The 56,863-nt window shown below is 38.4% G+C and carries 46 protein-coding genes and 1 tRNA gene; 41 read left to right on the plus strand and 6 right to left on the minus strand.

Features of this window, described 5'->3' with window-relative positions:
• Window positions 1-176: 176 nt before the first annotated feature.
• The gene (locus K6G87_RS08680) at window positions 177-1,442 is read right to left on the minus strand and encodes an argininosuccinate synthase (RefSeq protein WP_296835940.1); all 1,266 of its coding nucleotides are present in this window, start codon (window positions 1,440-1,442) and stop codon (window positions 177-179) included.
• A gap of 400 nt (window positions 1,443-1,842) precedes the next feature.
• On the opposite strand from K6G87_RS08680, the gene argC reads away from it, so the two are divergent.
• From argC to K6G87_RS08745, 13 genes are all read left to right on the plus strand, one after another.
• A complete protein-coding gene (gene argC, locus K6G87_RS08685; protein WP_296835943.1) occupies window positions 1,843-2,895 on the plus strand; it encodes an N-acetyl-gamma-glutamyl-phosphate reductase in 1,053 nt (350 codons plus the stop codon).
• A gap of 20 nt (window positions 2,896-2,915) precedes the next feature.
• Complete coding sequence (locus tag K6G87_RS08690) at window positions 2,916-3,359, plus strand: GNAT family N-acetyltransferase (RefSeq protein ID WP_296835946.1); 444 nt, start codon at window positions 2,916-2,918, stop codon at window positions 3,357-3,359.
• A gap of 134 nt (window positions 3,360-3,493) precedes the next feature.
• Entirely contained in the window at window positions 3,494-4,717 is a 1,224-nt protein-coding gene (gene argJ, locus K6G87_RS08695) for a bifunctional glutamate N-acetyltransferase/amino-acid acetyltransferase ArgJ (RefSeq protein WP_296835949.1), read from the plus strand.
• A gap of 7 nt (window positions 4,718-4,724) precedes the next feature.
• Window positions 4,725-5,630 carry an acetylglutamate kinase gene (argB, locus tag K6G87_RS08700; protein ID WP_296836051.1) on the plus strand — a complete coding sequence of 302 codons (906 nt, stop codon included), beginning with the start codon at window positions 4,725-4,727 and terminating at the stop codon, window positions 5,628-5,630.
• 18 nt (window positions 5,631-5,648) lie between these two features.
• Window positions 5,649-6,848 carry an aspartate aminotransferase family protein gene (locus tag K6G87_RS08705; RefSeq protein WP_296835952.1) on the plus strand — a complete coding sequence of 400 codons (1,200 nt, stop codon included), beginning with the start codon at window positions 5,649-5,651 and terminating at the stop codon, window positions 6,846-6,848.
• A 52-nt stretch (window positions 6,849-6,900) separates the two neighbouring features.
• Window positions 6,901-8,391: a sugar ABC transporter substrate-binding protein gene (locus K6G87_RS08710; RefSeq protein WP_296835955.1), complete on the plus strand. Its 1,491-nt coding sequence runs from the start codon at window positions 6,901-6,903 to the stop codon at window positions 8,389-8,391.
• Window positions 8,392-8,528: 137 nt separating this feature from the next.
• Entirely contained in the window at window positions 8,529-9,287 is a 759-nt protein-coding gene (locus tag K6G87_RS08715; protein WP_296835957.1) for a helix-hairpin-helix domain-containing protein, read from the plus strand.
• Window positions 9,288-9,301: 14 nt separating this feature from the next.
• Entirely contained in the window at window positions 9,302-9,979 is a 678-nt protein-coding gene (locus K6G87_RS08720) for a response regulator transcription factor (protein ID WP_296835960.1), read from the plus strand.
• 6 nt (window positions 9,980-9,985) lie between these two features.
• Window positions 9,986-11,485, plus strand: a complete 1,500-nt coding sequence (locus K6G87_RS08725; RefSeq protein WP_296835962.1) for a sensor histidine kinase — start codon at window positions 9,986-9,988, stop codon at window positions 11,483-11,485.
• A gap of 48 nt (window positions 11,486-11,533) precedes the next feature.
• Complete coding sequence (locus K6G87_RS08730) at window positions 11,534-12,520, plus strand: GerMN domain-containing protein (RefSeq protein WP_296835964.1); 987 nt, start codon at window positions 11,534-11,536, stop codon at window positions 12,518-12,520.
• A 9-nt stretch (window positions 12,521-12,529) separates the two neighbouring features.
• A complete protein-coding gene (locus K6G87_RS08735; RefSeq protein WP_296835966.1) occupies window positions 12,530-15,181 on the plus strand; it encodes a ComEC/Rec2 family competence protein in 2,652 nt (883 codons plus the stop codon).
• A gap of 87 nt (window positions 15,182-15,268) precedes the next feature.
• Window positions 15,269-16,297 (plus strand): DNA polymerase III subunit delta, encoded by a 1,029-nt coding sequence (holA, locus tag K6G87_RS08740; RefSeq protein WP_296835969.1) that lies wholly within the window; start codon window positions 15,269-15,271, stop codon window positions 16,295-16,297.
• Between the two features lie 25 nt (window positions 16,298-16,322).
• Window positions 16,323-16,964, plus strand: a complete 642-nt coding sequence (locus K6G87_RS08745; protein WP_296835971.1) for a DUF1653 domain-containing protein — start codon at window positions 16,323-16,325, stop codon at window positions 16,962-16,964.
• A 126-nt stretch (window positions 16,965-17,090) separates the two neighbouring features.
• On the opposite strand, the gene K6G87_RS08750 is transcribed toward K6G87_RS08745, so the two are convergent.
• The gene (locus K6G87_RS08750; RefSeq protein WP_296835974.1) at window positions 17,091-17,834 is read right to left on the minus strand and encodes a phosphatase PAP2 family protein; all 744 of its coding nucleotides are present in this window, start codon (window positions 17,832-17,834) and stop codon (window positions 17,091-17,093) included.
• Between the two features lie 181 nt (window positions 17,835-18,015).
• Complete coding sequence (locus K6G87_RS08755) at window positions 18,016-18,984, minus strand: diacylglycerol/lipid kinase family protein (protein WP_296835975.1); 969 nt, start codon at window positions 18,982-18,984, stop codon at window positions 18,016-18,018.
• A 298-nt stretch (window positions 18,985-19,282) separates the two neighbouring features.
• On the opposite strand from K6G87_RS08755, the gene glyA reads away from it, so the two are divergent.
• From glyA to rlmD, 4 genes are all read left to right on the plus strand, one after another.
• The gene (gene glyA / locus K6G87_RS08760) at window positions 19,283-20,521 is read left to right on the plus strand and encodes a serine hydroxymethyltransferase (RefSeq protein ID WP_296835978.1); all 1,239 of its coding nucleotides are present in this window, start codon (window positions 19,283-19,285) and stop codon (window positions 20,519-20,521) included.
• Between the two features lie 866 nt (window positions 20,522-21,387).
• Window positions 21,388-22,722 carry a glycoside hydrolase family 3 N-terminal domain-containing protein gene (locus K6G87_RS08765; protein WP_296835981.1) on the plus strand — a complete coding sequence of 445 codons (1,335 nt, stop codon included), beginning with the start codon at window positions 21,388-21,390 and terminating at the stop codon, window positions 22,720-22,722.
• Between the two features lie 132 nt (window positions 22,723-22,854).
• Window positions 22,855-23,211, plus strand: a complete 357-nt coding sequence (locus K6G87_RS08770; RefSeq protein WP_296835984.1) for a hypothetical protein — start codon at window positions 22,855-22,857, stop codon at window positions 23,209-23,211.
• Window positions 23,192-24,529 carry a 23S rRNA (uracil(1939)-C(5))-methyltransferase RlmD gene (gene rlmD / locus K6G87_RS08775; RefSeq protein WP_296835986.1) on the plus strand — a complete coding sequence of 446 codons (1,338 nt, stop codon included), beginning with the start codon at window positions 23,192-23,194 and terminating at the stop codon, window positions 24,527-24,529. The genes K6G87_RS08770 and rlmD overlap by 20 nt, the downstream gene beginning before the upstream one ends.
• A 134-nt stretch (window positions 24,530-24,663) precedes the next feature.
• Here rlmD and K6G87_RS08780 read toward each other — a convergent pair whose 3' ends face one another.
• Window positions 24,664-26,235 (minus strand): sodium:solute symporter family protein, encoded by a 1,572-nt coding sequence (locus K6G87_RS08780; protein WP_296835988.1) that lies wholly within the window; start codon window positions 26,233-26,235, stop codon window positions 24,664-24,666.
• Window positions 26,236-26,455: 220 nt separating this feature from the next.
• A complete protein-coding gene (locus K6G87_RS08785) occupies window positions 26,456-27,151 on the minus strand; it encodes a flagellin (protein WP_296835991.1) in 696 nt (231 codons plus the stop codon).
• Window positions 27,152-27,615: 464 nt separating this feature from the next.
• On the opposite strand from K6G87_RS08785, the gene K6G87_RS08790 reads away from it, so the two are divergent.
• A complete protein-coding gene (locus tag K6G87_RS08790) occupies window positions 27,616-29,001 on the plus strand; it encodes an MATE family efflux transporter (protein ID WP_296835994.1) in 1,386 nt (461 codons plus the stop codon).
• Between the two features lie 76 nt (window positions 29,002-29,077).
• Complete coding sequence (locus K6G87_RS08795; RefSeq protein ID WP_296835996.1) at window positions 29,078-30,439, plus strand: MATE family efflux transporter; 1,362 nt, start codon at window positions 29,078-29,080, stop codon at window positions 30,437-30,439.
• 10 nt (window positions 30,440-30,449) lie between these two features.
• On the opposite strand, the gene K6G87_RS08800 is transcribed toward K6G87_RS08795, so the two are convergent.
• Window positions 30,450-32,159, minus strand: a complete 1,710-nt coding sequence (locus K6G87_RS08800) for a vWA domain-containing protein (protein WP_296835998.1) — start codon at window positions 32,157-32,159, stop codon at window positions 30,450-30,452.
• A 226-nt stretch (window positions 32,160-32,385) separates the two neighbouring features.
• Here K6G87_RS08800 and K6G87_RS08805 point away from each other — a divergent pair, with 226 nt between their 5' ends.
• The 22 genes from K6G87_RS08805 to K6G87_RS08910 form a co-directional block, all read left to right on the plus strand.
• Window positions 32,386-33,819 carry a sensor domain-containing diguanylate cyclase gene (locus K6G87_RS08805; protein ID WP_296836001.1) on the plus strand — a complete coding sequence of 478 codons (1,434 nt, stop codon included), beginning with the start codon at window positions 32,386-32,388 and terminating at the stop codon, window positions 33,817-33,819.
• Window positions 33,820-33,940: 121 nt separating this feature from the next.
• Window positions 33,941-34,705: an IclR family transcriptional regulator gene (locus tag K6G87_RS08810; protein ID WP_296836003.1), complete on the plus strand. Its 765-nt coding sequence runs from the start codon at window positions 33,941-33,943 to the stop codon at window positions 34,703-34,705.
• Window positions 34,706-34,870: 165 nt separating this feature from the next.
• Window positions 34,871-35,509 carry a bifunctional 4-hydroxy-2-oxoglutarate aldolase/2-dehydro-3-deoxy-phosphogluconate aldolase gene (locus tag K6G87_RS08815; RefSeq protein ID WP_296836006.1) on the plus strand — a complete coding sequence of 213 codons (639 nt, stop codon included), beginning with the start codon at window positions 34,871-34,873 and terminating at the stop codon, window positions 35,507-35,509.
• Between the two features lie 18 nt (window positions 35,510-35,527).
• Window positions 35,528-36,631, plus strand: coding sequence for a sugar kinase (locus K6G87_RS08820; RefSeq protein WP_296836009.1), 1,104 nt, complete (start codon window positions 35,528-35,530; stop codon window positions 36,629-36,631).
• A gap of 266 nt (window positions 36,632-36,897) precedes the next feature.
• On the plus strand, window positions 36,898-38,028 hold the full coding sequence (locus tag K6G87_RS08825) for an AI-2E family transporter (RefSeq protein WP_296836011.1): 1,131 nt from the start codon (window positions 36,898-36,900) through the stop codon (window positions 38,026-38,028).
• 39 nt (window positions 38,029-38,067) lie between these two features.
• On the plus strand, window positions 38,068-38,859 hold the full coding sequence (locus K6G87_RS08830; protein WP_296836013.1) for a GGDEF domain-containing protein: 792 nt from the start codon (window positions 38,068-38,070) through the stop codon (window positions 38,857-38,859).
• A gap of 19 nt (window positions 38,860-38,878) precedes the next feature.
• Entirely contained in the window at window positions 38,879-39,907 is a 1,029-nt protein-coding gene (locus tag K6G87_RS08835) for a M15 family metallopeptidase (RefSeq protein ID WP_296836016.1), read from the plus strand.
• Window positions 39,908-40,066: 159 nt separating this feature from the next.
• Window positions 40,067-41,638 carry a polysaccharide deacetylase family protein gene (locus tag K6G87_RS08840; protein ID WP_296836017.1) on the plus strand — a complete coding sequence of 524 codons (1,572 nt, stop codon included), beginning with the start codon at window positions 40,067-40,069 and terminating at the stop codon, window positions 41,636-41,638.
• A 20-nt stretch (window positions 41,639-41,658) separates the two neighbouring features.
• Window positions 41,659-42,807 (plus strand): polymer-forming cytoskeletal protein, encoded by a 1,149-nt coding sequence (locus tag K6G87_RS08845; RefSeq protein WP_296836020.1) that lies wholly within the window; start codon window positions 41,659-41,661, stop codon window positions 42,805-42,807.
• 102 nt (window positions 42,808-42,909) lie between these two features.
• On the plus strand, window positions 42,910-43,602 hold the full coding sequence (gene pyrH / locus K6G87_RS08850; protein ID WP_296836022.1) for a UMP kinase: 693 nt from the start codon (window positions 42,910-42,912) through the stop codon (window positions 43,600-43,602).
• Window positions 43,603-43,615: 13 nt separating this feature from the next.
• Entirely contained in the window at window positions 43,616-44,167 is a 552-nt protein-coding gene (frr, locus tag K6G87_RS08855; protein WP_296836025.1) for a ribosome recycling factor, read from the plus strand.
• Complete coding sequence (locus tag K6G87_RS08860; RefSeq protein ID WP_296836027.1) at window positions 44,164-44,889, plus strand: isoprenyl transferase; 726 nt, start codon at window positions 44,164-44,166, stop codon at window positions 44,887-44,889. Before frr ends, K6G87_RS08860 begins: the two co-directional genes overlap by 4 nt.
• Window positions 44,890-44,903: 14 nt before the next feature.
• A complete protein-coding gene (locus tag K6G87_RS08865; RefSeq protein ID WP_296836029.1) occupies window positions 44,904-45,719 on the plus strand; it encodes a phosphatidate cytidylyltransferase in 816 nt (271 codons plus the stop codon).
• Window positions 45,720-45,955: 236 nt separating this feature from the next.
• The gene (locus tag K6G87_RS08870; protein ID WP_296836033.1) at window positions 45,956-47,104 is read left to right on the plus strand and encodes a 1-deoxy-D-xylulose-5-phosphate reductoisomerase; all 1,149 of its coding nucleotides are present in this window, start codon (window positions 45,956-45,958) and stop codon (window positions 47,102-47,104) included.
• Between the two features lie 98 nt (window positions 47,105-47,202).
• Window positions 47,203-48,339: an RIP metalloprotease RseP gene (gene rseP / locus K6G87_RS08875; protein WP_296836036.1), complete on the plus strand. Its 1,137-nt coding sequence runs from the start codon at window positions 47,203-47,205 to the stop codon at window positions 48,337-48,339.
• 199 nt (window positions 48,340-48,538) lie between these two features.
• Complete coding sequence (ispG, locus tag K6G87_RS08880) at window positions 48,539-49,597, plus strand: flavodoxin-dependent (E)-4-hydroxy-3-methylbut-2-enyl-diphosphate synthase (RefSeq protein ID WP_296836038.1); 1,059 nt, start codon at window positions 48,539-48,541, stop codon at window positions 49,595-49,597.
• A gap of 128 nt (window positions 49,598-49,725) precedes the next feature.
• Window positions 49,726-54,381 carry a PolC-type DNA polymerase III gene (locus K6G87_RS08885; protein ID WP_296836041.1) on the plus strand — a complete coding sequence of 1,552 codons (4,656 nt, stop codon included), beginning with the start codon at window positions 49,726-49,728 and terminating at the stop codon, window positions 54,379-54,381.
• Between the two features lie 58 nt (window positions 54,382-54,439).
• A complete protein-coding gene (locus tag K6G87_RS08890; RefSeq protein WP_296836043.1) occupies window positions 54,440-55,243 on the plus strand; it encodes a putative ABC transporter permease in 804 nt (267 codons plus the stop codon).
• A 15-nt stretch (window positions 55,244-55,258) separates the two neighbouring features.
• Window positions 55,259-55,774 (plus strand): HD domain-containing protein, encoded by a 516-nt coding sequence (locus K6G87_RS08895; RefSeq protein ID WP_296836045.1) that lies wholly within the window; start codon window positions 55,259-55,261, stop codon window positions 55,772-55,774.
• Between the two features lie 88 nt (window positions 55,775-55,862).
• A tRNA-Glu gene (locus K6G87_RS08900) sits at window positions 55,863-55,934 on the plus strand.
• Between the two features lie 282 nt (window positions 55,935-56,216).
• Window positions 56,217-56,681 (plus strand): ribosome maturation factor RimP, encoded by a 465-nt coding sequence (gene rimP, locus K6G87_RS08905; protein WP_296836048.1) that lies wholly within the window; start codon window positions 56,217-56,219, stop codon window positions 56,679-56,681.
• Between the two features lie 42 nt (window positions 56,682-56,723).
• Window positions 56,724-56,863 (plus strand): NusA N-terminal domain-containing protein (locus K6G87_RS08910; protein ID WP_296836054.1); only part of this gene is annotated, 140 nt, incomplete at its 3' end.

A 56,863-nucleotide genomic window follows, 5' to 3' on the forward strand; every position in this document is an offset into this window, starting at 1 on the left:
ATGAGAAGTATTGAATTCATATTGAAAATTATCCTCCCCTTGATACTAATGCAAATTGTAACACTCAAAATGAATATATCCAATGTATAGATTAAACAAAAATAATGGCATCGGGCAAGTAAAATGGAAACTGCCTGATGCCATTAGGGTATAATGCTGTTATTTAAACATTCATTTTATTTCTTTTTAACTGCTGTCTTTTTGGACTTCTTGGACTTTTCATCAACTTCCTGCATCTTAAGTGCACGAACCTTTAATGACAGGCCGAACAGATTGATGAATCCGCTAGCGTCAGTATGATCATACATATCACCTGTTGTGAAGGAAGCAATATCCTGATTGTAAAGAGAATATGGTGAAGTTGTTCCGGCCTTTATGATATTGCCCTTATAAAGCTTGAAGTGAACTTCTCCTGTTACATACTGCTGTGTGCTCTCGATGAAAGCCTGTACAGCCTCTCTTAAAGGAGTGAACCATTTGCCTTCGTATACGATCTGTGCAAGCTTGTTGCCCATTTCCTGCTTGAGTGCATAAGTATCACGGTCAAGGATGAGCTCTTCGAGCTGCTGGTGAGCTTCGTAAAGGATTGTTCCTCCGGGAGTTTCATATACACCACGGCTCTTCATACCAACAACGCGGTTTTCTACGATATCGATAATGCCAACACCATTTTTGGCACCAAGTTCGTTAAGAGTGCGGATGATATCAGATACCTTCATCTTCTTGCCATTTACAGTCTTGGGAACACCCTTTTCAAATGTCATAGTGATATCTGTTTCCTTGTCAGGAGCTTCCTGAGGTGTTACACCAAGTACGAGCATGTGCTTGTAATTAGGCTCCTTAGAAGGATCTTCAAGTTCAAGACCTTCATGTGAAAGGTGCCAGAGGTTACGGTCACGGCTGTAGCTGTTGCTATGAGAGAATGGAAGATTGATTCCATGCTTCTTGCAGTATTCTTCCTCATCTTCACGTGACTGAAGTTTCCAGTTAGGATCACGCCATGGAGCAATTACACGTACATCAGGAGCAAGAGCCTTGAATGCAAGCTCGAAACGGATCTGATCATTTCCTTTACCTGTTGCACCGTGGCAGATAGCAGTAGCTCCTTCTTTTCTTGCAATCTCTACAAGACGCTTAGCTATAGCAGGACGAGCCATTGATGTTCCAAGCAGATACTTGTTCTCATATACTGCGTGAGCCTGAACACAGGGTACTACATAGTTATCACAGAAATCATCTGTTATATCTTCAATATATAATTTAGATGCACCGCTTGCCTTTGCTCTTTCTTCGAGACCATCAAGCTCATTGCCCTGTCCGCAATCTGCGCATACACATACAACATCGTATCCGTATGTTTCTTTGAGCCATGGAATAATTGCAGTAGTGTCAAGACCGCCTGAATATGCAAGTATAACTTTTTCCTTTTTCTTTGCTGCCATAGATAATTCCTCCATTTGATTATGAATAAAAATTCTAATTAAAATGTATATTTAATAATGAAATAAAGCTACAGTGGAAAAATAAACCTCAAAAAGGCATGTAAAGTTTAATTCGTGCTGTAACTTAAATTGATGACAAGAGTAAATATACTACCTCTTGATGCATAATGCAAGAAGAAAATGTATAAATATTTAGAAAATTTTTAAAATAATGTATAAATATTAAAAAAGACTTGCATTATTATACACCTAGTCGTATACTAAGGCATGCATACAAAAAGAAATCGGGAATTTTATCGCCAAATACATTATAATAGTAACGTGCGTTTAAGTAAATTTCCATCGTATTAATAAGGGTAAAATTAATCAATAAATCAATTGCTTGATATGGAGGTCCTAAATGATAAAGGTAGGAATTATTGGCGCAACAGGATATGCCGGAGCTGAGATCGTAAGACTTTTACAGATGCATCCTATGGCAGAAGTTGTATGGTATGGCTCCAGGAGTTATATAGATCAGAAATATGCATCTATCTATCAGAATCTTTTCAAATTAGTAGATGCAGATTGTCTTGGCGAGGATATGGACAAGCTTGCAGAAGAAGTTGACGTTATCTTTACAGCAACACCTCAAGGGCTTTGCGCATCACTCGTTAATGAAGATATTCTTAAAAAGGTCAAGATAATTGATCTTTCTGCAGATTTCAGACTTAAAGATGTTTCCGTTTACGAAAAATGGTACAAGATAGAGCACAAGGCTCCTCAGTATATTGATGAAGCAGTTTATGGCCTGTGCGAGATCAACAGAGATAAGATTAAGGGAGCAAGAATAGTTGCTAATCCGGGATGCTATACAACCTGTTCCATCCTTACAGCTTATCCTTTGGTCAAAGAAGGTCTTATTGATCCCTCTACTCTTATTGTAGATGCTCTTAGCGGCGTATCAGGTGCAGGAAGAGGCGCCAAGGTTGCCAATCTTTACTGTGAAGTTAATGAAAGTGCCAAGCCTTATGGCGTTGCCAATCACCGTCATACGCCTGAGATCGAAGAACAGCTTGGATATGCAGCAGGTAAAGAGATACTTATAAATTTCACTCCTCACCTTGCTCCTATGAACAGAGGAATCCTTGCAACAGAATATGCAACACTTAATAAAAAGGATGGCAAGCTTCCTACTTCTGAAGAAGTAAGAGCAGCTTATGAAAAATATTATGGTAATGAGAAGTTTATAAGAGTCCTTGATGATGGTGTATATCCTGAGACAAGATGGGTTGAAACTTCTAATTATGTAGATATAGGATTTAAGATTGATGAAAGAACAGGCCGAATCATAATGATGGGCGCGCTTGATAACCTTGTAAAGGGAGCAGCAGGACAGGCTGTTCAGAATATGAATATTTTATTTGGACTTGATGAAAGCATGGGACTTGATATCGTTCCCTGCTTCCCATAAAAGGAAAGAGGATAATTTAAATGGTTCGTGTAATGACAGTTGAAGATTACGATGATGTATATTCACTTTGGATGTCTATAAAGGGTTTTGGAATAAGGAGCATAGATGATTCAAAAGAAGGAATCGAGATGTTTCTCAGAAGAAATCCTACTACCAGCTGTGTTGATGTTGAGGATGGCAAGATAGTTGGAGCTATATTATGCGGACATGACGGAAGAAGAGCGTGTATGTATCATGTATGTGTTTCTCCTGATTACAGAAGAAGGCACATAGGTCAGCATATGGTAGACTTTTGTCTTCAGAAACTCAAAGAAGAGAAGATCTGCAAGGTTGCTTTAAATGCTTTTGTCACCAATGAAGGTGGTAATGCCTTCTGGCAGAAGATGGGATGGATACTTAGAAATGACATGAACTATTATGATCATGTTATTGATCCTGACAATATTACTATATTCAATAAATGAATATTATAAAAAAGATATATACTTGCATTAAAGGTATAAATACTAAGTTATACATACTAAGTTATACATACAGCTGCTTCCTTGTGAGATAGTAGCTGCAGTTGATCATAAGCGTAGCATTTGGAGGAAGTGATATGAATATTATAGAAGGCGGTGTTACATCCCCGCTTGGTTTTAAAGCTGCCGACTGCGCAGCAGGAATTAAGTATCAGGGAAGAACAGATATGGCCATGGTCTATTCTGATGTACCATGTGAATGTGCGGGAACATTTACCAGCAATCAGGTCAAAGCGGCATGCGTTATGTGGGATCAGAAGATTGTATATTCAGGGGATAAGATGCAGGCTGTTGTTGTAAATTCCGGAATAGCCAATGCCTGTACCGGCAAGGAAGGCTTTGACGCCTGCGAAGCTACTGCAAGAGCTGTGGAAAAAGAGCTTTCGGTTCCCTTTAATACAGTTGCAGTTGCATCAACAGGAGTAATAGGAATGCAGCTTCCTGTTGATAAGCTTGTAAATGGCGTATCAATGATGAGTAAGACTTTAAGCCATGATAAGGAAGCAGGAACCAAAGCTTCTAAAGCCATCATGACTACAGATACTATTAACAAAGAGTATGCTGTTACATTTGAAGCATCAGGTAAGACTGTCACTGTCGGAGGAATGAGTAAAGGATCAGGAATGATCCATCCCAACATGTGCACCATGCTTGGATTTATCACAACAGACCTTTCTATAGACAAAAAGCTCATGCAGGAAGCCTTAAGCAGTGTTATCAAAGACACCTTCAACATGATAACAGTTGATGGAGATACATCTACTAACGATACACTTCTTCTTATGGCTAACGGACTTGCAGGAAATGAGACTATAACCTCTAAAAATGAAGATTATGATAAGTTTTATGAAGCTCTATATACTGTATGCAGATTCCTTGCAAGAAGGATGGCAGGTGATGGAGAGGGAGCAAGTAAGCTTTTTGAAGCAAAGATAATTAATGCAAAAAGTAAGGATGATGCAAGAACGCTCGCACGTGCAATTGTAGGCTCCAATCTATCAAAGGCTGCAATATTCGGATGTGATGCTAACTTCGGAAGATTCCTGTGTGCTATGGGATATTCCGGAGCAGAGTTTGATCAGACTGACGTTGAACTCTATTTTGAAAGTAAGGCAGGCAAACTCAAGGTATTCGATCATGGTAATCCTTTGGATTTTGATGAGGATTTTGCAGTTAAGATCATGAAGGAAGCGGAAGTGATGGTTGTTGCCAATATGAATGAGGGTAGTGAAGAAGCAACAGCATTTGGATGCGACCTGACTTATGATTATGTAAAGATCAATGCAGATTACAGAAGCTAAGGAGAATATGACAGTGGATAAGGATATGCAGGATGTAATGAAAAAAGCTGAGGTGCTTATTGAAGCGCTTCCTTATATTCAGAAATTTAATCGTAAGATAATCGTAGTTAAATATGGCGGAAGTGCCATGAGCAATGAAGAGCTCCAGAGAAATGTCATCCAGGATGTAACCCTTCTTAAACTTGTTGGATTCAAGCCAATCATAGTACATGGCGGCGGCAAGGCTATCAGTAACTGGGTAGGCAAAGTCGGAAAACAGGCTGAATTTGTTAATGGCCTTAGAGTGACAGATTCAGAGACTATGGAAATAGCTGAAATGGTTCTGTCCAAGGTTAATAAACAGCTTGTTACCATGGTACAGGAACTTGGAATCAAGGCTATAGGAATAAGCGGTAAGGATTCAGGTCTTTTACATGTTCAGAAGAAGTATTCTGATGGAAAAGATATTGGATTCGTTGGAGATGTTGATAAGGTTGATCCCAAGATCTTATATGATCTTCTTGACAGAGACTATCTTCCTATAATCGCTCCAATAGGTCTTGATGATAATTTTGATACCTATAATATCAATGCAGATGATGCAGCATGTGCTATAGCTAAGGCTGTAGGAGCAGAAAAGCTTGCATTCCTTACAGATATAGAAGGAGTATACAAGGATATCAATGACAAATCATCCCTTATAAGCCGCATGACATGTTCAGAAGCAGATGAGCTGATTGCATCAGGCCAGATTGGCGGCGGAATGCTTCCAAAGCTCGGAAACTGTGTATCAGCTGTAAGAGAAGGGGTAAACAGAGTGCATATTCTTGATGGAAGAATTCCTCATTGTCTTCTTCTTGAAGTATTTACTAACAGAGGTATCGGAACCATGTTCATGAACGATACAGATGAACTATCTTGTTGCAATAAGTAATAATAAAGGAGAAATGAAATGTCCGACACAATGAAGCAGTATATAGATGAGGCCGAGAAGGACCTCCTTCATACATATAACCGTTATCAGGTAGTTCTTGACCACGGAGATGGTGTTCATCTTTATGATATCGATGGCAAAGAATATCTTGATTTTGTTTCCGGAATTGCAGTATTTGCTCTTGGCTATAACAACAAAGAGTATAATGATGCGCTTAAGGATCAGATAGACAAGGTTATTCATACATCAAATTATTACTATAATGTTCCGGCTATTGAAGCTGCAAGAAAGCTCAAAAAAGTAAGCGGTATGGACCGTGTCTTTTTTACCAATTCTGGAGCAGAAGCAATAGAAGGAGCATTGAAAGCAGCAAGAAAGTATGCATTCTTAAAAGATGGTCATAATGATCATGAAATAATTGCCATGGAGCATTCTTTCCATGGAAGAACATTTGGAGCCTTATCTGTTACTGGAAATCCTAAGTACCGTGAACCTTTTGAACCAATGATCGGCAATATACGTTTTGCCAAAATGAATGATTATGAAAGCATTCTTGAAAACGTAAATGACAAAACATGTGCTATAATCATGGAGACTGTTCAGGGAGAAGGCGGTATTTTTCCTGCAGATGAAGAATTCCTTAAAAAGGTGCGTGCACTTTGTGATGAGAAAGATATCCTTCTTATACTCGATGAGATTCAGTGCGGAATGGGCAGAACAGGTTACATGTATGCATGGCAGAAGTATGGTGTAAAGCCTGATATCATGACAAGTGCAAAGGCACTTGGATGCGGTGTTCCTGTAGGTGCATTCCTTCTAAATGAGAAGGTTGGCCAGAATTCGTTAAAGGCAGGAGACCATGGAACTACCTATGGCGGCAACCCTCTTGCATGTGCTGCTATAAGCAAGGTGCTTGATTTATTTGAACAGTACAATATAATAGACAATGTGAATTCAGTAGCTCCATACCTTGAACAAAGGCTTGATGAGCTCGTAAATAAATATGATTTTATAACCACCAGGCGCGGAGCCGGGCTTATGCAGGGACTGGTATTTGACAGACCGGTTGCAGATATAATAGTAAAAGCTATGGACAAGGGTCTTATCCTCATTAATGCAGGAACCGAGATCATACGTTTTGTTCCACCGCTGGTTATTACCAAAGATGATGTCGATCAGATGATAGATATACTTGACGCCTGTCTTAAGGAAATCTGATAATGATTCTTTGTGCGCATGCTGTGCCTGGATAATGTTGGGAGATTTTTTGATGAACAAGAAAAAAAGACTTCTGTCTGTTATTCTGACAGTATGCGTACTTTTTATTTCAATATTTTTTGCTATACGCGGAGGCAGTGTATTATCTGGTGAAAACAGTTCTCTTTTTTCCAGAAAAAAGACTACAATAAGACTTTGGTATGATGATGATGCACTTACTGATTATCTACTTCAGTTATCAGTAAATTATAATGATACCCATAAATACACAAGACTTGAACCTACGCTTGTATCAGCTCTTGAATATCTTGAGAACATCTCAGCAGCTTCGGCAGCGGGCGAGATGTATCCTGATCTGTATATTCTTACTAATGATTCATTAGAAAAAGCATACCTTGCGGGACTGGCTGTGCCTGTAGACAGTAATAGTCTTACACAGGATCAGTATCCGTCAGCTGCACTTAAAAGTGTGACCTATGATGGCCAGTATATCGCTTATCCATACTATTTTGAGACAAGTACTCTTTTGTATAATAAGACATATCTTGAAAATGCAGCCCGTGATTCGCTTGAAAATGAGTATTACCTTCAAGGTATAGAAGAGGATGCTACTGAAGAAGCTGCTTCTGACAGTGCCTCTTTTGAAGGCTCTGTAGAAATATCAGATGAAGAGGTCGCTGAAAAGGTTAATGAGATGATACCTGATACTATAACAGATATCATTACATTTGCCGAGACCTATAATGCACCTGCAGAAGTAGAGGCAGTATTTAAATGGGACGTGTCTGATATATTTTATAATTATTTCTTCGTGGGTAATTATATCAATATTGGAGGAGATGCCGGAGATAATTCCGAGCTTATAGATATTTATAATGAAGATGCTATAAGATGTATGGAATTGTATCAGCAGCTCAATCAGTTCTTTGCTATTGATTCTAATACTTCTTCTTATCAGGAAATCATACAGGACTTTATTGGCGGTAAGATAGTATTTACTCTTGCTACAACTGATGCACTTGGGGCTATATCAGAAGCTCAGCAAAATGGTGAATGCTCTTATGAATATGGAGTAGTACCAATGCCGGATCTTATGGATGATATACAGACAAGAACCATGTCAGTAACAAGATGCATAGTAGTGAATGGATATTCAGAGCATACTAAAGAAGCTAATGAAGCAGCAGAATATCTGTGCGGAAGATATGATGATGATATGTATCAGATGACAGGTAAGGTCTCAACTAACAGAACTGTCCAGCACAAGGAAAGTGGTCTTTCAGGATTTATCGAAGCTTATGATGCGTCAGTTCCGATGCCCAAGATGATAGCAACATCAAATTTCTGGATGCAGCTTGAGATTGCATTTGAAGAGATATGGGAAGGCGCTGATCCTAATGAGACATTGAGAAATGTTTCAAGCAGGGTCAAAACCCAGGTATCCGGAAGCGAACAGACGATAGAAGAAAGCCCTATAGATTTTACAAATGATGTCTCCTGGACGACTGCTGAGGAGTACTATGATGAGGGTATGACTGAATAGTAGCGGCATAGTTCTTAAAAACGTATTATTTTGTTTGAAATATAGTGACCTTGCAAGCCTAAAAGGACTTGCAAGGTCTTAGTTTTTGAAATAAAATATTATATGTATGCATGGCGGGATCCTCTTAAGGGAGGAACATGCAAATTATAAGATCGAAAGCCGGATTATATCTGGTCCTTGTAACTGCTACTATTCTTTTGAATGGTTGCAGATCGGCTGATTATCAGGTTATACAAAGTAAAGAGTCAGCTTCTGAATGTAGTAGTAATGAAGAAGAGTCTTTTGCAGACGATAGTTCACAAAATGATAGTACTTGTGATTTAAGCCTGTCTGATACGGCGGTAGAGAGTGTCAGTATAGCTGAAAGTGTTATCACTGTTTATGTATGCGGAGCTGTTAATAACAGCGGTGTATATGAACTTTCAGGTGATTCGAGAATTGCAGATGCAATAGAAGCCGCAGGCGGATTTTCAGATGATGCCGATGCAGAATATCTAAATCTTGCTATGAAGGTTTCTGATGGAATGAAGATCCAGGTACCTACAATAAGCGAGACTGCAGAGCTCAACAGCTCAGATGAACAGACTTTGGATAATGGGAGTGATTCTTTATCATCCTCAGATGATAATTTTGTAGTAACAGGCGATGGAACACCGGTAGATACTAATAGTCAGACACCTCAAGAGGCTTCTGATAACACTCAGTGTATAGTAAATATTAATACTGCCGGAATAGAAGAACTGTGTACCTTAAGCGGTATCGGAGAATCGAGGGCCAATGCCATAATAGCTTATCGTGAAGAAAACGGACCTTTTTTGTGCATTGAGGACATCAAAAAGGTTAACGGAATTAAAGACAAAGTATTTGAACAGATCAAAGATAGAATAACAGTATAGAAAGTGGGGAACAAATGTCACGTAAAGCACTTGTAGTAGATGATGAGAAGTCAATAGTAAAGGGACTTAAGTTTAGTCTGGAACAGGATGATATGGAAGTTGATTGCGCTTATGATGGCGCAGAGGCTTTGGAACTGGCCAAGACCAATAAGTATGATATTATTCTTCTGGATGTAATGCTTCCAGAACTTTCAGGTTTTGATGTATGTCAGGCTATCAGAGAGTTCAGTAATGTTCCTGTTATTATGCTTACAGCCAAGGGTGATGACATGGACAAGATCCTTGGACTTGAATACGGTGCTGATGACTATATCACAAAACCATTTAATATACTTGAAGTAAAGGCAAGAATTAAGGCCATAATTCGTCGTGCTGCTTCAGTTGAATCTATGTCAGAGATGGTATTTGGTGATCTTAAGATCAACAAGGAATACAGAAGAGTATTTGTAAGAGATAAAGAGATAAGCCTTACAAGCCGTGAGTTTGAAGTTTTGGAACTTCTTGCTGCACATTCCGGAAAGGTCTTTTCACGTGATGAACTTTTGACAGATATCTGGGGAGATGAGTATCCTGGAGATGTCAGAACTGTTGATGTACATGTAAGAAGACTTCGTGAGAAGCTTGAGTCTAATCCCAGCGAGCCTAGATATGTTAGAACCAAATGGGGCTCAGGATACTATTTTCAGGCATAATTAGGTATGAATTTAAAATCTGCATTTAGTGAAATATTACATAAATTAAAGATAGTCAATATATTCAGAAGTCTGCGCGTACGTATCTTTATACTTGTTTTTGTGACAGGACTTATATCCTGTCAGGTCGTACATTTTGCGATCATAGAAACGTATGAAGGGCGTGCAGTCGCAGTTCGTACAACTGAGGTACAGACACAGGCTCGTATTCTGGCTGATCATCTGATCACCTATGGATACCTGAAGGATACCTCGTCTGAAATTGTCGGAGCTGAGCTTGACATGCTTGCTAACCTTTATGATGGGCGTGTCATGATCATTGATGACAATCTTAAAATCATAAAAGATACCTATGGTATAAGTGAAAAAAAGACTATTATTTCGGAAGAGGTTGTAAAATGCCTTAAACAAGGTGATTCCGGTACAACATCTGTTTATGATGCCAATAATGGTTATATAGAGATTACTACGCCTATTACAGAAACTGTTATTACTGAAGATGAAGCTGGTAATGAGAAGGAAGTAGAAACTGTTGTCGGTGTAATTCTTACAAGTGCTTCTACAGAGAATATCAGTACAACTCTTGATATTCTTAACAGAAATGCAAGCTCAATAGAACTTATAATAATCATTATAATATTTATGTTTTCATTGTTTGCGGCTAATATACTTCTTAAGCCTTTTGACAGGATCACTAATGCAATCAATGATATAAAGGCGGGTTTTACCAACGAGGATATTTCTGTTCCTGATTATTTGGAGACTGAGCATATTGTTACAGCCTTTAACCAGCTTCAGAGCAGAATGAAGACACTGGATGAGTCAAGACAGGAATTTGTATCTAATGTCTCACATGAACTTAAGACCCCTATTACATCTATGAAGGTTCTTGCTGATACGCTTGTTGCACAGCCGGATGCTCCAATAGAGATGTATCAGGACTTTATGCAGGATATAAGCAAGGAAGTTGACAGAGAAGCTTCGATAATAGATGATCTTCTGTCACTTGTTAAGATGGATAAGACATCTGCTCAGCTTAATATATCTACAGTTGATGTAAATGAAATGACTGAGATCATACTTAAGAGACTTCGCCCTATTGCAAGAAAGAATAATATAGAGCTAACATTTGATTCAAGACGTGCTGTTACAGCTGAGATCGATGAAGTCAAGCTTTCACTTGCAATAATGAATATAGTTGAGAATGCTATCAAGTACAACAAAGAATCCGGATGGGTTAAGGTAATACTTGATGCTGATCATCAGTCATTTACAATAACGATATCTGATTCCGGAGTAGGTATTCCGGAAGATGCTACAGAACTTATATTCAACAGATTCTATAGGGTTGATAAGTCAAGATCCAGAGAAATAGGCGGAACAGGACTTGGTCTTTCCATAACTAAGAGTGCGATACTTATGCACCGTGGATCTATTGATGTAGATAGCGTACTAGGAGAGGGAACAACCTTTACTATTAAAATACCTCTTAGTTATACCAAATAAAATGATCTAAACGGGTTAAATGAGTTGGCAGGGAGAATCATAAAAGGAATGAGTAGCGATAGCTTTTCTTTGAAAAATAAAATATCGTCAATAATAGCAGGAAGAGCTCTTTTGGCTCTTATTCTTGCTGTCTGCATGGTTCTTACTGCATGTTCCAAGGGTTCTGGTATAAGTGGAAGCTTTGATGAAAAAGATGCTAATGAAGTAAAGATCTACTATGTTAATACTTCTGAAACCGGAATTATCGAAAGAGATTATACGCTTACATCTGATATAGATGATACAGAAGCGGTTCTTGCTGAACTTATCGAGCAGCTTTCAAGTAATCCTGATTCATTTTCTTATGAAGCACCTCTTGGAGGAAGAATTGCCCTTATTGATTACAGCCTTACAGATGAAAGTCTTATCTTGAATTTTGATGAGTCATATAAGTCTGTAGAGCATGTTACAGAAATTCTTGACAGGGCTGCTATGGTCCGTACTCTTACTCAGATTGAAGCTGTTAAGACAGTTACATTTGAAGTAAATGGAAATCCTTTGACTGATACAGCAGGTAACGTTATAGGAGGAATGACAGAGGATACATTCATCTATAATGCCGGTAATGAGATCAATACATATGAGAAGGTTACACTTACTTTGTATTTTACCAATGAAGAAGGTGATGGCCTTATAAAGGTATATCGTACTATTGTCTTTAACAGTAATATATCAATTGAGAGAGTTGCTCTTGAGCAGCTTATTGCAGGCCCTAACACAGATGAAGTTTATCCTACTATAAATCCTCAGACAACTATTAATTCTATCACCGTTAGAGACGGTGTATGTTATGTTGATCTTGATTCAACATTTACAACTGAGCCGTATACTGTTACAGCTCAGACAGCAATTTATTCAATAGTAAATACTCTTTCAGAATTTACTGATGTTAACAAGGTTCAGATAACTGTTGATGGAAATAAGGATGTCAAATTTATGGATAGCCTTAGTCTTTCCGGTACATTTGAAAGAAATCTTGAAATAATAAAAGAATAGAGATAAGAAATGTTTAAGCGTCCACTATGTTTTGTAGCAATAGCATTTGTGGCGGCTGTCTATATATTCCTTTTTCTATATCCACCAGATTATTCAGATAGTGGACAAGAAAATGGGGAGTATATCACTATATCGGGAAAGGTCACATCTAAAGATACCGGAACCGATTTCGATGGAAATCAGGTACCAGTTCTATATATCAAAGAATCAGGGAAAGAAGATACTATAGTAAAAGTATATCTTTCGTCTACTTATAAGACCAGTGTCGGTAACATTCCACAAATAGGTGAAGTTGTTGATATACAAGGGGATTACTACGCATTTGCAAGAGCAAGTAATCCCGGAGAATTTGACAGCCGCGTATATTATAAGATTTTAAAAATTGAATATCAGATACGAGAAGGATATGTACAAGGAAGAAATTATGATAGCAATTCCTTCAAAGAAGAATTGTACAGGATAAGAACACATTTTTCTAATATCCTTGATACTACTTTTGATACAGAGGATGCATCTGTCATGAAAGCTATGCTCCTTGGAGACAGAACGTCCATGGATCAGGATATCAAAGGCCTTTATCAGGGCGCCGGTATCATACATATCCTTAGTATTTCGGGCCTTCACATATCAATTCTTGGTATGGGCCTTTATAAACTTATAAGGAAGCTAAGGATTGGAGTATTACAGGCAGCAGCTATTTCGATTGCTGTCATGATGACATATGGGATCATGTGTGGGATGGGAACATCAGCTATAAGAGCCATTATTATGTTTGGCCTTCACATGCTTGCGACTGTAATTGGAAGAACATATGATATGCTGACGGCAATGGCAGTTGCAGCTATCCTTCTTATAATAGAGCAGCCTCTTTATATCTATCATAGCGGCTTTATGATGAGTTTTGGTGCAGTAATAGGTATTGGTCTTATACTTCCTTCTTTGTCGCATTTCCACAAAGATGATAAGAAAAAACAAATGGATAAGCTTATAAGAAATTCCCAAAAGCTTACATTAAAAGATTATCTTATTATTGCCAAGGAAAAGCTGGCAGAAGGTGCTTTGTCTATTATCAAGGCTTCTGCAAGCGTATCTGCTATTACACTTCCGGTGCAGATGAATACATATTATACATTCCCTGTGTATTCTACATTTCTTAATATCCTGGTCATACCATTTATGACTATCTTGCTGGGACTTGGGATAATAGTACTTATAAGCGGAAGCATAGCTAATGATATTGCTGCTATTCCCGGATTTTTGTGCCATATTATCTTATCTATGTATAAGATAGTATGCCTTGGAAGCAGAATGCTGCCTTTTAACACCTGGTATGCCGGATGTGCCAAAGCCTGGCAGGTTGTGTGCTATTATGTGCTACTTATTATATTTATTATATTTAATAAATATATAAGGCAAAACATGAGATTATTAGATGCCAGGGAAAAGAGGAATATGTATGAAACTAAAAATGATAATAAATATAAGTACTTAAATTATCATGAAGAAATAAAGGATGATCAGCATGAAAAGGATGTTCAATGTGGAAAAGAATATGAATATGATAATGAGGATAGATATGAAAAAGATTATGAATACGATAATGATGATAGATATGAAAAAGATTATGAATACAATAATGATGGTAGATATGAAAAAGATTATGAATACGATAATGATAATAGATACGAAAAAGAAGACAAGAATAATGAATTTAACAATAAAATAAAAAATTTAATATATATTCATAAGCTGATTGAATATGTTAAATACAAAAGATATATATTAGTATATCTGATCCCTGTTATTGCTGTGATTATTCTGTCAGTACGTATACGCCCTGAACTTCGTATGACGTTCCTGCATGTAGGTCAGGGAGATGGAATTGTCATAGAAATGGATCATAAGACATATCTGATAGATGGAGGCAGTACTTCAAGAAAAAATGTTGGTAAGTATATATTAACTCCATACCTAAAATACGAAGGAATAGGTTATATCGATGCCTGTATCATAACTCACGAGGATACTGATCATATATCCGGAGTTATGGAACTTTTGGAGGCTATGCCTTATGGAGGAATTAAGATAGGAAGCCTTATACTTCCTGACTGTGCTATAAGCTGCAGAGAGGATCATTATAAAGAGCTTGAAGAAGCTGCTATGAATGCAGGTGTACCTGTTTCATATATAAAAAGGGGAGATCAGCTGGTAACAGGTAATAAAGATATTACGATTACCTGCGAAGGGCCGGAGCAGGGGCTTGTGACAGAAGGCGCCAATGCACACTCAACGGTGCTTTTTCTAAGATACGGCGAATTCACGAGCCTTCTTACAGGAGATGTAGAAGAGGAAGGACTTACAAGCCTTAACAGGTACATGGAGCAAAATGAAGATGTTTTTAGTAATATAACTTTATTGAAAGTACCTCATCATGGATCTAAATATACAACTGATGAAGAGTTTCTGCGAATACTAAATCCTTCATGTTCAGTTATATCAGCAGGCAGTAATAATATGTATGGACACCCGCATGAGGAAGTGCTTGAAAGGCTCGGCAATATTGGCTCTTTATACTATATAACTTATGAAAAGGGAGCAATAACTGTTGATAGTGATGGAAGAAATAGCAAAATGACCTGGTATATCAGAACGGGTAATTAATAAACGTGAAGCTGTTAATGTATTGTGGTAAGATATTAAAGTCAGAACATATTGCCGGCCAAGCCGGAAATGACGTATCGGGAGGCAATGATGCCAGCAAAGACATCAGAATTTAAGGCTAAACATAAAGATATAATGCAGGATATTAATGCGGAAAGCTTTAAGCACTGCTATCTTGTATATGGCGAAGAAGCATATCTCAGGAATCAGGTCAGGGATGAGCTTAAAAAGGCGCTTCTTGGAAGCGGCGATTCCATGAATATGTCCCGTTATGAGGGCAAAGATATAAATATAGCGGAAGTTATAGATATGGCAGAGACAATGCCCTTTTTTGCCCCTAGGCGTGTCATAGTGATAGAAGAGTCAGGACTATTTAAAAGCGGATGTCCGGAGCTTGCTGATTATTTAAAGTCGCCTTCTGAAACAGCCTATTTTCTTATAGTAGAAAGCAGTGTAGATAAGCGTAAAGATGTATTTAAAGCTGCAAATTCAGGCGGTATCACTATAGAATGTGATACACCGGATATAGCGGAGCTTAGAATGTGGGCTGCAAGAAGGCTTAAGAATAACGGCTTTATGACTACAGAAAGCACAGTTAATTTTTTCTTCGAAAGAGTTGGAACAGATATGTCCAATGCCTCCAATGAGCTTGAGAAGATCATATGCTATTGTCAGGGAAGAGACACAGTCATGGTAGAAGATGTAGATGCTGTATGCGCTAACTGGCTTTCAAATCAGATATTTGCCATGACAGATGCAATAGTAGAGCATAATCAGAAGAAAGCAATGGATCTGTATTATGACCTTCTTGCGCTTAGAGAACCTCCTCAGAAAATACTTGCGCTTATATTCAGGCAGTTCAATATAATGCTTCAGGTCAAGGAGATGGTCGATAATCACAAGGATAAAGGATCTATAGCGTCAGCTGTTCATCTTGCGCCATTTATAGTCGGTAAATATATTAACTGGTCAAGATCTTATACTACAGCAAATCTTAAAAGCTGCCTCGAATTGTGCGTTGAAAGTGATGAAGCTTATAAGAGCGGCAAACTTGACGACGTTATAAGTGTAGAAATGATAATAGTAAAGTGTTCAGCTAAGCCTTCACAGGGTTAATATAAAGAAAAAGGGGGACCAGTATATGGAAAGGCCTATTCCACAGCAGATTTACAGACATTTTAAAGGAAATCTTTATCAGGTTTTGACTATTGCAATTCATTCAGAAACCAAAGAGGAGCTTGTAATATATCAGGCTTTGTACGGAGATTATAAAGTATATGCAAGACCTCTTTCTATGTTCATGAGTCCTGTTGACAGATTAAAATATCCGGATGTCAGGCAGAAAATGAGATTTGAGCCTGTTGACCGTGAACTTCTAAGCGGCAATGGATCAGATAATGCAGTTCATACTGAAGTTAATAGTTCTTTTATAGTTCGTCCACAGCCCAAAACTGAAGCGGTTATTAATGTTCAGAGTACTCCTCAAAATAAGACCATGGATATTAAAGCTTCTAACAGCGATTATATGAATAAGACTATAGAAGATGAAGCTGATGAACTTAATCTTGATCCTAATGTTGTAGCCTTTCTTGACAGTGATTCTGCTAAGGCAAGGATTCAGATACTTGAGAAGATAAGACCCATAGTTACAGATGATATGATTGATATTATGGCTATGGCAATAGATGTCGAAGTTGAGCCTGGAGATGTATATGACAGACTTGCTGATCTTAGAAATTGTCTGGATACTATTGCAAGATTTGAAACAGAACGTCTTAGATAATGCATATCAGATATACAATAGATATTGGTAATAAAATATGCTATAGATATTGCTGATAATAACACAGCTTAAATAATGTGAGTATGAACATAAATAAAGCTCTCTGCGTTTGCAGAGAGCTTATTTTTACAATCTTAATTCCTGAGTTGCAACTTCGCCTTCCTGTGGAGCAGGATCGATAAGGTGAATCTTCCTTAGGAAATTTAAAACAATATCAGAACGATATACAACATAATACATTATAAGTGCAAGTGCTGTTCCGCTTACTACATCAATTACGGAATGCTGCTTGATGAACATTGTTGAAAGTACGATTGAAAGTGATGCAAAATGTGAGAAGATCTTCCAGCCTTTGCTGAATCTCTTGCTGTAGGTGATACTAAAAGCACCGCCAATAGCGTTATATACATGCATGCTTGGAAATACATTTGTAGGTGTATCGTACTTGTAGAAGATGCTCACAAGTTTTGTAAATATGTTGGTACGTTCAAAATGAGTAGGTCTTAAATATTGTATTGTGGGGAATATAGTGGAGATTACAAGAAATAGTGTCATTCCTGTCCCAAGAAATATAATAAATCTCCAATAGTCCTCTTTTTCATATTTTAATAACGGAAATGCAGTACAAAAGGCGATAAAGAAAAACCAAAATATATACGGTATTACGAATATCTCCAAGAATGGAATCATATCATCCAAACTTGTGTGCATTTCAGTATAATGGATTACTCTGCGTGTTTCTATGTAGTTAAACCACACCAAGTATATAACAGCATATATTGCAGTAGGGATCGTCATCAGAATGGTTTCGATGACCCTTGTTGATGTTATAGGCTTGCTGTAGGCATCTGCTTTTATGAAATTCTGCATAGTCTTTTCCTTTACTAAAAATGTTAATAGCTAGATGTCCAAAGTTACAAATACTACTATACTCGCTCATTTACATAATCGCAAGATTAAACTGTCTGAAAAAATTACGATATTTCGGTAAAAAATGGTCAAACATTACAAAGACCGTAAAGAATAAAAACCCGAAAAGTATATCGGAGGATCAGACCAGAAGTTTAAGTTTATATCCTGTATTTTTTATCAAAATATCGTCAGATTTGATGGAAACTTCTCCGTCAGTATGAACCCAAAGTGGTTTTTCGGTTTTGATATGAATTTCACTGCTTCTTAGAGCATGAATACCTTTATATTTAAAATGCTTTCCTTTCTTGGCAGAAGGAAGGGCTCTTAATATAGTAGGAATAGGTATATCGCCTGCCACGCACAGATCGAACATTCCATCATTGCAGTCAGCATTTGGGCCGAACATGAATCCTCCGCCTTCAAAAGGATGGATCATCATAGCAGCAAACAGGGCTTTATCAAGGTGCAGGTGTTCTCCTTCTATAGTAGTGATATCCATGGCATTTTTTTCTACAGAAAAAATCTGATGAAGAGCTATGAAAAGGTAGGTAAGTTTGCCCAGCTTTATGGCATTAAGGACTTTCTTGAGCCTTGATGAGAGAGCTTCCTCGCAAACAGCAGCATCAAAGCCTATTCCGGCGCTTACATCAAAATATCTTTGAGTTTCGATGTCATCGTCATGAAGCCTTGAATAAGTAGATGATACGTGATTGTATATAACTTCTCCTATATCTGTTTGACGGAGAACTTTGCCATCCGTGATCCTTTTAATAAGCTCATTGGTATCGATCTTAAGGCCAAGCCCAAGAGCAAGGTCACCTGCAGATCCTCCGGGGATATAACCAAGTACTATTTTGTCAAAATCTGTAATGCCATTTATCACTTCGTTCATAGTGCCGTCGCCGCCTATGACTATAAGCTTTACAGGCTCCTTATCGTCGGAATGCTTTTCTATAAGTGAAGATGTGAGTCTCTTGGCATCACCGGCTTTTTTGGTCGTGATGGCCTGATATTTGAGATTTGCTACAACAAAACTCTCTTCAAGCTTCTTCCATGTATAATATCCCCTTCCGGAACCTGATCCGGGATTAACGATTACATAAAACATAATTTATTCTACCTCTTTGTAAGTTTTATAAATGTCTATACAGAAAAGCTATTATCATAACAGGTAATTTGGGCATTACCAACTCTTATTATAATAAATTAAAACCATTAAGATAATAAGAGTGTAAATTTTATGTTATATACCCATTACAAAATTAATCTGATTTTTTTGAGTATTTGTTCAAAAAATTATTTTTGTCATATAGAAATTGATTTATCTATATGCTATGATATGCCAAGTGATGTTAAAAAACCAGTACAAAACCGTTTGAATCGGTAGATATGTCAGGAGAGAAAAAATGTATTCATTGGACGAAGTCAAAAAAGTTGACCCTGAAATTGCTCAGGCAATTGAAGATGAAATGCAGCGTCAGAACGACCACATTGAGCTGATCGCTTCAGAAAACTGGACAAGCAAAGCTGTTATGGCAGCTATGGGAAGCCCACTTACTAATAAGTATGCAGAAGGTCTTCCGGGAAAAAGATATTATGGCGGATGCTATGTAGTTGACCGCGTTGAGAATCTTGCCAGAGAACGTGCAAAGGAGCTTTTCCACTGCGATTACGTTAATGTTCAGCCTCATTCAGGAGCACAGGCTAATCTTGCTGTACAGTTCGCACTTCTTCAGCCGGGTGATACTATTATGGGTATGAACCTTAACCAGGGTGGTCATCTTTCTCATGGTAGTTCTGCTAATATCTCCGGTACATACTTTAAGGTTATTCCTTATGGTGTAGATGAGAACGGATTTCTTGATTATGACGAGATGAAGAGACTCGCTATAGAGAATAAACCAAAGCTTATCATCGCAGGAGCTTCTGCATATTGTAGAACAATTGATTTTGCCAAGTTCAGAGAAGCTGCTGATGCATGCGGAGCTATCCTTATGGTAGATATCGCTCATATCGCAGGTCTTGTAGCTGCAGGACTTCATCCAAGTCCATTCCCATATGCTGATGTTGTAACTACAACAACTCACAAAACTCTTCGAGGACCTAGAGGCGGTATGATCATGTGGAATCAGGCTGCTCAGGATAAGTTCAAGTTCAATAAGGCTGTATTCCCGGGAATTCAGGGTGGTCCTCTTGAACATGTAATTGCAGCAAAGGCTATCTGCTTCAAGGAAGCACTTGATCCTTCATTCAAGGTATATCAGCAGGGAGTTATTGACAATGCTAAGGCTCTTAGCGAGGGTCTTATGAAGAGAGATATCAAGATCGTATCAGGCGGTACAGACAATCACCTTATGCTTGTAGATCTTACTAATTATGATCTTACAGGTAAAGAGGTTGAGGCATGGCTTGATGAAGCTCATATCACAGCTAATAAGAATACAATACCTAACGAGAAGCAGTCTCCTTTTGTAACAAGTGGTATCCGTCTTGGAACACCTGCTGTTACAACAAGAGGAATGAACACAGAAGATATGGACAAGATCGCAGAAGCCATTTCTGTTGTTATCAAGAAGAAGGAAGCTGGAATCGAAGAGGCTAAGGCTATCGTTAAGTCTCTTACAGACAAGTATCCTCTTATCTGATAATTGGACGGAGCAAGAATTGCTTTTACATATTTATCACTATGATTTATGTGATGATTTTGTAATTGTCCGATAAATTTGAAAATTAAGGCCATGACATTTTGCTTATATAAGGCTTTGTGTCATGGCCTTTTTATGCCATTTTTTATAAGATCCTTATCAGGTTTCCTTTTTATATGCAAATTAGAAGAATGATAGAATGGCAGATTGGCATAATCATAGGGAAAACAGGAGAGTGAATAGATGCTTATTATTGTCAGAATATAATATAAAATACAAACAAATAGCAGAAATAAGAATTAAAAGACAAATAATAAACAGAAAACAAATAAAAAATAATTAAATTGACTTGACAAATTAAAACCCGTTTGATACACTATAATCAATTCAAACGAAATAGATAGAAAATACTTCGGGGGACCGAAAGAAAGGTAGGTATACTCCAAAGACATAAGTAATTTACTATAACTGCTGGAAAGGAAGGTACGGACCACCAGAAAATTAACTTTAGATTTATGATTGAGAATTAGTGTTATATTATTACAACGGCTTAAGTACATGATTAGTGGCGACGATCAATATCTTTATCTTGACCACCACAGCTTATGAAAGCACAAGTGAATGGAAAAGGCAGGTTGAGAAATCGGAGGGACAGTCCATTGGGATGTGAAGACGAGACGCAGTATTTTAATAGCAAAATAGAAATTGGTAAAAAAATTTCAACAGAATGAGGAACGGCGATTTGAAGAGAAAAGGTCGCCGTTCTTTTTTTGTGCTTTTTGTGTTAAAATGTTTTTAAGTATTGCCATTACTATTTTTTTCATAGTTTATTTGTTCTTATTTTCAGTTAGGGAGGGGAAAAAGATATGCGGGAAGAAAATAATAATGCAGTAGTTGATAATGCTCAGGATTTCGAACAGGGTAATGTTCAGGAAAAGTCTAAACAGCAAAAAAGAGAAAGTCGCCGCCGTCGTCGTCGCAGATCCCAGATAACAGCTTATATAATTGTCCTTGTTATAGTTTCTGTAGCTATAGCTGGTCTTGCTGTGGGAATAAAGAAGGTATCTGCAGCAGTGGTGAATCGTCAGAATGAAAAGGAAGCTGTTATAGCAGCCTCTGAAAGTTCTGAAAATGAAGAAATAGCAATTATTACACCGGATGATGAAGAGGTTCCGCTTGCTTCTGAAACGGATGAAATGGTCAATAACAGAATAGATGGAACGCTGCTTGATATGACTTTGGAAGAGAAGGCAGCATATATCTTTTTTGTTACACCAGAACAGCTTACCGGAGTAGATAGTGCGGTAAAGGCCGGATCAAGCACACAGGCAGCACTTGAACAGTACACAGTAGGCGGAATAGTATATTCGTCTAATAACATAAAGAGTGATGATCAGATCAAAGAGATGCTGACATCAACAGCTCAGATGAGCAGATATCCTTTGTTCCTTGCGGTATCTGAAGAAGGAGGCAGCGCTAGTGTTGCTGCTACAAGTCTTGGACTTGGTGGTACAACAGCTCCTCATTTTCTTGAAGGAAGTGATGATGCCAAAGAGAACGCAGGAGCTCTTGGATCCTATCTTATCAACTACGGCTTTAATATGAACCTGGCACCAAGCCTTCAGCTTTCTGATTCAGAATCATCATTTGGAACTGATGCTAATCTGACAGCAGAGCTTTCATCTGTATATATAACATCACTTGAAGAAATGGGCGTAAGCGCATGTGCGAAGTCTTTTCCTGTGACTGTTTCGGATTCATCTTCCGGACTTGAAACATGTGATCTTACGATGGAGGAATTGCAGGCAGGTGCATTTATACCATTCCAATATGCTATAGGATCAGGTGCTGACGCTATAATGGTAAGCAATATTTGCTGTCCTTCTATATCAGGAGAAGGGATACCATGCAGTCTGTCAGGCGGAGCTATAACAGATACTCTTAGAGGATCATTGGGATATGATGGGATAGTAATTACAGATGCCATGAATGTTCCGGCGATTACTAATTCTTATACTTCAGATCAGGCAGCTGTAGCAGCTATTATAGCAGGAGCAGATATGATCTATATGCCGGAGGATTTTCAGGCTGCTTATAATGGAATTCTTGAGGCTTTAAATACAGGTCTTATCACAGAAGACAGACTTGATGAGTCAATAAGACGTATACTTCGTGTAAGATATATGTACGAAGCTATGTAATTTTCGGAAATATGCACATTGGAAACAGCTTCGATTTTAAGTAAAATACATCCTTGTATTAAAGAAAATATCATGTTTTAATAATTTGTCACTATTAGTTGTACATACTAACATAATTAAGGAGAAGACAGAATGTCCAGCATATTAAATGAATCTCAGAACTTTGATAATGAAGTTTTGTTCTGCAATATTTTTTCTCAGAGAGACAAAAAAGAGCTTGAGAGAATATTTTTAAAGAACAGGATATCTTATTATATCGATTGGCAGAAACAGTCATTATGGCAGAAACTTTTTTCAAGAAAAGGAAGTGACCGCATTAACTGCTTCGTAAAGATCAACAGAAGCGAAGTTGAGAAAGCATATAACCTTGTTAAGAATATTGAAGGTCTTAAATTCAAGGATATAACAGGCGATACAGAAAGACGCGCTGTTACAAAACGTGCACTCATGGATGAGGCAGAGGATTTGGATGATGATGAAAAGGATTGATAAAAAAGTCGGTAATTCAAAAGCGGCTAAAAATGAAGGAGCTGCCAAAAAGGCCAAAACATCTAAAGATGAAAGAACTGTAAAGAAGGCAAGATCATCTAAAGATGCTAAAATTGTCAAAGCATCAAATGCTTCTGATAATACTGATGCTGCTAAGGCCTCCAGATCATCAAGAAGCAGATGCAAAGTTTCATCTAAGTGCGGAGGCTGTCAGTTTATAGATATGCCCTATAAGCAGCAGCTAAGGATCAAACATGACAAGCTTGAAGATCTTTTGGGCAAGTATTGCAAGGTTGGCACCTTCATTGGAATGGATGATCCTGATCATTACAGATGTAAGGTTCATGCAGTATTTACACATGATAGAAAAGGAAATCCTCTTTCTGGTATCTATCAGGAGGGATCACACAAGGTTGTTCCTGTAGATTCATGTCTTTTAGAAGATGAGAAGGCAGATGCCATAATTGCAACCATAAGAGGAATGCTTCGTTCTTTTAAGATCAAGACTTATGATGAAGACTATGGACAAGGCCTTCTTAGGCATGTCCTTATAAGAGTTGGTAAGAATAGTGGACAGATAATGGTGATACTGGTTCTTACAAGCCCGATTCTTCCTTCAAAGAATAATTTTGTTAAAGCATTATTAAAGGAACATCCTGAGATAACAACTATCGTACTTAATGTTAATGATAAGCGTACAAGCATGATACTTGGAGATCAGGAGAAGGTTCTTTATGGTAAAGGATATATAACTGATACAGTTTGCGGAATGGAATTTAAGATTTCTCCTAAGTCCTTTTATCAGGTAAATCCTGTACAGACTGAGAAGATGTATTCCAAAGCACTTGAGCTTGCAGAACTTGACGGAAGTGAAGAGGCACTTGACTGCTATAGCGGAGTAGGAACCATAGGAATCATAGCAAGTCCTCATGTTAAGCATGTTACAAGCGTTGAGATCAATGGAGATGCTGTGAGGGATGCTATTTGGAATGCCAAGAATAATGGAATAAAGAATGTTACATTCTATAAAAATGATGCTACAAGATTCATGCAACAGATGGCTGAATCTGGTGATAAAGTAGATGTAGTATTTATGGATCCGCCAAGAAGCGGAGCTACAGAAGAATTCCTTTCATCCTTGTTTATACTTGATCCAAAGAAAGTTGTTTATATCTCCTGTGGCCCTGATTCTCTTGCAAGGGATCTTGGAATCTTTACTAAAAATGGATATAAGGTGACGAACTGTGTTCCTGTAGATATGTTCTGTCATACCAGATCTATAGAAACTATAGTTTTACTAAATAAAACAGGAAAATAAAAAAGCTCTGTGCATGTAATTGAATCATTCATGCACAGAGTTTTTATTATTCATAGATATTGCTTTAATGATTTTTCATGATCTTTTTTTATGATTCATCATAGAATTATGTATTGTTGATTTATCCTGGCTTTTTATCCTATATTTTTTTGACGGATATCTTCAGCTTTTTCACCCTCATCTTCTTCAAGGCTATAGCGCTTTTCAACTGTAACTGTTTCGTTATAGCAGTCGAAGATTTTTTCAACATATTTACTATTCATCTTAGGAGTAAGAAGGCTTACAACAGGAACAATGACAAGCCCTGCAGCCATTGTGAGAGCTCCTGCATTTATAGGAGATGCAATATAATGGAAAGCCATGTTTGAAAGTGTTATACCAACACCTGATATAAAGCATGCCCATACGGATGCCTTTGTTGTCTTTTTCCAATAAAGTCCATAAAGGAATGGAGCAAGGAATGATCCTGCAAGTGCGCCCCAGGAATATCCCATAAGCTGAGCTATAAATGTCGGAGGATTAAGGGCCATTATTACAGAGAGAACTATAAATACTACAAGAAGTGCTCTCATCGTTATAAGCTGCTTTTTGTCATCCATCTTTTTATTGATCTGAGCTATAAGGTCAAGTGTGACTGATGAACTTGACGTAAGAACAAGTGATGAAAGAGTGGACATGGATGCGGAGAGTACCAGTACTATTACAATTCCGATAAGTATGTCAGGAAGACCTGAAAGCATAGTAGGAATGATAGCATCATAAGCTATAGAGCCATTAGCATTAAGAATAGCAGCATTACCGCTATAAAGTCTTGCAAATCCTCCAAGGAAGTATGATCCTCCTGCAACAACCATTGCAAATAAGGTGGATATTATTGTTCCTGCTTTTATGGCCTTTTCATCGCGTATAGCGTAGAACTTGCCGACCATCTGTGGAAGTCCCCAGGTTCCAAGTGATGTAAGGATTACAACGCCCAGAAGGTTAAGTGGATCTGGTCCGAAGAAAGAAGTAAAGGCTCCGTGCATACCGGAAGTTACAGCAAGATCTGAATCGTACTCAGACAGAGTAGTAAGTGCCTGAAGGAATCCTCCGTTATTGTTAAGAACAGCCAGAATAACAGCAGTAATACCAAATAGCATAATGATACCCTGGACAAAGTCATTGACAACAGTTGCCATATAACCGCCAAGAATTACGTATACGCAGGTGAGTCCTGCCATTACAATAACGCAAGCGCTATAAGGAATATCAAAAGCCATTCTGAAAAGTCTTGAAAGACCGTTATAAACAGAAGAGGTGTATGGAATAAGGAAGGCAAAAGAAATAAGAGCGGCTGCAAGTCTCAGGCTTCTGCTTTCAAAACGTTTGCCAAAAAAGTCTGGCATAGTTCTTGAATCAAGGTGCTTGGTCATAACTCTTGTTCGTCTTCCAAGAATGCGCCATGCAAGAAGTGAACCTATTACAGCATTGCCTATGCCGGCCCAGGTTGCTGAAATACCGTATTTGTAGCCAAACTGTCCTGCATAACCTACAAATACAACTGCTGAAAAATAGGATGTTCCATATCCAAAGGCTGTCAGCCATGGTCCTGCGGTTCGTCCTCCAAGAACAAAACCTTCAACATTTTGTGCGTGCTTTCTGGTAGATACACCAATTATTATCATTACGGTAAAAAAGATGATTAGAAATAAGATTTTTACTGCCATTGTAGGCCTCCTCCTGAAAAAGTTTTATCACTTTAAATCGTAACGCTTTAAACTACTAAAATAAATCTTATCATAATAGGAGGCTTAAGTAAATTATTTTATAATGCCAAAACGGACCAGACATAACTGCCTGATCCGTTTTGGTGGGTTGCTACTAACTCTCTTTTGTATTTTAGGGGTTGGGGAGGGGTATAAATCTTTTTTAAAATTCAATAAGAGATTAACTTACTCCTAATAATCTCTTATTATCATCTTCCTGGTCTTCCATCTGCTTCTTGATCATTGAGGTATTAACCTCATCAAGAGTCTTGGATGTGCTAAGACCTACAGAAGCAGCTGCCATATCTGCATCTTCAGTACGGCTGAGCGCTGCTGCAGTATTGATGGCTGTTATAGAAGCTACGTTAGCTGCATAAGAAGCTGCATTTGTTGCTGCTCCGTTTTCAGCCATTGCTGAATATAAAGCATCAGTTGCACTTTCTATTGAGCTTAAGTCATAACCTGTGCTGGTAACTGCTGCTGCTGTTGAATCTGATATAACATTCTGCTCATTATAAGTAGTATTTGTAAGTGATGAGACACCCTGACTTAGTACATTCATGTGGTCATAAATCGTAGACTTATCACTGTCAGTAAGTGTATCATTTGATGCCTGTACGCTTTTTGATGTCATATCTGAGAGGTAAGAATTCATACCACTCATGGCACCATCAGCTACATTATTCTTTAAGATCTGAGACTGATAATTTGATGCGCTTACAGTCGAAGTTGTCATTGAAGCTCTGAGCTTCGATGCTATTGCACTTCCTGATGCGTCATCTGCTGCAGAATTGATCTTCTTTCCACTAATTAATTGTTTCATCCACTTCCCTGTGTTGGAATGGTAGCCTGAAACACCTGCTACATTCATACTCATATCCTATCTCCTTGGTACGATATACAAACAATAAATTTATTCTATTATGATTATAAATCTCATAAGAAAATAAATCAATACAAAAAAATAATAAAATATGATATTTTTTATGATTTTAAAACGCTTTGCTAAATACATGATAATAATAAATGCATGATAATAATAAATATATGATAATAATGAGAAAAATGTTATAGAAGAAAAATCCGAAAACATTGAGAATAATAGCATGTAGAACATGATGAGGTCTTACAAATATTTAAGCCTTCTAATTTAATATTTTGTTGATTTAATTTATCATTTATCATAGAATTAATCTTTGTGTGATTTAGAAAAGGCGATATTTGTGGAAGGTATTAACAACTTGGATCATAGTATCATCGCCTGATTCATTTTGACCATGAACAAGCAGAAATTATTGTCAGGCATCATGTAAATATGATGCCTGATTTTTAGGAGAGCATATGAATTTTATCAAAAAACTATTTGCACCTGTTGATATGACTACCGGTTCATCCGCCAAAAGAATAGTTATGTTTATGATACCTATGCTTATAGGTAACGTAGCGCAGCAGCTTTATAACACGGCTGACAGTATCATAGTTGGTAACTATGTTGGTGATGATGCACTTGCAGCTGTTGGTAGCGCCGGACCATTACTTAACCTGTTTTTGATGCTTTTTGTTGGTGTATCTGTTGGTGCCGGTATCATGGTCTCACAGGCATATGGAGCCAAAGACAGAGAGGAACTTTCTATAGCTGTAGGTACAAGTATCAATCTGACATTTTTATCTTCATTGATCATCATGATAGTAGTTCCTTTTATAACAATGCCTCTTTTAAAGCTTCTTGGGACTCCTGAAAATATTATTAAATGGGCTTGGCAGTATCTTGTTATTCTTTTCCTTGGAGTAATGGGATCTGCGTACTATAATATCCTTGGAGGTATATTAAGAGGTCTTGGTGATTCAATATCAGCTCTTGTATATCTTCTGGTTGCTACATTTATAAATATTGTTCTCGACTATATATTTGTTAAATATTTGGGTCTTGGTGTAATGGGTGTTGCTCTTGCAACTATAATTGCCCAGTTTGTTTCAGCATATTTGTCATTTAGAAAGCTCCTTAAAATGAAGGACCTCTTTGATCTTAATATGCATTATATAAAACCCAGAAAAGAACCTATGAAAAGACTTATAGCACTTGGTGTTCCTTCAGGTCTTACACAGGCTATTTTCTCAGTATCACTACTGATAGTACAGGTACTTACTAATTCATTTGGTTCTTCATATATAGCTGCCAATGTAATCGTAATGAGAGTAGATGGTTTTGTAATGATGCCGGCATTTTCTTTTGGCCAGGCTCTTACAACATTTACAGGACAGAATGTTGGTGCGCACAAGATGGACAGAGTCAAAGAAGGTACCTTTAAAGGAACTATAATAGGAGTATTAACTTCTATAGTAATAGCTGTACTTATCTTTTTGTTTGGTAAAATGCTCATGGGTATCTTTACCAATACAACCGAGCTTGTAGAGCTTTCATATACAATGATGATGATACTTATGCCCGGATATATAGCCATGGAGGTTACCCAGTGCCTTTCCGGAACTATGAGAGGAGCTGGAGATACACTCACTCCTATGTGGATATCTCTAATTAACTCTGTTGTAGTCAGAGTTCCGCTTGCTTATTTACTTGTAGGTCTTTCTAAGACACCTGAGCTTCCACAGGGTAATTGCCTGATGCTTCAGTACAGCCTTGTAACTACTTGGCTTATAGGAGCGACCCTTACCTTTATATTGTATAAGAGCGGAATATGGAAGAGAAAAGTAAAGCTTGATAAGTGATCATATATATTAAAAGCACCAAATAGTGTCTTTAATAGAGTTTTAATTTGTTTTATAAATTTTAGAGGCATTTGTAATGAATAAGATAAAAGATAATGCAATAACAGAAGGCGTGATTTGGAAAGAAATGCTCAGGTATTTCTTTCCTCTTTTGTTTGGAACTTTTTTTCAGCAGTTATATAACACAGTAGATGCTATCATTGTGGGAAGATTTGTCGGATCAGGAGCTCTTGCCGCTGTAGGCGGATCTGCTGCTATGATAGTTAACCTTTTTGTGGGATTCTTTACAGGACTTGCATCAGGTGCAACCGTAATCATAGCTCAGTACTATGGAGCAAAGAGGGAAGATGATGTTAAAAAGGCTGTTCATAATGCTGTAGCTGTTGCACTTGTCGGCGGCACAATATTTATGGTACTTGGAATTATTTTTGCTCCATGGGGGATCAAGATCCTTAATACACCTTCTGACACTGTAGAGATGTCTGTCTTGTATCTTAGAATATACTTTGTTGGCATGATACCTAATCTTATGTACAACATGGGTGCAGGAATATTAAGAGCAGTGGGAGATTCAAGAAGACCTTTGTTTGTACTTATTCTTGCTACTTTTTGTAATATAATTTTAGATGTTGTACTTGTGCTTGGACTTGGCCTTGGCGTTGAAGGAGTTGCAATTGCAACAATTATATGTCAGACGATAAGCGGATTATTTATATTTTATATACTTACTCATCTTGATGCTGCTTATAAGCTTATTCCTTCAAGGATCTCTTTTGACAAAGGAATACTTGTTAAGACCCTTCATATAGGCCTTCCTGCAGGCTTTCAGTCAATGATGTATACATTATCTAATCTGATAATCCAGGCAGCTATCAACTCATTTGGCAAAGAAGCTGTATCTGCCTGGGCTGCATATGGTAAGATAGATGTTCTTTTGTGGATGATCACAGGTTCACTTGGAATATCGGTTACTACTTTTGTGGGTCAAAACTATGGAGCTGGCAAGTATGACAGAGTGCACCAGACAGTAAGAGATGGATTTGTAATTACTTCTTTATTTTGTGTTGCACTTTCTGTATTGATGTACACTTTCCGAATGCCTCTGTTATCACTTTTTACGACAGATGAAGGTGTATTGGCATTTGGAGATGTCATGATGTGCGCCATGGTGCCATATTATATCCTTTATGTAAGTATAGAAATGTGTTCCGGAGCGCTTAGAGGTATGGGTGAAGCTATAATTCCAACCCTCCTTACGCTTACCGGTGTATGCCTTTTAAGAGTGGTGTGGATCTTTTATGCCCTTCCAATACGAAATCAGATAACAACTGTTGTATACTCCTATCCTATAACATGGGCTGTCACATCAGTTCTTTTCCTTGTTTATTATTTCTTTGCTTCAAGGAAAAAACTTAAAAGAGCACCTAAGATCAGCTGATTTATTTAATTCAATATGCCATAAGTGTATTAAGAAGAGAAACAAATTCAGTCTTATAAGGGTCATCACCTGCTGATGATGCAGCTCTTACTGAAGCATTTTCCAGGTTTGCATTTTCAGAATAAGAGCTTCTTGATAATATAAGAGAGCTTTCAGCAACAGCTGCTGCAAAAACAAAGGATGAAGAGTTTTCTTCTCCTGTACCGCTTACTGTAAAGTTTAGCTCTGTTGATGTTTCATCATCAGAGTTTTGTGAAGCGGGCTCTTTGTAGCGTATTGAAAGTGCAAGTATTTCGTCCGTATCGGCTTCTTTGGTTGTTTTTGCATCTTCCTGATATCTTAGATCTGTGGATGAATCTTCGCCATTTGCATATACAAGTTCGTAGATAACTGTAACATCCTGACCTGCACCAACTTCGCCACCATCTTTTGTATCATCTGTAAAATCCTGGGCTGCCATGGTCCTGTTTTCATATCCTACAAGTCTGTATTCGCTTATCTTATTTGGGTTAAATTCTACCTGGAATTTTACATCCTTTGCTACTGTTACAGTTGTTTCTGCAAGTTTGTCGCAAAGGACTCTTTTGGCTTCATCAAGGCAGTCAATATAAAAGTAGTTACCATTACCTGCATCTGCAATTGCTTCCATGTTTGTATCTGAATAATTTCCGGTTCCAAAACCAAGAACAGTAAGGTATACACCTGACTCTTTTTCTGAAGAGATAAGCTCTGTAAGTGATGAAGCTGATGTAAGGCCAAGGTTCATATCGCCGTCTGAAGCAATGATAACGCGGTTATTACCGCCTTCTATAAAGTACTTATTAGCTATTTCGTATGCTGCTGTGATTCCTCCTGAACCATTAGTGCTACCGCCACTACTTACGCAGCTATTATATGCAGCAGAAAGTGCCTCTTTTATCATTCCTTTGTCAGATGAACCTTCTATCAGTGTTTCTGAAGTTCCTGAATATGTTACTACAGATATAGTGTCATTATCTGACAAAGTAGTAAGGAATTCCTCGAATGCTGATTTTACAAGACCTATCTTTTCATCTTCCGGATATGACATAGAACCTGATGTATCTATAAGGAAGACAAAGTTGGTTCCTTTGCTTTCAACTGAGGTTTTGTTGGCTTTAATGTTCATGACAAGTACGCCGTTATCTGTATTCCAGGGGCAGGTTCCTGTTTCATAAGTCACACTGAAAGCTTCATCATCTGAAGATGAGATATTAACTGCTTGTGTGTTAAGACCATCATAATCGAAGTAGTTGAGCATTTCTTCAACTCTTATTGCTCCGTCTGGAATAGTGTCTAAAGTATATCCATCATTGACCATCCTTCTGAAGTTGGTATATGATGCGGTATCTACGTCTGCTCCGAAGGTTGACAGGGGTGTTACCGAAACCTGTGTAAAAACATTTTCCTTCTGATCGTTATATTCTTCAGTATTTATATAAGGTTCTGTTTCTTCATAATATTCAGAAGAATCGTAAGTACCTGTTTCATAATCGGCACTTGATGATGCGGGTTCGTAAAGCTCCTGATTTGAGCTGTCAAAAGATATCAAAGCCGGGTCACTATTATCATATGTAACATAGGTGTTAGGACTTGCAGCGGTTTCCTGAGATGAGCTTGTTTCAAGGTTTACAGAGCCGCATCCTGAGAGAAGAGTGATAGATGTTGCTATTGTAAGTGACTTTACTAAAGATCTTTTCATAATAATCCTCCATTTTTTGAATCAGTAGTGAACTGTTTACTAAAACATCCCTTATGTCTTTATAGACGGAACCCCAAATAAAATGGTCACTAAAATTTGGAAAAAAATTAAAGAATAAAAAAATTGATCAAATACTGATATTTGTACTTTTTTAAAATGTGGTATACTTGTTATTGGAAAATTATGGTGTGTAATTACGATTATATTGTATTGAGAGGACAGTATAATGTCGGAATTATATGAAAATCTCGGATTGTCATCGAGATTGGTACAGGAATTATACCATAAGTATACTTTTTCTATGTATGACGATATGCCCTATGGCTACGCTGTTATGAAAGTGATCGAAGCTGGCAAGGATAACGGCGAAGTCTTCTTCATTTATGCTAATTCTGCATTTTTATCCATGACTGATAATGAGAATACGGATGTTAAAGGATCTTCTTACAGAGAAGTTATGGGATCACTTAACAGAAATGTATACAGAAATCTTTGCAAGGCCGCATGCAAAAGGGAGAAGGCTATATTCTTTGAGCATGTCAAAAAGGATGGCCCATGGTTTGATGTCATGACATTTCCGCTTCTTCAGGATGGATACTGCGCCATGGCTTTATTTGACTCATTTTCTCTAGATAGCAATTTTATAGAGAATGAAGATCTTGCGGAAGCTGACAGGGTAATAGTTAAGATAGCCAAGATGATACATTCCCAGGAGGATGATTTTGATATAAATATTCACAGAGCATTAAGGTTTCTGGGAGACTGCCTTAAGTGCGAGAAATCTTTTGTCATAGAATATTTTCGTGGACAGCCTCTTATCAGATATGAGTGGCAAAAGGAAGAAGCGGGGGAGGATTATGAATATACCAGACAGCTTGTACTTGAAAGGCTTAAGTATATAGAACCGCAGATAAGGAAGAATCATGTATTTATAGTTGAAGACATAAACAATATCAAAGATGAAAACATGGCGCTTTATGATGTTCTTCTTTCTAAGGGCGTTACATCCATGATCCTTGTTCCTTATTATATCGATAACACTATAGCAGGCTATCTTATTATTGATAATTATAAGGAAAAAAATATATGTGCCATCAAGTACCTTGTTGAAACGGCAGCTATAACTCTTTTTGCTGAGATTCATTCAAGATATCTTGTTGAAAAGCTCACCTTTATGGGAGTTCATGACCAGCTTACCAATGTAAATAACAGAAATGCCTTTAATCTTCGTATATGCGAGCTTGAGGGCATGGATTGTTCTGTTGGCATTGTATATGCTGATGTTAACGGACTTAAAAGTATCAATGATGAAGTTGGTCATGATGCAGGTGATGCAAGGATCATCCAGATTGCTTCATTATTATCCAAAGTATTCTTAAGAAGGGATGTATTTAGAATAGGCGGAGATGAATTTGTGATCATAGTTCCTGAGATTGGTAAGAAAGAGTTTGAAGATAAGCTATCTCATCTTAAGAAAATAACCAGGCAACTTGAAAACGAGGAGAAACTGGCACAAAATTCGGATGTAAATATGCTGTTTTCTCTTGGCTTTATCTGGTCAGATAACTGCGTTGATCTTGAAGGACTTTTGAAAAAAGCTGATGAATATATGTATGATGAGAAAAAACGCTATTACGGGCTGGTAGGAAAAAGCAGATAGCAAAGAAAGTTTTGCAATGCGGAAATAAATTTCAGATTGTGAAAAAGCAAAAAGTGTGGTAAAAATGTATGGAAGCATTTACATGATTACTGCACTTTTTTAATGGGAAGGAATGTTTCGTATGGAAGACAAGAATCCAATACAGGTTGCCGACAGATTGTTCGGCGTTATAGAGTTCCTTGCAGACAGAGAATCTTCCGGACTTATGGAGATTGCGACTGCGCTTGGACTTAATAAAAGTACCACACACAGAATCCTTACATCCCTGCAGTATATGGGATATGTAAGGCAGACAGATGAGGGAAAATATGTTCTTACAATGAAGATAGTGGAGCTATCCGGAAAGGTTATGAGCCGTGTTGACATAATCGGACTAGTTCGTCCTCATCTAAAGAGCCTTATGGAGCTTACCGGAGAGACTGTTCATTTTGTAAAAAGAGACGGTAATGAGGCTATTTATATTGATAAAGTTGAATCTCATACCAATTCTATTCAGATGGTATCACATATAGGCAGCCGTATTCCTTTGTTCTGTTCAGGCGTAGGCAAGGCTATGGCAGCCACTTTTTCATCTGATGATGTAAGACGTATGTGGAAGGAAAGTGACATAGTAAAGCTTACTCCTAATACTATTACAGATTATCTTGATTTTGAGGATACACTTTCCAGGGTAAGAGAAGAAGGCTATGCCATAGATGATGAGGAGAATCAGCTTGGAGTAAGATGTGTGGCAGCGGATCTGTCTGCTCCCGGCAAACCAGCTGAATACGCCCTTAGCATATCTGCCCCTGTCTCAAGAATGGATGATAGCAGGCTTTTAAGACTTGCAGATTGCATGATAAAGACCAGAAACGAGATTCTTGAAGCTATAAAACCTATTTTGTGATTTTTGCATGAAAGCGATTACAAATTTCGGTAAAAATTACCCTGTTTTAACTTATTGACATAAACTTATGAGATACTATAATAAGAATGTCAAACCATTATATGAAAACAAGTTTCATATTACGAAACCAAACAAACAATATAAGTTTTTATAAGGAGAGAAATTATGAACGCAGTACTTGAACAGTTCCAGAAAATCGGAATTATCCCTGTAGTAGTCCTTGATGACGCTAAAGATGCAGAAGCACTTGGAAAGGCACTTATGGAAGGTGGTCTTCCGGCTGCAGAAGTTACATTCCGTACAGAAGCAGCAGAGGAATCTATTCGCATTATGGCTGAGAAGTTCCCTGATATGCTTGTTGGCGCAGGCACAGTTCTTACAACAGAGCAGGTTGATCGTGCTGTTGCAGCAGGCGCTAAGTTTATCGTTAGCCCTGGACTTAATCCTAAGGTAGTTAAATACTGTGTTGAAAAGAATATACCTGTAACTCCTGGTACTCAGACACCTACTGAGATGGAGCAGGCACTCGAGCTCGGTCTCGACGTAGTTAAGTTCTTCCCTGCAGAGCCTGCTGGTGGTCTCAAAATGATCAAGGCAGTCTCTGCACCCTATACAATGCTTAAATTCATGCCTACAGGCGGAATCAATGCAGAAAATGTAAAAGAATATCTTGCATTCGACAAGATCCTTGCATGCGGCGGAAGCTGGATGGTAAAGAAAGACATGATCAAGAACGGTGAGTTCGACAAGATTAAGGATATGGTTGCAGAAGCAGCTGCTATCGTTAAAGAAATTCGTGGATAATTATAAAGGAGAATCAAAATGAAAGTTAATATGAATTTAAGACCTGCAGAAGAATGCAAGTTTGATGCTGTATCTCTTGGTGAGATCATGCTTCGTCTTGATCCCGGTGAAGGAAGAATTCGTACAGCTCGTTCTTTCCGTGCTTGGGAAGGTGGCGGAGAATATAACGTAATAAGAGGTCTTCACAAGTGCTTTGGTATGAACACAGCTGTTATCACATCTTTTGCTGATAACGAAGTTGGTAAGCTCATGAAGGATTTCATCGAGCAGGGTGGTGTTGATACATCTCTTATTAACTGGAAGAAGACAGACGGAATCGGTCGTCTTTGCAGAAACGGAATCAACTTCACAGAAAGAGGATATGGTATCCGTGGAGCAGTTGGTTGCTCAGACCGTGCTAATACAGCAATTTCACAGGCTAAGCCTGAGGATTTTGATTTTGATTATATCTTTGGTGAGCTTGGCGTAAGATGGCTTCACACAGGCGGTATCTACGCAGCTTTATCAGAGCAGTCATGTGAGACTGTTATCGCAGCTATTAAGACAGCTAAGAAGTATGGAACAATCGTATCTTATGACCTTAACTATCGTCCTTCAATGTGGAGCGCTATCGGCGGTCTTGAGAAGGCTCAGGAAGTTAACAAGGAAATTGCTAAGTACGTTGACGTTATGATCGGTAATGAAGAAGACTTTACAGCATGCCTTGGTTTCAAGATCGAAGGTAATGACGAGAACCTTAAGAGCCTTAACATCGATGGTTACAAGAAGATGATCAACGAAGCAGCTAAGACATATCCTAATTTCAAGGTTGTTGCTACAACTCTTCGTACAGTTAAGACTGCAACAGTTAATGACTGGAAGGCTATGTGCTGGGCAGGTGGAGAGATCTTCATGTCCAAAGAGTATCCTGGTCTTGAGATCATGGACCGTGTAGGTGGCGGTGATTCATTCGCATCAGGTCTTGTATATGGTCTTATGACAACAGAAGATCCTGAAGCAGCTGTTAACTATGGTGCTGCACATGGCGCTCTTGCTATGACAACACCTGGCGATACTTCTATGGCATCAAAGGATGAAGTAGAAGGTATCATGGGCGGCGCAGGAGCTCGTGTAAAGAGATAATCTTCTAACACAGATAATCCTTTTTCTTTCAATATAATACTTCAATAATACTTCAAAGAAATGGCCGGAGGATTTATCCTTCGGCTGTTTCTTTTTGGTTAAAAGCCTATATATATGTGTGGCTGCAACTGATACTGTTTGAATTCTGAAATAACTTTTGGCCCTTACGTTATATCATTAGTAAAAAGTAAGAGTTTTTTAATATTTGATTCGTTGACGGGTTATGTTTTCATTGTTACGATTGAATATGCAGGAGGGATTTTATTATGAAATTTAACAAGGAGTGGCTGAAGCAAAAATGGGTTGCGTATTCAGTTGCTTTATGTATAGGCATCTTATTTTTTGAATTTATCTCTAATCTTGGTAATATATGGGCTGGAATTAAGGTTATACATAGCTTTATTTCACCTATTATTGGCGGCGCTATAATTGCTTATCTTCTTAATCCATTAATGGTATTTTATGAAAACGTCCTTTTGAAAAAGGTTAAAGGCCGCGTTATAAAACGAGGTATTTCTGTTACGCTCACTTTTGTCACTTTTATTTTCGCTATAGTAATACTGCTTATTGCTCTGATACCTCAGATAGTCGATAGTATAGCAACTATTATTGATAATATAGATGTATATGTTGCTACACTTCAGGACCTTCTTTCAAGCCTCGGAACTTCAGCTCAGGAGCTTCAGATTGACATTCATTCCTTTACCGATATGGGTAAAGATATGCTTGCTTCTTTTACGGAGAATATTCCTGACAATATCAATAATATAGTAATTACATCTGTTAATATAGGAACGTCCATTATCAGTTCTATTATCGCTTTTATACTTGCTATTTATTTCCTTAGCGATAAAGAACATATGGTAGGAGGGATAGAGAAACTTATTAAACTTCTTCTTTCCGATAAGCAGTATAAGGAATGGTCAGACTTTTGGAGCCGCTGTAATAGTATTCTTTTAAGATATATTGGCGGAGACCTTCTGGATGCTTTGCTTGTAGGCGTAGCCAATTTTATTTTTATGAGCTGGTCGTCTATGTCATATTCCGTGCTTATTTCTGTAGTTGTAGGAATTACCAATCTTGCTCCTACCTTTGGCCCGATCGTTGGTGCTGTAATTGGTGCATTTATACTGGTTCTTGTTAACCCTTGGCATGCACTTTGGTTCCTTATCTTTACAATTATCATTCAGATACTTGACGGATATGTTATTAAACCAAAACTTTTTGGCAATACACTTGGAATTTCATCAGTATGGATCCTTATAGCTATTATTGTATTTGGAAGAGTATTCGGAATCATGGGTGTACTCCTTGCGATTCCTTTTGCAGCAATTATAGACTTTACTTACAGAGAAGTATTTATCGTGTGGCTTGAGAAACGTAAAAACAAGGTGTAAAATGGATTTTATGTCATGTCAGGGAGATAATGATAATTCATGAGACACTATATTTATTCACTACATTCAGAAAATGATGTAGAAAAGATTACTGACGATATATACGGGCAGGATATGCTGGAAACAGCGACTACGGTCGTTCTTCAGCTTTTTTCGTCAGGCATGCATAAAGATATCCTTACAAGGTTATCTGATTTCCTTATTAAAAATTATCCGGATCTGCCGGTGGAGACCGTCTTTGTGACTACAAAGACTTTAAATCCTGAGGATAACTCGGATAATGCTACACTTTCTATGATGATACTTGAAAACTCTGAAGTAACAGATATAGAAAATCAGAGATTTGAATATGCATCGGAAATAGAACAGGATCCTCTTAGCGAAGTTTATACAAGAACAGAGGTTGAGAAAGTATTTAATAAGCTGGTAGAAGATTCGTCTGTTCTTAATTCTGCTCTGGCTTTTCTGGACATTGACAGACTTGATCAGATCAATGTTACGCTTGGCCATGATGCAGGTGATTATGTTATAAGAAAGACTGCTGCTATTGTCAAAGAAACTCTTAGAGACAGTGATGTCATTGGCAGATGGGAAAGTGAGAAATTTATGATCCTTATAAGAGATGTAGACAGAGATACAGCAGCAAATGTTATTGAGCGAATAAGAGAAAAGATTGAAAAAGAAGAGTTCGCTGATGTTCAGGATGTGACTGCATCATTTGGTCTTACAATGATAAATGCAGGGCAGACTGGCGAAGAAATTTTTGAAAATGCTGACAGAGCACTTAAGATGGCCAAAGAAAATGGCCGTAACCGTCTTGAGGTGCTTTGATATAGAAAGAGGTGTTAATTTGAAAAGAAAATTTATTATAAGATCTGCAGCGGTTTTGGTTGGCGCGGCAATCTTAGCAGCATCACCTATGTCTGTAGCAGGTGTTATGACTACGATCAGTGCAGAAGCAGCAACTTTTGATTATCATGCAGTATTTGATGCAACATATTATGCAGCAGCATATCCTGATGTTGTAGCTGCTATAGGAACAGATGCAGAGCTTTTGTACCAGCATTATGTTAATAGTGGTATGCTCGAAGGAAGACAGCCCTCTGCAGCATTTAATGCACAGATATACATGTCCAACTATGAAGATCTTCAGGCTATATATGGTAATAATATAGCTGCTTATGTTCAGCATTATATACTTGCAGGCCAGGCTGAAGGACGTGTTGCTGATCACCTTCTTGCAGGCAAGAGTCTTGTTGATTTCAATGCACTTACAACAACAACTACTACAACTACAAGCACAGTTGACCTTTCTGCATGGAACCTTGTTCTTGTAAATCATGACAATCCTATAAGCACAGAATATGCTCCTGAAGTGTCACTGTGTGCTGATGGAGAGTATATGCATAAGGATGTTACTCCTATAGTGCAGCAGATGATCGCAGATGCCAAAGCTCAGGGCATTAACCTTTATCTTGTATCTGGATACAGAAGTGCTTCAAGACAGACATATCTGTATAACAGAAAGGTGAAATATTATAAGAATCTTGGATACAGTCAGTCTGAGAGTGAGAGACTTGCTGCAACAGTAGTCAATCCTCCGGGACAGAGCGAACATCAGACAGGTCTTTGCATGGATATCACAGATTCTTCTTATGTATCTCTTACAGAAGACCAGGAGAATACAGCAGGATATAAGTGGGTTTATGAACACTGTGCAGAATATGGCTTTATCTTAAGATATCCTAAGGATAAAGAGGATGTTACAGGTGTTATTTATGAGCCATGGCATTTCAGATATGTAGGAGTTGAAGCTGCTACAGAAATAATGTCTCGTGGTATTACACTTGAAGAGTATGTTGCAGAGAATTCCCTGTAAATAAACTGATTTTACTTATAAGTCAGAGCTCTTTTTAGACCAATATCAAATGAATATATGAAAATCCGTAACAAAAAATATTTTTTGTTGCGGATTTTCTTTTTGTTAGACCAAATCTATGATATACTAAAAAAGTACTTGGACGGGGGGGAGAGCCTTATGTCATCTAGAGTGTTTGTCCGCAGGGGGCGGAACAATCTAAGAGATGAGAGAAAAGGGAGCTGGCAACGACCTGTTTGCGACACTTCGGGTATTGAAAGTGACGCTTACGACAAGGTCAGAAAAAGTGCCGTGCTGTCTGATGATAAAGCTCGCCCATTTAAGTTTTCACCTGATCCCATTCATAAAAGCATAAGCCCTGATATTCGGAAGGAAGCTGTTAAAGACAGGGATAAGGAATACAAAATCCCTGATAAGCCTTTGGATATCTCTTCTAGGAAAGAGGAGAATAAAGTAAGGGATAGGGCTGATGAAATAAAGCTTCGTGATAATTCTGATGCTTCTATTAAAGCGGAAGTAACTTTGGAAACTAAGGAAGATGGCTCCAAAGAAGTATCCAAAAAAGAAGTAGTCCAAAAAGAAGTGGTCCAAAAAGAAGTATCTAAAAAAGAAGCATCCCACAAAGATGCATCTATAAAAGAAGCTGCTATAAATGAAGCTTTCATGGAAGAAAGCAAAAGGAATGGTAATAAAGAAACTGCTAAACAGGAAATTAGTGAGCAGGAAGATTTAAAAGGTGATAATAACGATCCGGGTATAAATACAAATAGTATAGATGATATAAACCTGGATGAGCTTAAAGTCGAGAATGCAGCAGGAGAGTGGGTAGAATATCATTCTCTTAGAGAAAGAATTGCTTCGTTTGATTTTAGAGACAGAAGTTTTTTGATCAAAGCATTTATTGCAGTATTTCTCGTAATAACGATTATTTTCTTTTCACTTCAATGTATAATACTAAAAAGTGAATATGATAGAATAAATGATAAGTTAGTAGCCATTCAGAATGAATTTAATGAGTATAGGGACAGTTTAGAGGCACTTGAGGATGATAACAAGGATGTACCTTTATCTGATAATTCAGAAGCGGTAACAACGGTTTCTAAACAGACTCCGTCGGAAGATGGTATAAGATATGTATATCTTACCTTTGATGATGGTCCAAGCCCTTGTACAGATGAAATTTTGGATATTCTGGCTTCATATGATGTCAAGGCCACGTTCTTTGTGTGCGGGAAGCCTGGATATGATGAAATGTATAAACGCATAGTTGATGAAGGACATACGATTGGTATGCATTCCTACAGCCATGACTATAAGGTTATATATGAGTCCTTAGATAGTTTTCAGACAGATCTTCACAAGATACAGAATTATATATTTGATGTTACGGGAGTTTGGACTACCTACTACAGATTTCCGGGAGGCAGTTCCAATACAGCAAGTCAGGTGCCAATGTCCGATCTTATAGGATATCTTGATCGGAACAATATAACATATTTTGACTGGAACGTTTATGGAGGCGACAATATAGCTTCAGATATTATTGTTTCCAATGTTACTGCCAATATTACGGAACACGAAAATTGTATGATACTCCTTCATGATGCTGGTGATAAGAAGGAGACGGTAGAGGCTCTTCCTGAAATAATTGAGTATATTCAGAGCCTTCCTAACACGATGATTGTACCGGTTACTGAAGATACAATACCGGTTCAACATAGTAAGAATTAATGAGAACGGAGGATAAAGATATGGGATTTTTCTCAGAGCTGAAAAAGGATCTGTCAAATGCAGTGGACGAAATTGATCCTGAACAAAAAGCGGCTGCAGAGAAGAATGCCGGGCAGGATAACGCAGGGGTCGAGGAAGTGGATCTTGACAGCATGCTGAGTCACCTGGATAAGATTCAGGTCGAAGACATTCCTGAGCCGGAGGAGAGCGTTGCAGCACAAGACGATGAACCAGAAAAAGAGCCTGAAGAAGTACCGGTAATGGAATCTGCGTCAGAAAAAGAAGCAGAATCTGATCCTGTAGTAGAACCAGAGCCTGTAGTGGAATCAGAGCCTGAAAAGATTGAGGAACCAGACTATGATGCTATTACTTTTCCTACAGATCCATTTGGTGGAACTACTACTGTGCAGGAACCAGAGCCTGAAGAGGAAGTAAAGCAGGAAGAGACGCTAAAGGAAAGTATTGATGATCCATTTTCTTCACAAAAACCGGGTAATGATGATTTTGTAATACCAAGCGTATTTCCGGCAGGACCTTCTTTTGAAGAAGAACAGCCTAAGGAAGAAGAAACGTTTGAAAATCACGAAGAGCCGGAAGTAGAAATATCTGAACTTGATAACGTAGAGCAGAATGCGGATGACTATTCCGTTTCTGATAATATTAACGAAGACGGGGGATATATCATGATGGACACAGAACGCGTAGCAACAGATGAAACAGCATCGATCACTGAGGGAATGGTAGTTAATGGTGATATTCAGACAACAGGATCACTTGATCTTATCGGAAAAGTCATCGGTAATGTAACTGCATATGGAAAACTTAATGTAACAGGTGAAATAGAAGGTAATTCTAATGCTGCAGAAATTTATGCAGAAGCAGCAAGAATCAATGGCGATATCCATTCTAACGGAAGTGTTAAGATTGGACAGAGCTCAGTTATCATCGGTAATCTTTTTGCTACAAGCGCTGTAATTGCCGGAGCTGTAAAGGGTGATATCGATGTACATGGCCCTGTAGTTCTTGATACAACTGCTATCGTAATGGGTAACATCAAGTCTCAGTCTGTACAGATCAACAATGGAGCAGTTATTGAAGGTATGTGCTCACAGACATATGCAGAAGTTAATCCATCTGCTTTCTTTGAGGGCTTGAAGAATAAGAACTGATGATGGTATCATAAGACATTGAGGAATGTCTTTTGCGGACCAGAATTATTTAATGCCGGGGAGACAATTCCCGGCATTATTTTTTGAAAGAGGATAAAATCAATGAGAATTCTACTCAAACTCAGCGGCGAGGCACTTGCTGGCGACAAAAAGACCGGATTTGATGAACCTACAGTAAGAAAGGTTGCGCTTCAGGTCAAAGAGATAGTACAGTCAGGAACACAGGTTGGAATTGTCATAGGAGGTGGCAATTTCTGGAGAGGAAGGACAAGCGAGAACATCGACCGTGTTAAGGCAGATCAGATCGGAATGCTTGCCACAATAATGAACTGTATTTATGTATCAGAAGTATTCAGAAGCGAAGGAATGAATACAGCTATTCTTACTCCATTTGAATGTGGATCCTTTACAAAACTTTTTTCCAAGGATCGCGCACAGAAGTATTTTTCCAAGAATATGGTAGTCTTCTTCGCAGGTGGAACAGGTCATCCTTACTTCTCAACAGATACAGGTGTTGTACTTCGTGCAGTAGAAGTTGAGGCAGATATGATCCTTCTTGCCAAGGCTATTGACGGTGTATATGATTCAGACCCTGCTGTAAACCCTGATGCCAAGAGATATGATAAGATCACTATCGATGATGTTGTAGCACAGAACCTTCAGGTTGTTGATATGACTGCATCGATCCTGGCAAGAGATAATCATATGCCTATGAGAGTATTTGCACTTCAGGAAGAAGGTAGCATTGTAAAAGCAGTAAGTGGCAATTTCAACGGAACAACTGTTGAAGCGTGAAGGAGGAGAGATTATGAACGAAAAGATTAAAGTCTACAACGACAAAATGAATAAAGCTTATGATTTTCTTGTAGAAGATCTTGCAACTGTAAGAGCAGGAAGAGCTAACCCACATGTTCTTGATAAGATCCGTGTGGACTATTACGGAACACCTACACCTATACAGCAGGTTGGTAATGTATCAGTACCTGAAGCAAGGATCATTCAGATTGCTCCTTGGGAAAAGAATATGCTTAAGGAGATAGAGAAAGCAATCCTTACATCAGATATCGGTATCAATCCTACTAATGATGGTAGCGTTATCCGTCTTGTATTCCCTGAACTTACAGAGGAGAGACGTAAGCAGCTTTCCAAAGATATCAAGAAAAAGGGCGAAGATGCTAAAGTTGCAGTAAGAAATGTTCGTCGTGATGGAAATGAAGCATTCAAGAAGCTTAAGGGAACAGAAGTTTCTGAAGATGAGATCAGCGATCTTACAGATGAGCTTCAGAAGATCACAGATGAGTTTGTAAAGAAGATAGATTCAACAATCGAAGCTAAAACCAAGGAAATAATGACAGTATGAGTGAAGAAAGAAAGATACCAAGGCACGTTGCCTTTATTCTTGATGGTAACGGGCGCTGGGCTAAAGCTAAGGGAATGCCTAGAAACTATGGTCATGTTCAGGGCGCCAAAGCTGTTGAACAGATGCTTTTTGATGCAGGTGAGCTTGGAATAGAGTATGTAACAGTTTATGCCTTTTCGACAGAGAACTGGAACAGACCTGAAACTGAAGTTTCTGCCCTTATGGCTCTTTTTAAAAAATATCTTAAGTCCGAGATCAAGACTTGTATGAAAAATAATGTAAGAAGCTGTGTTATAGGTGAAAGAAGTCGTCTTCCCAAGGATGTTCTTAAAGTTGTAGAAGAGCTTGAGGAGACAACAAAGAATAATACAGGTCTTACCTTTGCAATTGCTATTAACTATGGAAGCCGTGATGAGATCACACGTGCAACCAGAAAGATAGCTCAGAAAGTTGAGAACGGAGAGATCAAAGCTTCCGATATTACTGAAAAGATGATAAATGATAATCTGGATACAGGATTTATGCCTGATCCCGATCTTCTTATCAGAACCTGCGGTGAGCAGAGAGTTTCCAATTATCTTCTCTGGCAGCTTGCATATACAGAGTTTTATTTTACTGATATATGCTGGCCTGATTTCAACAAAGCAGAGCTTGAAAAAGCTATTGATGCCTATAATCACAGGACAAGAAGATTTGGTGGACTTAAGAAGGGTGAAGAATAAAGGAGACATTTAAAGTGAAGACCAGAGTTTTAAGCAGCATTGTTATAGGCGTAGTCCTTGCCATTACACTGGTTTTGGGTGGCTACGTTCTTGGCGGAGTATCTTTAATTGTTGCCCAGATTGCATATTATGAGATTGCCAAGGCACTTGGAGTCTTTGAAGAAGATGGCAAAACGGGACTCCTTTATAAGGTTGGCTTTGTCGGAGTAGTTTTACATTATGCACTTGTGATCTATCTCCATGATACTAAGACATACCTGTTTTCGATATTATTTGTGTTCCTTACAGTAATGGTCACCTATGTACTTTCTTTTCCAAAGTATAAGGCTCATCAGGCTATAGGCGCGGTATTTGCATTTTTATATGCTCCAGTGATGCTTTCCTTTATATATCTTTTAAGACTTCGTGAAAATGGTGAATTCCTTGTATGGATGCCATTCGTAGCCTGGATATGTGATACATTTGCTTATCTTACAGGAAGAGCATTTGGAAAGCACAAGATGACACCTATTCTGTCACCTCATAAGACTATAGAAGGTGGAATTGGCGGAATAGTATTTTCAGTACTGGCAGGGGCAATATTTGGCTTTATCATGGTGAAAGCTAAAGGACTTGAAAGCATAATTATTGCCGAGTTTATGGTTATAACCTTTATTGCAAGTATTATTTCCCAGCTTGGAGATCTTAGTGCGTCTGCGATCAAAAGAGACATGAATATTAAAGACTATGGAAAACTTATTCCGGGCCATGGCGGTATTATGGACAGGTTTGACAGTGTAATATTTGTAACTCCATTTATTTATGGACTGGTTGTCTTTTTTATGAAATAATTATCGAATGATTATTATTTGAGAAAGTGGTAAAATACATGTTACAGTTCACATAAATTACACATGTGGACTGTAACGTTTTTATTGTAAGCAATACCGATGTAATTGAATGCTGATATATTTTTTGACATATGCATTATAATATGAGGTAGGTGTCAAAAGTTCCTTTTGACCCTTACATCATATTATAAACTGCAAACGATAATAGAATTATAAATAACGAGGAATTGTTGATTATGGGTAGAAAAATAGTACTTCTGGGTTCTACTGGTTCAATCGGAACACAGACACTTGATGTTGTAAGAGCTAATTCTGATGAGCTTAAGGTCGTAGCTCTCGCTGCTGGACATAATGTTGATCTTATGGAAAAACAGGCCAGAGAATTTAAGCCCGGCAAAATCGCTATGTTTGACCCGGATGCGGCCAAAGAGCTTGAAAGCCGTATATCTGATCTTGGAATTACAGTCCTTAGCGGAATGGAAGGACTTTTAGAGCTGGTTCGCGATGAAAATGCTGATACTGTACTTACTGCAGTTGTCGGAATGATCGGAATCAGACCAACTATAGAAGCAATAAATGCAGGTAAAGATATCGCACTTGCTAACAAAGAGACATTGGTATGTGCCGGTCACATCATCATGCCTCTTGCAAAGAAAATGGGAGTTAAGATACTTCCTGTAGATTCTGAGCATAGTGCAATATTCCAGTCTCTTAACGGAGAGCCTGCTTCAAAGATAGAGAAGATCCTTCTTACAGCTTCAGGTGGCCCGTTCAGAAAAAAGAGTGCCGAGGAGCTTAAAACAGTAACAGTTGATGATGCACTAAAGCATCCTAACTGGGATATGGGAGCAAAGGTTACAATTGACTCTGCTTCACTTGTAAATAAGGGACTTGAAGTCATGGAAGCAAGATGGCTTTTTGATGTACCGGTAGATAAGATCCAGGTTGTAATACAGCCCCAGTCTATCCTTCATTCTGCGGTACAGTTCGTAGATGGTGCAGTTATGGGACAGATGGGAGTTCCTGATATGAAGCTTCCTATTCAGTATGCTCTCTTTTATCCGGACAGAAGACCTATGTCAGAAGACAGACTTGACCTTTTTGCACTTGCAGATATGACTTTTGAAGCTCCAAGAACTGATGTTTTCAAGGGACTTACACTTGCTATAAGAGCTGCAAAGGAAGGCGGAAGCATGCCAACTGTATTTAATGCTGCCAATGAGCTTGCTGTTAAGAAGTTCCTTAAGCGTGAGATTCATTTCCTTGATATATATGATATGATTACCGCCGCAATGGATAATCATAAAAAGATTGAGAATCCTTCCGTCGAAGAAATTCTGGAAGCTGAGAGCTGGACATACAGTTTCCTTGAAAATCGTCAATAATTATTGCAGGATATAATGTAGTACATTAAAGTTCACATAAGTGCCGTATATTATGTATAGCTGTATCCTGTAACTAACAATAAGATTGGAGATATGTATTGCTGCAGAATATCATAGTATTATTAATATTCATAGTAATTTTCTGTGTACTGGTTGTGTCTCATGAAGGTGGTCACTTCCTTATTGCTAAAGCAAACGGAATACGAGTAACTGAGTTTACAGTAGGTATGGGACCTGTCCTTTATCAAAAGAAAAAAGGCGATACCATGTACTCTATAAGACTTCTTCCGGTTGGAGGAGCCTGTATCTTTGATGGGATGGACGGCCTTGAAGTCACAAAGCCTGAAGATGAGGATAACTACGAAGATGAACAGATAAAAGCCCAGGAAAGTCGCGATGATAGCGAAGATGGTCAGATTTCCTTTCGAAGAGCAAATGTCTGGTCCAGAATAGCTACCGTTGTAGCAGGTCCTTTTGCTAACTTTATTCTTGGATTTATTCTTGCAATGATCATCGTATCTAATACATATTGGAGTTTTCCTACAGTTAGCGGGTTCTCTGTTGAGAATTCACCTGCTCAGGAAGCAGGACTTAAGGAAGGCGATGTGATTACAAGTGTCAATGGCAATGCAGTTCATATGAGTGCAGAAGTTACACTTAATATGTATCTTACAGACGGTGAAGATGTAGAGATCACCTATGAACGAGATGGTCAGAGCTATTCAACTACAATAACTCCTATTCTTTATGAAGATGAAGAAACAGGCGTAAGCAGATATGTGATAGGTGTATATATAGGAGAATATGATACTGTTTCAGGTATAGAAACCTTTAAATATGCAGGATATATGTTCAATTACTATCTGACATCCACCTGGAAGAGTCTTGGACTCTTAGTACAGGGCAGAACAGATAAGGTTGAGCTTTCAGGACCTGTAGGAATGGCTGAAATGGTTGATGAGAGCTATGAATCAGCTATGGAAACGGGTGGAATAATTGATGTTATACTCAATATGGTCAACCTTGCAATGCTCCTTTCCATAAATCTTGGACTTATGAATCTCTTACCGATTCCCGCTCTTGATGGAGGCAGACTTATCTTCCTTCTTATAGAGGTTGTAAGAGGAAAGCCTGTTCCTGAGAAGTATGAAGGAATGATTGAACTTGTTGGAGTGGCAGCACTTATAGCTCTTATGGTCGTGGTACTGTTCCATGATGTTAGTAAATTGTTCTGATCTTTATAAAGCAGGTTTTATTTATAACATATTTGGTATCTTTACAAAGTAGTACATTTAAACTGTTATGATCATCATAAAGATGATTTTATAACGAGCAAAAAGCGAAGCGTTTGCGAGTTTAATTTTATAAAGTTAGTTTTTGTCTTAAAGTTAGTTTTTGTCTTAAAGTTAGTTTTTGTCTTAAAGGAGATTTGTAATGGCATATAGAGATAATACAAAAGTCATTAAAATTGGTAATAAGGTCATAGGTGGCGGTAATCCTATTATGATCCAGTCTATGACTAACACACGTACTGAGGATGTTGACGGAACTGTAGCTCAGATACTTAAACTTGAAGAAGCAGGATGCGATATAGTTCGTAGTACATGTCCTACACTTGAAGCTGCAAAGGCTATAGGTGAGATCAAAAAGCGCATTCATATCCCAATCGTTGCCGATATTCACTTTGATTACAAGATGGCTATTGCAGCAATTGAAAACGGAGCTGACAAGATCCGTATTAACCCAGGTAACATTGGTGGTAAGGACAAGATAGAAGAAGTTGTACGCGCAGCAAGAGAGCGCCAGGTTCCTATAAGAGTTGGTGTTAACTCAGGATCTTTGGAAAAAGACCTTGTTGAAAAATATCACGGTGTAACACCCCAGGGACTTGTTGAGAGCGCCCTTGATAAGACACATATCATAGAAGACTGCGGTTATGACAATATGGTCATAAGCATAAAGTCATCAGATGTTATGCTTGCTGTTAAAGCGCATGAACTCTTAGTAGAAAAGACAAATTATCCTCTTCATGTTGGAATTACAGAAGCAGGAACAGTATATACAGGAAGTATCAAGTCATCAGTAGGTCTTGGAATCATCTTAAATGAAGGAATCGGTGATACAATAAGAGTTTCTCTCTCAGGTGATCCTGTAGAAGAGATAAAAGCTGCAAAGCTCATCTTAAGAGCGCTTAATTTAAGAGGCGGCGGAATAGATGTTGTATCATGTCCTACATGTGGACGTACCAAGATAGATCTTATCGGACTTGCTAATCAGGTTGAAGAGCTTGCCTCTCATTATCCTCTTAACATAAGAGTTGCCGTAATGGGATGTGCAGTAAACGGCCCCGGAGAAGCAAAGGAAGCCGATATAGGTGTAGCCGGCGGCGTAGGTGAAGGACTTCTTATCAAAAAGGGAGAAGTAATTCGTAAGATGCCTGAAGATCAGCTCCTTGCAGCACTTAAGGAAGAGCTTGATCATTGGGGCGAATAAGCCTTTTTAAATTATAGGACTGTGAAGGAGTTTTCTTTTATGATGAGAATACTCCTTGGCAATTCGTTATTTAGACAATGCTATAAGGGGCTATGTGCCCTTAAGAAGATTATGGGGGAGAAGTATAAATGGCCAAAGCTTTTTTTGACGTATTTCCACAATTAAAACTCAGTGGACATACTAAAGAACTTATGGAGGAAACCAGGGTCGAGAAGGTTTCTGCCACGAGAAAGCAGGATTTTATCCGCATTTATATTTCTTCTGACTGTCTTATAGATAAACAGGAAATTCTCAAAGTTGAAAAAGAGATACGCACGCAGCTTTTTCCTAATGTATCTATAGTCATTAAGATATACGAGCGTTTTCATCTTTCTGCACAGTATACGCCGCAGAATCTTATGGATATCTACGGCGAAAGCATTCTGCAGGAATTCAAGACCTATAATCCAATTGAATATACACTTTTAAAGGGTGCTGACTTCAGGTACCCTTCTTTGGATGCAATGGAAATAGTCCTTGAAGATTCTGTCACATCTTCTCAGGAGGCACCTGAGATAGAACGCATAATGGACAAGATCATCAATGAACGCTGCGGTCTTAATATCAGAATATATACAGTTTTTGAAGAAAAGAAGGATAAGAAGAAGTCTCAGGTTCCTGATTACAGTGCAGAATCTGAAAGAATGTCAGCAAAACTTGAAGCAGCGCTTGAAGCAAAGAAAGCCAAAGATCAGGAAGATAAGAATAAGGATGCTTCAAAAGGAGCATCAAAAGCAAAAAGTACGTCTCAAGCAGATGCTAAGAAAGCAAATAGTGTAGATGCAAGCGTTCAGCAGGCAGCTGAAGAAGCAGCAGCTGCTATGGCTAATGACAAGGGCGGAACGACAAGTGCAGGAGAAGGTAGCGTCAATCAAAACCGTGCACCTTCAGGCTTTGGAGGTAAGAAATTCGGAACCTGGAAAAAGGGCGGCTTTGGCGGTCCTATGAAAAAGTCTGATGATCCTAACGTAATATACGGAAGGGATTTTGATGATGATGCAATGCGCCTTTCTGAAGTAGATGGAGAGATTGGCGAAGTCACAATACAGGGTAAAGTTATAAGATATGAGGAAAAACCTCTAAGAAATGGTGAAAAGACCATTGTCATGTTCGATCTTACAGACTTTACTGATTCTATAACTATTAAACTATTCGTAAAGAATGAAGATCTGAGTGATCTTAATAAAGACCTTAAGGCAGGTGCCTTTATCAAAGTCAAAGGTATCACCATGATCGATAAGTTTGATCATGAGCTTACAATAGGATCAGTTGGTGGTATCAGAAAGATCAATGACTTTACTGTTAAACGTAAGGATAATGCTGAAGTTAAAAGAGTCGAACTTCATTGCCATACCAAGATGAGTGATATGGATGGTGTATCTGAAGTAAGTGATATAGTAAAGCAGGCCTACAAGTGGGGCATGCCGGGAATAGCTATTACCGACCATGGCGTAGTTCAGGCTCTTACAGATGCCAACCATGTATGGGAAGATCTGTATGGCAGCGCCTGCAAGGATGCTAAAGCAAATGAACTCCCTGTTCCTGACAGACAGAATTTTTTCAAACTTATACTTGGAGTAGAGGGTTATCTTGTTGATGACCTTGTAGAGATAGTCAGAAATGGCAAGGGTCAGGATATAAAGGATACAACCTTTGTTGTATTTGATATTGAGACGACAGGCTTTTCACCTCTTAAGAACAAGATCATAGAGATAGGTGCCGTTAAGGTTAGAAATGGTGAGATCCTTGAAAGATTTTCAGAATTCATAAACCCACAGGTTCCTATTCCTTTCCGTATAGAAAAGCTTACATCCATAACTGATGAGATGGTCATGGGAGCACCAACTCGTGATGTCATTATTCCAAAGTTCGTAGAATTTTGTAAGGATGCAGTCCTTGTAGGACATAACGTTGGATTTGATATAAGCTTTATTAACCAGAACTGTAAAGAACTTGGAATTGAAGCGGATTTTTCTACAGTAGATACCATGTGGCTTTCACGTGTATTCTTCCCTCATCAGGCCAAGCATACACTTGATGCTACAGCTAAAACCCTTAATGTTATACTTGATCATCATCACAGAGCTGTAGATGATGCTGAGTGTACAGCATATATTTTCCTAAAATTCCTTCCAATGCTTGAGGAAAAAGGGGTAACAGATCTTACTAAGATGCAGGAGTTTGGACAATCAACTCCTGAAATGATAAAGCACTTAAGACCTCACCATGTGATCATCCTTGCAAAGAACACTCTTGGAAGGTGTAATCTTTATACCCTTGTTAGTAAATCTCATCTGGACTATTTCAGAAGATTTCCGCTTATTCCTAAGTCTGTCCTTTCACAGTACAGAGAAGGTCTTATCATAGGTTCAGCATGCTGTGCGGGCGAATTGTACGGAGCTGTAGTAGAAGACAGACCGGAAACAGAAATAGCAAGACTTGTAAATTTCTATGACTATCTTGAGATACAGCCTGTTGGAAATAACCATTTCATGGTCGATTCGGAAAAATATGACAGTATTGAATCAGATGATGATATTCGCGAAGTTAACCGCAAGATAGTAAAACTTGGCGAGCAGTTCCATAAGCCGGTTGTTGCTACCTGTGATGCTCACTTTTTGAATCCTGAAGATCAGATTTACAGGACTATCATCCAGGCGGGACGAGGCTTTGATGATGAAGAACCGGCTCCTTTGTATGTAAGAACTACTCAGGAGATGCTTGCGGAATTTGATTATCTTGGCAATGACAAGGCCTTTGAAGTATGTGTCACTAACACAAGAAAGATCATGGATATGTGCGACTCGGTATCTCCGGTTCGCCCTGATAAGTGCCCTCCTGTAATCGAAGATTCCGATAAGACACTTGAAAAGATCTGTTATGACAAGGCACATGAAATATATGGAGAAGAGCTTCCTGAAATAGTTGATGCAAGACTTAAAAGAGAACTTAACTCCATTATCAAGAATGGATACTCGGTTATGTATATCATAGCCCAGAAGCTTGTTTGGAAGTCCAATGAAGACGGATACCTTGTTGGATCCAGAGGATCTGTAGGTAGCTCTTTTGTTGCATTTACATCTGGTATTACAGAGGTTAATGCTCTTGCTCCTCACTATATATGTCCGCGCTGTCATTACAGCGATTTTGATTCTGAAGAGGTAAAGGCATTTAGTGGTAAAGCCGGAGTGGATATGCCTGATAGAAGATGCCCTAAGTGCGGTCATATGCTCCTTAAAGACGGATTCGATATCCCTTTTGAAACCTTCCTTGGATTCAAAGGAGATAAGGAGCCTGATATCGACCTTAACTTCTCAGGTGAATATCAGTCCAAAGCTCATAAGTATACTGAAGTTATCTTTGGTTACGGACAGACCTTCAGAGCAGGAACAATTGCTGCTCTTGCTGATAAGACAGCCTATGGTTATGTCAAAAAATATTATGACGAGATCGGTGTTCCAAAGAGAATGGCTGAGATCAATAGAATAGTTGCAGGATGTACCGGTATAAGAAGAGGTACAGGTCAGCACCCGGGAGGAATCGTAGTTCTTCCTGTTGGTGAGGATATTAATACATTTACACCTGTTCAGCATCCTGCTAATGACCAGACAACAGCAACAATCACAACCCATTATGATTATCACTCTATTGATCATAACCTCTTAAAACTTGATATTCTCGGGCATGATGATCCTACCATGATCAGATTCCTCATGGACTGTACCGGTGTTGATCCTAAGGATGTACCTTTTGATGATCCTCTTGTAATGGAACTCTTTGAAGATACAGGATCTCTCGGAATAACACCCGATCAGATAGGCGGAACTCCGCTTGGCTGCCTTGGTATACCGGAATTTGGTACCGATTTTGCCATGAACATGGTTGTTGAGGCTAAGCCTACATCACTTAGCCACCTTATAAGAATATCAGGTCTGTCACACGGTACAGATGTATGGCAGGGTAATGCCCAGGTACTTATCAGTAACGGAACAGCAACTATCGATACAGCTATCTGTTGCCGAGATGATATCATGATCTATCTTATCCAGAAGGGACTTGATCCTTCTGACTCATTCAAGATCATGGAATCAGTCCGTAAGGGTAAGGTTGCCAAAGGCAAAGAGCCTAAGTGGGATAAATACAAAGAGGACATGAGAGCGCATGATGTACCTGAATGGTATATAGGATCCTGCGAACTTATTAAATACATGTTCCCTAAAGCTCACGCTGCTGCATACGTTATGATGGCCTGGAGAATAGCTTATTTTAAGGTTTATTGTCCTCAGGCATTTTATGCTGCATGGTTCTCAATAAGAGCCAAGGCCTTTTCATATCTTGATATGTGTCAGGGAGAGAACCATCTTCACGGAAGAATGCAGGAACTTAAAAATAAAGAGAAGATGTCTCCAGTAGAAGAAGCTGAGTACTACGACATGAGACTTGTAGAAGAAATGTATGAAAGAGGCATAGAATTTGAGCCTATAGATATATTTAAGGCCAAATCACGTCTTTTCCAGGTCGTAGGAAATAAGATAATGCCTTCACTGAAAGCATTTGACGGTATGGGTGAAAAAGCTGCGGATGCCGTTGTGGAAGCTGCTAAAGATGGACCTTTCCTTTCTAAGGATGACTTTAAAGAAAGAACCAAATGTCCTCAGAAGGTAGTAGATGCAATGGCAGAAATAGGACTTCTTGGAGATCTTCCGGAGTCTAATCAGATATCGCTGTTTGATTTTATGAACTAAGTCATTTCTTTTGGGTACCGATATCAGTACAAATATAAAAGCGGGATAGAGGCTTGAGATGATTATTGCAAAGTATTTTGTGGAATTTGTAATCTACAGCTTTTTAGGCTGGATATATGAATGTACATATTGCAGTATTAAATCAAAACACTGGAGTAACAGAGGATTTCTTTACGGCCCTGTATGTCCTATTTATGGAGTTGGAGCGATCAGCTGTTCGATAATATTTGGTAATTTCAATCTGACTCTGGAAGGCGAAACTCCTATATGGGAAATATTTGTAATATGTGCTTTTGGAAGCGCGATACTTGAATATGCAACAAGTTATATACTTGAAAAAAGATTTAACGCCATGTGGTGGGACTATTCAAACACTCCGTTTAACATAAACGGAAGAATATGCCTTCCTGCTACTATGGGATTTGGAATTGCCGGAATAATAGTAGTCAAATTCATACTTCCTGTTGCAGAATCTGTAAAAGGACAGATGCAGCCTGTATTTGCAGAAATACTTGCACTGTTCTTTATGGGAGTTTTAGCAGCAGATACAGCTCTTACAGTGCAGTCACTTATTGACCTTACACAAAAGCTTGACAATTTTGAAGTTGGTTTTAATAATAAGATAGAAGAAAATATTAAAGCTATTCATGAAATGCCTGGCGAAATACGTGAAAAATATGCATCATTTACGTCAAAGCTTACTGAAAGACAGAAATATGCATTGTATTCAATTAAGAAATATACATCGCAGTCCAGATCGTTTTCGGCAGCAAGTATAAAGAATTATTTGGAAAGTATTGGTTCTAAGATTAAGAAGAATCTGCCTGAACGACATGAAAAGCAGTCAGAGGATTCGGAATAGGAATTATTAGTATTTATGACCAGATTTGAGAGAGAAAAACATTTCAGATTACTCGTAAGTGAACTTGCTGAAGATGTGAGATCGCAGCAGATGAAGAATTTTATACAGCATGGCCGTATCACAACTTATGATCACTGCATGAGAGTAGCAAGACTTTCGTATTTGCTTAATAATGCATTAAAGGTTAAGTCTAATGAAAAGGAGCTTATAAGAGGGGCTTTTCTTCATGATTATTTTCTATATGACTGGCATAAAGATTATGTGCTCAAAAAGGCACCTGAGAACTGGTTTTATCCTTTAAAACTGGTTCACCAGTTCTTTCATCTTCACGGCTTTACACATCCGCAGTCAGCTATGGAGAATGCAAAGAGAGATTTTAATCTTACAGACAAAGAGGCACAGATAATCAGAAGTCATATGTGGCCACTGACATTTTTCCATCCTCCAAAGTCCAGAGAAGCTGTACTTGTATGTGCTGCTGACAAGATTGCATCGCTTCAGGAAACAGTAGCAATGCGCAGAGCAAAATAAAAAATTATAAAAAAATCAAAATAACACTTGCATTATTAAAAATATCATGGTATCTTATTCAAGTCGGTCAGGTGCACCGACTTAATATGGCTCGTTGGTCAAGAGGCTAAGACGCTGCCCTCTCACGGCAGAATCACCGGTTCGATTCCGATACGAGCTACTGACTGTTATTAACCGCTGAAGCGGTATATGAACAGCCCAACCCGAAAGTTACCGCAGATTGAAATTTGCGGTATATTTTTTGCCTTAGATACTGGTCTTTAGATCTTTATTTCAAGGCGCTGGTAGCCTGCCCGTCGAAAACTTGACGTTTTTGCATATTAGTGGTATGGTTATAAAGTAATTATGTGGTTTTGGAGTGGACTTTCGCGAGTCCACTTTTTTGTTGCACAAGCCCTGCAAGTAAAAACTTGCAATAAAAGTATTATGTGAAAGGTGGCATATGTCGAGAAAAGAAGATATTGAACGCAAGACGGAAGAGATACTTGTTCCGATTGCACAAAAGCACGGCACAACAGTTTATGATGTTGAATATGTCAAGGAAGCAGGTGACTGGTATCTGCGAGCTTATATTGACAAGGAAGGCGGAGTAAACATTGGAGACTGCGTTGATGTAAGCCATGATCTGTCAGATGCACTTGATGCGGATGATTTTATTGAAGATGCTTACACATTAGAGGTTTCAAGCCCGGGGCTTGGAAGACAGCTCAAAAAGGACAGACATTTTGAGAACAGTCTGGGCCTTGATGTAGATTTAAAGACATATAAGCCTGTGGATGGCTGTAAGGAATTTACCGGCGTCCTTAAAGCATATGATGCCGATACAGTAACTATAACCATTCAGGATATAGATAAGATTTTTTCAAGAAAAGATATTTCAGTCATTAGACTGTCACTGGATTTTTAATGGTGATGCGTGAAAACGCAGAAAGGAAGAAGAGGAAAAGACATGAGTAAAGAACTTATGGAAGCACTTGATGCATTGGAGAAAGAGAAGAATATCAGTAAGGAAAGCCTTTTTGATGCAATTGAGAATTCTCTCATGACCGCATGCAAGAACAATTTTGGCAAGGCGGACAATGTAAAAGT

It is taken from the genome of Butyrivibrio sp. (assembly GCF_024699075.1).

Excerpts from the sequence above, each read along its gene's own strand:
- K6G87_RS08680 (WP_296835940.1), bottom strand. The coding sequence starts at position 1,442 with ATGGCAGCAAAGAAAAAGGAAAAAGTTATACTTGCATATTCAGGCGGT.
- argC (WP_296835943.1), top strand. The coding sequence starts at position 1,843 with ATGATAAAGGTAGGAATTATTGGCGCAACAGGATATGCCGGAGCTGAG.
- K6G87_RS08690 (WP_296835946.1), top strand. The coding sequence starts at position 2,916 with ATGGTTCGTGTAATGACAGTTGAAGATTACGATGATGTATATTCACTT.
- argJ (WP_296835949.1), top strand. The coding sequence starts at position 3,494 with ATGAATATTATAGAAGGCGGTGTTACATCCCCGCTTGGTTTTAAAGCT.
- argB (WP_296836051.1), top strand. The coding sequence starts at position 4,725 with ATGACAGTGGATAAGGATATGCAGGATGTAATGAAAAAAGCTGAGGTG.
- K6G87_RS08705 (WP_296835952.1), top strand. The coding sequence starts at position 5,649 with ATGTCCGACACAATGAAGCAGTATATAGATGAGGCCGAGAAGGACCTC.
- K6G87_RS08710 (WP_296835955.1), top strand. The coding sequence starts at position 6,901 with ATGAACAAGAAAAAAAGACTTCTGTCTGTTATTCTGACAGTATGCGTA.
- K6G87_RS08715 (WP_296835957.1), top strand. The coding sequence starts at position 8,529 with ATGCAAATTATAAGATCGAAAGCCGGATTATATCTGGTCCTTGTAACT.
- K6G87_RS08720 (WP_296835960.1), top strand. The coding sequence starts at position 9,302 with ATGTCACGTAAAGCACTTGTAGTAGATGATGAGAAGTCAATAGTAAAG.
- K6G87_RS08725 (WP_296835962.1), top strand. The coding sequence starts at position 9,986 with ATGAATTTAAAATCTGCATTTAGTGAAATATTACATAAATTAAAGATA.
- K6G87_RS08730 (WP_296835964.1), top strand. The coding sequence starts at position 11,534 with ATGAGTAGCGATAGCTTTTCTTTGAAAAATAAAATATCGTCAATAATA.
- K6G87_RS08735 (WP_296835966.1), top strand. The coding sequence starts at position 12,530 with ATGTTTAAGCGTCCACTATGTTTTGTAGCAATAGCATTTGTGGCGGCT.
- holA (WP_296835969.1), top strand. The coding sequence starts at position 15,269 with ATGATGCCAGCAAAGACATCAGAATTTAAGGCTAAACATAAAGATATA.
- K6G87_RS08745 (WP_296835971.1), top strand. The coding sequence starts at position 16,323 with ATGGAAAGGCCTATTCCACAGCAGATTTACAGACATTTTAAAGGAAAT.
- K6G87_RS08750 (WP_296835974.1), bottom strand. The coding sequence starts at position 17,834 with ATGCAGAATTTCATAAAAGCAGATGCCTACAGCAAGCCTATAACATCA.
- K6G87_RS08755 (WP_296835975.1), bottom strand. The coding sequence starts at position 18,984 with ATGTTTTATGTAATCGTTAATCCCGGATCAGGTTCCGGAAGGGGATAT.
- glyA (WP_296835978.1), top strand. The coding sequence starts at position 19,283 with ATGTATTCATTGGACGAAGTCAAAAAAGTTGACCCTGAAATTGCTCAG.
- K6G87_RS08765 (WP_296835981.1), top strand. The coding sequence starts at position 21,388 with ATGCGGGAAGAAAATAATAATGCAGTAGTTGATAATGCTCAGGATTTC.
- K6G87_RS08770 (WP_296835984.1), top strand. The coding sequence starts at position 22,855 with ATGTCCAGCATATTAAATGAATCTCAGAACTTTGATAATGAAGTTTTG.
- rlmD (WP_296835986.1), top strand. The coding sequence starts at position 23,192 with ATGATGATGAAAAGGATTGATAAAAAAGTCGGTAATTCAAAAGCGGCT.
- K6G87_RS08780 (WP_296835988.1), bottom strand. The coding sequence starts at position 26,235 with ATGGCAGTAAAAATCTTATTTCTAATCATCTTTTTTACCGTAATGATA.
- K6G87_RS08785 (WP_296835991.1), bottom strand. The coding sequence starts at position 27,151 with ATGAGTATGAATGTAGCAGGTGTTTCAGGCTACCATTCCAACACAGGG.
- K6G87_RS08790 (WP_296835994.1), top strand. The coding sequence starts at position 27,616 with ATGAATTTTATCAAAAAACTATTTGCACCTGTTGATATGACTACCGGT.
- K6G87_RS08795 (WP_296835996.1), top strand. The coding sequence starts at position 29,078 with ATGAATAAGATAAAAGATAATGCAATAACAGAAGGCGTGATTTGGAAA.
- K6G87_RS08800 (WP_296835998.1), bottom strand. The coding sequence starts at position 32,159 with ATGAAAAGATCTTTAGTAAAGTCACTTACAATAGCAACATCTATCACT.
- K6G87_RS08805 (WP_296836001.1), top strand. The coding sequence starts at position 32,386 with ATGTCGGAATTATATGAAAATCTCGGATTGTCATCGAGATTGGTACAG.
- K6G87_RS08810 (WP_296836003.1), top strand. The coding sequence starts at position 33,941 with ATGGAAGACAAGAATCCAATACAGGTTGCCGACAGATTGTTCGGCGTT.
- K6G87_RS08815 (WP_296836006.1), top strand. The coding sequence starts at position 34,871 with ATGAACGCAGTACTTGAACAGTTCCAGAAAATCGGAATTATCCCTGTA.
- K6G87_RS08820 (WP_296836009.1), top strand. The coding sequence starts at position 35,528 with ATGAAAGTTAATATGAATTTAAGACCTGCAGAAGAATGCAAGTTTGAT.
- K6G87_RS08825 (WP_296836011.1), top strand. The coding sequence starts at position 36,898 with ATGAAATTTAACAAGGAGTGGCTGAAGCAAAAATGGGTTGCGTATTCA.
- K6G87_RS08830 (WP_296836013.1), top strand. The coding sequence starts at position 38,068 with ATGAGACACTATATTTATTCACTACATTCAGAAAATGATGTAGAAAAG.
- K6G87_RS08840 (WP_296836017.1), top strand. The coding sequence starts at position 40,067 with ATGTCATCTAGAGTGTTTGTCCGCAGGGGGCGGAACAATCTAAGAGAT.
- K6G87_RS08845 (WP_296836020.1), top strand. The coding sequence starts at position 41,659 with ATGGGATTTTTCTCAGAGCTGAAAAAGGATCTGTCAAATGCAGTGGAC.
- pyrH (WP_296836022.1), top strand. The coding sequence starts at position 42,910 with ATGAGAATTCTACTCAAACTCAGCGGCGAGGCACTTGCTGGCGACAAA.
- frr (WP_296836025.1), top strand. The coding sequence starts at position 43,616 with ATGAACGAAAAGATTAAAGTCTACAACGACAAAATGAATAAAGCTTAT.
- K6G87_RS08860 (WP_296836027.1), top strand. The coding sequence starts at position 44,164 with ATGAGTGAAGAAAGAAAGATACCAAGGCACGTTGCCTTTATTCTTGAT.
- K6G87_RS08870 (WP_296836033.1), top strand. The coding sequence starts at position 45,956 with ATGGGTAGAAAAATAGTACTTCTGGGTTCTACTGGTTCAATCGGAACA.
- ispG (WP_296836038.1), top strand. The coding sequence starts at position 48,539 with ATGGCATATAGAGATAATACAAAAGTCATTAAAATTGGTAATAAGGTC.
- K6G87_RS08885 (WP_296836041.1), top strand. The coding sequence starts at position 49,726 with ATGGCCAAAGCTTTTTTTGACGTATTTCCACAATTAAAACTCAGTGGA.
- K6G87_RS08890 (WP_296836043.1), top strand. The coding sequence starts at position 54,440 with ATGATTATTGCAAAGTATTTTGTGGAATTTGTAATCTACAGCTTTTTA.
- K6G87_RS08895 (WP_296836045.1), top strand. The coding sequence starts at position 55,259 with ATGACCAGATTTGAGAGAGAAAAACATTTCAGATTACTCGTAAGTGAA.
- rimP (WP_296836048.1), top strand. The coding sequence starts at position 56,217 with ATGTCGAGAAAAGAAGATATTGAACGCAAGACGGAAGAGATACTTGTT.